A 57,671-nucleotide genomic window follows, 5' to 3' on the forward strand; every position below is an offset into this window, starting at 1 on the left:
GCTGCCGCTGCTGGCGATGTGCGACCGCTGGGACATCGGCGGCCTGTCGACCAACCTGCACCCGCAGACCGGCGGCCCGACGATCTTCATCTACGACGGCCACCCCGGCGGCGTCGGCATCACCCAGCAGGGGTTCACCGGCTTCGAGCGCCTCGTCGGCGACGCCTACCGGCTCATCAGCGAGTGCCGGTGCCAGTCCGGCTGCCCGTCGTGCGTGCAGTCGCCGAAGTGCGGCAACCTCAACGAGCCGCTGGCCAAGGCCGGCGCGGCCGAGATGTTGCAGCGCATGCTGGATCGCTGACCAGGCTGCAGTGCGGGGCGTCGAAGCTGCGCAACGCGGCTTGCGGCGCCCAATCCCGGTCCTGACCTGCCGACGTTCGGGACATGCGCGGGTCCAGGCGCTCCCTTCTTCCGCTGTCCGTCGCGGTCCTCGCGACGGCCGGCGTCGCGCTGCCCGCGTCCGGCGCCGCCTCGGTCGGCGCCGCGTCCGCACCGGCGGGCCCGCGTTCGGGAGGCGCCGAGTTCGGCCAGCCCAACGGGCGCCCGAGCGCCGCGCGCCCCGTCGCCACCGTCTTCCGGATCGGCCCGCACACGCTGACCGAGGGCACCGCGCCGCGGCTCGCGCTGCGCATCGAGCAGTACGGCGTGCGCTCCGTGGCGGCCCGCGTCGCCTTCCGGCCCATCGACGGCGACGGCACGACGCTGAGCATCGACCTCGGCCGCGTGCGCACCGGCCGTCTGCTCCATCCGGCCTGGCCGCGCGCGTCCGTGCTGAAGCCCGGCCGCTACGTCGTCGCCGTCCATGCGCAGGGCCCGGCCGGCGGGACGCTGCTGCGCCGCGCGCACGCCTCCGGCCGCGCGCCGCTGACCGTCCGCGCCAGGAAGGTCGTCCCGCCGCCGGTGGTCGCGCCGCCGGTCCCCCCGGCCGCCCCGGACCCGGGCATCGCCGACGACGGCGTCTTCCCCGTCGCCGGCCCCCACACCTACGGCGGCGAAAGCGCCCGCTTCGGCGCCGGACGCACCGGGCACGTCCACGAGGGCCAGGACGTCGTGGCCGCCGAGGGCGTGCCGGTCGTCGCCCCGCTGGCCGGCACGATCGTGGCGCGCGACTACCAGGCCTCGTCGGCCGGCTTCTACCTCACGCTCGCCGCCGCCGACGGCCGGTCGTTCTTCTTCGCCCACTGCGCCAAGGACACGTTCGCGGTCACGCTCGGCCAGGCCGTGGCGGCCGGCCAGCAGCTCTGCCGCGTCGGCCATACCGGCGACGCGAGCGGTCCCCACCTGCACTTCGAGATCTGGATCGGCGGGTGGCGGACGTCGAAGGACAGCCACCCGGTCGACCCGCTGGCGCAGCTGCAGGCCTGGGATCGTTAGCCGCCAAGGAGTACGCGCGCGTCCCGTTTCGGTCGGAACGTTGCACCGTGCGTGACCTGACAGCTCGTCAAGTACTGTCCCGTCGGCTCACGCGCGGGTCGCTGTCCCGGCAGCCCGCGCCACCTGATCAGGAGAGGAAGGGGACCGGTGCTCGCACGACGCGCCATCCTTGCCGCGGCAGTCACACTTGCCGCGGCCGCACCCACGGCGTCCGCTGACACGACGCTGAACATCATCCCGCACGGCAACGAGGGACCCGGCGTCCCCTGGGCCACCACGCCGGGGTTCCTGCCCGCCGACACGCAGGCCAAGATGTATGACCGGATCACGCCGCTGTTCCGGAACATCACCGACGACGTGCTCAAGCCGAGCGCCGACGGCACCGGCTACTACAAGTCCGCCGCGCTGCTGGCCGAGGACGACCCGTCGTTCGTCACGTCGCAGACCGTCAGCGGCACGTCGCCGACCGCCGGCCCGGTGAGCGCGCGGATCAAGCGCGACCCCTACGGGGTCCCGCACATCTACGCAGACACCGACGCAGGCGCAATCTTCGGCGCCGGCTACGTGGTGGCGATCGACCAGGCGCTCCTGCTCAACCAGGCCCGCTACAACGGCGTCGCCGGCCTGATCGACCTGCCCGGAGTGCCGGCGATCAACCTCGTCCTCGGGTTGTACAACTACAAGCCGTCGGCCAAGGTCGTGACGCAGGCCACCGAGCTGCAGAACAAGAGCATCGAGGCGCAGGGGACGCAGGGCCGGCAGCTGCTCAACGACATGGACACCTACCTCGCGGGCATCAACGCCCGCATGGCGGAGACCCAGCCCACGGCGCCGAAGTTCACCCGCACCGACCTCTACGCGGCCAACGCCATCAAGTCGCAGTTCCTGGGTCAGGGCGGCGGTCAGGAGATCGACAACGCCAACTTCCTCGCGAGCCTGCGCGGCAAGCTCGGCAAGAAGACCGGCGACGCGGCGTTCGAGGACCTGCGGGCCCGCAACGACCCGGAGGCCACGGTCACCACGAGCAAGAGCTATCCGAACCAGACGTCGGTGAGCGTGAGCAACCCGGCCGGCGTGGTGCGCCTGAAGAAGGGGTCGTTCAAGAACTCCTTCGTCGCGCTGCCCGGCGCCAAGGCCGCCACCGCGACCGCCGCGTCGACGGGCAAGCGCCAGCTTGCCAGCAACATCATGGTGGTCTCGGGCCAGCACTCGGCCACCGGCAAGCCGCTGTTCGTCGGCGGCCCGCAGATCGGGTTCAACTACCCCGGCCTGACGCTGGAGATGCAGATCAAGAGCCCGAGCATCGACGTGCGCGGCGCGACCTCGGCCCCGTTCCCGGGGTACATGCTGATCGGCCGTGGCGCCGACTACGCGTGGTCGCTCACCTCGGCGGGCGCCGACATCATCGACACCTACGCCGAGAAGCTCTGCGGCGGGTCGAAGATCAAGTACTCCTACAAGGGCAAGTGCCTGAAGATGGAGAAGGTCGACGCCGGCACGATCGAGAAGGGCGGCAAGACCACCAAGGCCGTGTTCTACCGCACGGTCCACGGACCGGTCGTCGGCTACGCCAAGGACGACAAGACGGGCAAGCAGATCGCCCTGTCGAGCAAGCGTTCCAGCTACGGCCGCGACGCGGTGGACCTGCTGTTCAACCAGCAGATGACGTTCGGCCGCGTGCACAGCGCGAAGGACTTCGTCAACGCGGCCAAGAAGACGCCGCAGACGTTCAACTCGTTCTACGGCAGCGCGACCGAGTCGGCGTTCTACACCTCGGGCGCCATCCCGGTCCGGGCCAAGGGCGTCAACGGCGACCTGCCGGTCGACGGGTCGGGCAAGTACGAGTGGAAGGGCGAGCTCGCCGCCTCCAAGCACCCGCAGGTGATCAACCCGTCCACGGGCTACATCGTCAACTGGAACAACAAGCCGGCGGCGAACTTCCCGGCCGGTGACGACCGCTTCGGCAACGAGGGCGGCATCCAGCGCGTCGACCTGCTCCGCGGCGAGCTGGCGCGCACCCCGAAGGCGACGCTGGCCAACGTGCTCGGCGCCGCCAACGCGGCGGCCACCGAGGACGTCCGCATCGTCGAGCTCTGGCCGACGCTGAAGGCGATGCTCGCCAAGGGCAAGGCGCCCAGCGCGCAGGCGACCCAGGTCGCCGACGTGCTGCAGCAGTGGCACGACGCCGGCGGCTCGCGCGTCGACGCCAACCTCGACGGCAACATCGACAACCCCGGCGCCGTGGTCCTCGACGCCGCCTGGAAGAAGATCACCGACGCGGGGCTGTGCGACCGTCTCGGCAGCGGGCTCTGCCAGCAGCTCGAGGGCCGGATCAGCCGGTTCGACGCGCCTCCGGGCGGCCAGTACAGCGGCTGGCACCAGTACATGGGCAAGGATCTGCGCACCGAGCTCGGGCAGACGGTCAAGGGCAAGTACCACTTGACCTACTGCGGCAACGGCAGCGTCTCGCGCTGCTCGAAGGAGCTGTGGGCGGCGCTGGCCTCGGCCGGTACGTCGATCGCGGCCAAGCAGGGCGCAGATCCGTCGAAATGGACGGAGAAGGCGGCGACGATCACGTTTACGCCGCTGCCCCTGACGACGATGCAGTACACCAACAAGCCCACGGGCATCCATCAGGTGATGGCCTTCGGGCAGTAGCAGCACACGCCCTCGGGGCGGGTGGGCCCGTTCAGCGCGGTGACGCCGCGCCGGACGGGCCCGCCCCGGGGGCACGCCTCAACGTCGAGGCAGGTGGGCCCGTTTACCGCGGTCACGCCGCGCCGGACAGGCCCACCGCCAGCCCCCGGGGCGGGTGGGCCCGTTCAGCGCGGTGACGCCGCGCCGGACAGGCCCACCCCCCGGGCGCGCCTCAGCGCTCGAGCACGAGCGTCGCGTCGATGTCGGTGCTCGCAAGCGTCGACGTCGCGGAGCCGTCGAGGTCGCCGAAGCCGCCGAGGATCAGGCGCGCCAGGCCCGGCAGCCCGAGCCGCTGGACGAGCTGGTCCTGGATCGCGCGCCCTTCGGCGTGGAAGGTCAGCGGGCCGGTGGACGTGACCCGCCGCGTCGGCCGGTCGGCGATGCGCCGGAGGCTCGCGGCGAGGTCGTTGGTCACCACGAGCGTGGTGCCGAGGACCGCGACCTTCAGGAACGTCGTGCCCTTGCGGCGGACTTCGTAGGCGTCGTCGCCGGCCTTGTCGAGGTCGAGGTCGGTGAAGTTCGCCGCGTCGATCGCGAAGTCCGGGATCGACGCGATGCGGTTCAGCGCGGTGCGCAGCGGGCCACCGTCGGTGAGCTCGCCGCGCAGCGCGACGCCGTTGGCCTCCTGGGTGATCGTCGTCGTGCCGGTGAGCTGGTCGAGCAGCGCCTGGTCGACATCGATGCGCCCGAAGGTCTTGAGCGGCCCCTTGATGGAGTCGAGGGTCTTGAGCGCATCGGTCACGCTGCCGAGGAACGGCAGCTGCAACGTGTCGCGCGAGGCGTCGAGGACGCGGATCGTCTGGCTGAGGTTGCGGACGCCGGCGTAGATCTGCGCGGCGCCGGCCGCGGGCGTGGGCGGGGCGGCGCCGGGCGCCAGCGGGAGGTCCTGCGGGCGCAGCGCGGCGGGGTCGGTGGCGAGGTGGAGTCGGACGCGCACGCCCGGGTCCGCGAGGCGGACGGAGACCGCGCCGCCCCGCAGCGCGTCGACCCACGGGACACCCTTGGCGGCCGCGCCGACCAGCGCCCGCGGCTGGGCGGTCGCCAGGATGAGCGCCGGCTGCGGGACGTTGCCGAGACGCTGCTCGAACGTGGCGCGCGTGAGGCCGCCCTGGCGGTCGCGGAGGGCGACGGCCTGCTTGAGGCGGGCGCTGTCGCCGGCGAGGACGATGTCGGCGTCGCGCACGGCGACGACGCCCGCACCGTTCGGGAGACGGTACTGCGCGACGCCGGGAGAGAGGGCCGGAAGCTTCGTGAGGCGACCGTCGTCGACGGCCCGGCGCATGACCGCGGCGACGTCGTCAGTCGAGCGGCCGACGACCGCGGCGATGGCGCCGGCGCGCAGCACCGGCGTGAGATCGAGCGCGAGGCCGGCGGTGGCCGTGCCCGCCAGCTTCGTGACCGCAGCGGCGGGACCGGCGAGAACGATCGGCCCGCCGAGCAGCGAGGGGAGGTCGGCATCGGCGTCGAAGCCGAGGTTCCGGGCGCCGGTGCGCACGGCGTCGGCCCCGAACCGAGCAGCCGGGAAGGTGCGAGCGAGCTCCCGCAGCGCCTCCCCCTGCGGCGAGCCCTTCTGCACCTCCAGCGCCGCGACGAGCTCCGCGGACGCGGGCGCGTAGCCGAGCGCCTCGGCGAGCGGATCGCTGACGGCGGCCCGCTCCTCATCACCCCTGCCCCGCGTGAGCAGGAAGACGCCACCCGCCGCAACGAGGACGATCACGCAGATGGCGAGAACCGCACGTCGCGACACGGCGCCGAGGCTACCTACCGCGCTACCCTTCCGCGCCACGGCGAGTTAGCTCAGTTGGTAGAGCACACGACTGAAAATCGTGGTGTCCCCGGTTCGAGTCCGGGACTCGCCATCGGAGGAAGGCGCTGCAAACAGGCGCCCTTTTCTTCGCCGTCAAGCGCGCAAAATTGGGCGCCTACGCGCCACTGTCGCGCTTCATGGCCTATTCATGGCCTATTGGGACCGTTTCACGGCCCTCGAATCGGCGACTTACGGCTCACAAGCGGGACCGAGACGGCAGGCGATCAATGCCGAGAATCCCTTGCAGTGGCACGTCCACGGCCGGTCCGGGCGAAGCGCCCGCGCGCCCTCGAACCAAGCACACCACGATTCCATGTCGTGTTGCCCGCCGTTCGAGCGGGGCCGTCAAGGTGGCGGCCCTCCAGAAGACTCGGCGGCGCCGCGCGCCCACCACGGGGCTCACGACGTCGCCAGAAAGGATCGAGGGAATGCCCTCCGAGTACCTGGTCGGCACTGCCATGGGCGACGAGCTCGGCGAAAAAATCGGCCTCTCGATGAGGATGTCCCATTTCTGCAGGTCGAGCATGTGCAGCCGCCGGGCCAGTTCGTTGGTGATGCTCACCAATCCCACCGATAGAGGACGAACCTCCCGGCCGCCTCGCCCTCCCGCAGGGATGGCGCCGATGATGATCGGGTCAGGCTGCGCGCGCCCAGCGAGCGCCGCGCCCGCGATGACGACCGCCGCGGCGGCTAGTCCGGCGACGACCACGCCGCCGGCCACCGCAGTCCGCCGCAGTCCCGCGCATGACCCGCCGTGAGCGGTTGCCGAGTTTCTCGCCGAGTTCCACCGCGTGGGCAGGCTCCGGGACCGGCCCGACCAGATCCTGGTTAGCCGACGTCCGCATCGTATGCGATGTTCACGCTCGGACGGACAGCGCGGGCGCTCCTTCTATCCGTGAATCGCCGTAGTCTGCGCGTCGTGCTGCGGCTGATCGACATTTTCGCGGGTTGCGGCGGCATGACCAGCGGTTTCATGGAGGTCCGCGACGGATCCGAGGCGATGTTCGATCCCGTCTACGCCGTCGAGCACGACGCCGATGCTGCGGTCACCTATGCCTCCAACTTCGGCGCGCACGTCGAATGCCGTCCCATCGAGCAGGTGAGGTCTGAGGAGTTCCCGTTGGGGGACGTACTCATCGGCGGACCTCCATGCCAAGGGTTCTCGACCTTGAACCGCAACCGCGACGCCGACGTGCGGCGACGTCTGTGGCGCGAGTACGAGCGAGCGCTCGCGGCCACGGAGGCGGCGTACTTCGTCATGGAGAACGTCCCTCAGCTGCTGACGTCGCCGGAGTACGCCGACTTCAAGAAGCGGGCGATGACCGATGACTGGTTCATTACCGAAGGCGTGCTCAACGCCGCCGACTACGGCGTGCCTCAACGACGTCGACGCGCCATCGTGTTGGGAAGCCGGCTCGGCAAGCTGGCGCTTCCGGTCGCGAGCCATCGTGCCCCGTCGGCTCCTGTTCGGCTCGAACCGGCCGTGCCTTGGCTCACCGTGCGGGACGCGATCGGACACCTGTCGGCCACGCCCGACGGAGCCAGCTGGCATCGCAATCGGAACCCGCGCGAGATCTCCAAGATCCGATACGCCCACGTGCCTCCGGGGGGCAATCGGTTCGACATGCAGCGGTCGCTCGACGACGCAGGTCTGGGGCACCTGGTCCCTCCGTGCTGGCGTAAGAAGACCCACGGCACCACCGACGTTTTCGGGCGCATGCGCTGGGATGAGCCCGCGCCGACGATCCGGACCGAGTTCTACAAGCCCGAGAAGGGCAGGTACCTCCATCCGGAGGCCCATCGTTCGATCACGATCCTCGAGGGCGCCCTGTTGATGGGCTTCTCGTTGGAGCGGTTCACGCTGCCTGAGGATCAGTCGCTCACGAGCGTGGGGCGGCAAATCGGCAATGCCGTCCCACCACCGCTCGCGACACACATCGGCCAGGTCGTCGCGGACGATGCGGTCGCGCACGGGTTGCTCACGTGTGCTGCGGACCGCCACGCCGTGGCTGCTTGAGCCTGTGAGCACAATTCCTGTGCGACGACCGCCCTATTGAGTGGTCGTAAGCGATACAAAGGCGGGGATGGCCATCGCGGTACAGGAGTGGGTCGGACCGGAGGGGCCGGTCGGCAAGCACGTGGAAGAGCTGAACGCCCGCTGCCTGGCGGCCTATGGCGTGAACCCCGCACTGGTGGAGGAGCACGCCAACGCGGAACGGATCCAGGCCGATGGGGGCTATGGGCGTCGGCAGCTGTGGGAGCTCATCCAGAACGGCGCCGACGAGATGATCGAGGCGCCAGGTCGTGTTGAGGTCGTCCTGACCGATGACTGTCTCTACTGCGCCAACCAGGGCAACGCGATCACCCCGGAGGGCGCCGGCGCGATCTTGAGCGCCTACCGCAGCTCTAAGCGCGGCCCCGAGATCGGACGCTTCGGGCTGGGCTTCAAGTCCGTGCTCGGCGTCACGACGACGCCGGAGTTCTTCTCTCGCTCGGGATCTTTCGGGTTCGACGACGCCTTCGCCGCGACCCGCATCAAGGACGTGGTGGGTGACGTCGCCAGGACTCCCGTCCTACGACTGGCGAGGCCGATCGACGTGACCGGGCCTGCCGCCGAGGATCCCGTGCTCGCGGAGCTGACGGCCTGGGCTACGTCTGTGGTCCGGCTTCCGCTCGAGCGGGGCAAGGGGGCGTGGCTCCCGGCAGATCTCGCGAACTTCCCCGCCCAGTTCGTCGTCTTCTCCCCCCACATCTCCGAACTGATCCTCGACGATCGAGCACGAGGCAAGCGCCGTGAGATCAGCCTCGAGTCCGGCGCCGACGGCTTCGAGCATCGACTCGTGGAGGGCGACCAAAGCGATGTCTGGCGTGTGTTCTCGGACGACTTTGCCCCGAGTCCCGAGGCGTCGCGGGACGGCGGGGCGATGGCCGACCGTGAGGTGATCCGGCTCCAATGGGCGGTGCCGCTGCGCGCACGTAGCCGCACCGGCGCCCTGTGGGCTTACTTCCCGACGCTCGAGGAGACGACGCTCTCCGGGGTCGTCAACGCGCCGTGGAAGCTCAACGACGATCGCACCCGGGTGATCGAGGGCACGTTCAACCGCGAGATCCTCGACCATGCCGCCGATCTCGTCCTCCGGCATCTGGAAGAGCTCACGGTCGAGGACGATCCCGGCAACATCCTCGACGTCTTGCCGGCCCGTGGTCGTGAGGATCGCAACTGGGCCGACCGGCACCTCACCGAGCGGCTCAACGCCGATGCCGCGCACCATCCGACGCTGCCTGATCAGGACGGGGTGCTGCAGCCCCCGGCCGGCCTCACACTGCATCCGCCCGGCCTGTCCAAGGACGCCCTGCGCCGGTGGGCGGCGGTGCCGAACCGCCCGGTCGACTGGACCCACGCCAGCATCGACGACACACAGACGCGACGCTCTCGCGCCGAGCGCTTCATCGAGGCGTCTCCCGGAGGTCGTGTCGCCACCGTGCCGCGCTGGTTGGAGGCGCTGATGCCCTCCGTCGAGCCCGGTGGACCACCGCCGCTGCAGGCCTCTGGCTACGCGATCCTCGTAGCCGCCGAAGTGGCTAAGAGCCCCGAGTTCGCGCAGCGGGCACGCGCGGCGGCCGTCGTCGTCGACGAGGACGGCCAGATGGCGACCGCAGTGGACGTCTTGCTGCCCGGAGACCAGCCGGTCACGACGCTCGGGATCCGCCTCGTCCATCCATCGCTCGCGAAGACGGCGAGGACACGGGCGGCGCTCGTCACCCTTGGCGTCGCGCCCGTCGACGCTGAGTTGGAGCTGCGTTCGCTCCTGGGCGGACGCAAGCCGCGGGACATCCACCAGGACTGGGACGGCCTCTGGAAGCTCGCAGGAAGGGTCGTCCCGCACGCCGCGGAGGCGGCGCTTCACGACGCGGGCTTCAACGCCGACAACCTGCGCGTCCGTGTCGTCGGCGGACGCTACCTCCCTTTGGTCACAACACTCTTGCCGGGGTCGATCGCCGGTCCCGGGACGTCGCCCGACGTGGTCGTCGACGTCGAGCATCACCGCTCCGAGCTGCCGTTGCTCCGTCAGCTGGGGGCCGTGGCGGCACCTTCGGCAGGTGGCGCCCGTGCGGCGGAGCCTGCGATGGTGGAGTTCCGGCGCCGCACGGTCGATGCCCACGTCGCCAAGTTGCGGCCCGCCATTCTGGATCCCGACAAGGTCGTCGTCGAGCCGTCGACGGTCGCCGGGCCGCTGTCGCCGCTGGAGGCGTTGGAGGGCGAGGACAAGGCGCGGTTCACCCTCGCGTTGCTCGAGGCGCAGGTCTCCTTCCCGCGAACCGACGTCAGCTATCCCGGCAACCGCTACCCGGCGACGACGGTTCTACATCCGGTGCTGGAAGTCGTCAAGCGACACGGCTCCGCCGAGACCTCGGCGGGGCTGGTGACCGCCGACGCATGGGTCGGCCCGGCCCTGAAGCAATGGGCGGCGGTGCTGCCCGTCGCGGCAATGCCGGCCTTGGCCGCGGAGGCTCTGAAGCTTCCTCAGTCCTTGGAGGAACTGTCGGAGGCGCAGTGGCAGAAGGCCTTCGAGGGCTTGATGAAAACCCGCGACCTGACCCTCGCCAAGCGCTTCTCGCTCGCGGTCGCGCGGGCCGGCGGTCCGCCTCCCGCCACCGTCCTGGCTGAGGTCTCCGGGGCGATCGCGACCGTCCCTCGCGACGAACTACGGGTCACGTCATCGGCCCGGACCGTCGCGGTCCTGCGCCAGACCGACATCCCGCTGCTCGTCCTCGACGAGGAGACGGACGTCGACCTTCTCGTCGGAGTCTGGGCGGTCCGCCGTGGCGACGACGAGGTGGCCAGCGAGGTCGTCGCGGTCGAGACAGGACCGCGCGCGGCACTCGGCGACCTGTTTCCGGCTTTGCGGCTGTTCCTCACAGGGCGGGCACGCGATGTCGAGGTGGCGCGCTGCTCTGAGATCCGCATCGAGTCGTTCGGCGCGGGAGGGAGGGAGTCGGAGGCGACCGCGATCCATTTGGAAGGCCAGATCCTCTATGTCGACGAGCGGTTGGATGACGCGGCGCTGCTGCGGCGCGGCGGGCAGAAGCTGGGACTCGCCCTGGACGCCGCGGCCGTGGATCGCATCATCGAGAACAAGCTCGACGCCGAGATCCGTGATCGTCAGGCACGAGTGCGCGACGCGCCTACGGATGCGGCGAAACTCTCGGTGGTCGTCTCGGAGGATCGTCTTCGCGCCGGCCTCCCGGCCGCGCTGCTCGACGGTGTGCAAGAACTCCGCGGACCGCTGACCCACGAGGACCTGGCGGAGCTGGCGTTCGCCGTCTACGGCGTCGAGACGCTCAAAACGTTCCAGGACGACCTCGACGAGGCCGGGCTCCAACCACCGCGGACCTGGGCGGGATCCCGATCGGCTCTGGAGTTCGTCCGTCGTCTGAAGTTCGGCATGGAGCACGCGGGCTTCCCGCAGAGCCGCCGCGACAGCATGCTCGAGGTCGACGGACCGCCGGAACTCGAGGAGCTCCACGACTATCAGAAGGTTGTGGTGCGGGAGGTCCGCGCGCTGCTGCGTACGGACCCCGCGAGCGCATCCGCCAGAGGAATGGTCTCGTTGCCGACGGGGGCGGGGAAGACGCGTGTGGTGACGCAGGCGCTGGTTCAGGCCCTGGTGGCCGGCGACCTGCAGTCGCCCGTCCTGTGGATCGCCCCACGCGACGAGCTGTGCGAGCAGGCGGTGCAGGCCTTCAGCGAGGTCTGGCGCGACCAAGGTACGAGGGGGCGGCTGACGCTGAGCCGGCTGTGGGCCGCGAACGAGGCCGAGCCGGTCGCAGAAGGCGCGCAGATCGTCATCGCGACCGTGGACAAGCTCACCAGTGGCGTGGTTCGCAGTGAGCGCTACGCCTGGTTGCGTCAGGCGTGCTGCATCGTCATCGATGAAGCACACTTCGCGATCAGTCCTTCCTACACGACCGTGCTGGAGTGGCAGGGCATGGCTCGCGGCAAGGGGCGTGTGCCGCTGATCGGCATGACGGCCACGCCATATCGTGGGATGAGCGAGACCGAGACGCTCAGGCTCGCGAGTCGCTTCGGCAGCCGCCGTCTGGACGATGCGGCGTTCGGAGACGAGGATCCGTACGCCGCCCTGCAACGCAAGGGAGTGCTGTCACGAGTCGAGCACAAGGTGCTTGCGGGAGCCGACATCACCTTGTCCGCCAAGGAGTTCGAGGAGCTGGAGCGGACGCGGCTGCTTCCCTCGTCGGCCGGCGACCGGCTGGCCGCCGACCTCGACCGCAACCGCATGTTGTTGGAGTCGATCAGCGCACATCCGGAGGACTGGACCTCGCTCGTCTTCTGCGCGTCTTTGGAACACGCCAGCGTCATGGCCGGCTTGCTGACCGCGCAGGGGATCCGGGCCGCGAGCGTGTCGGGGACGACCCCTCCGGCGGCTCGCAGGCACTACGTCAGCGAGTTCCGCGAGGGGCGGCTCCGAGTCCTGACGAACTACGCGGTGTTTCAGGAGGGGTTTGACGCACCGAAGGTTCGCGCCGTGTACGTGGCACGGCCGACCTACTCGCCGAACGTCTACCAGCAGATGATCGGGAGAGGGCTGCGCGGACCGCACAACGGAGGCTCCGAGGAATGCCTGATCGTCAATGTCGCGGACAACATCGTGAACTACGGTGAGGCACTGGCGTTCCGGCGTTTCGAGCACTTGTGGGACGGTCCTGAGGCGTGACGGGCGCCGGCGACGCGCCGAGCCGAGCACAACAGGAGGTCATCGAGCTTCCTGCGACGGCGCGGACGTTCGTGAGCGCAGGGCCGGGCACCGGCAAGACCTGGACGTTGTTGCGGCGTGCCGTCCGGCTGGTCGACGGTGAGCAGCTTGCACCGTCTGACCTGCTCATGCTGAGCTTCACGCGTTCGGTCGTGCACGAGCTGGGCCGCCGCGATCGTCGTGACCACATCCGCCGGTCCGCCTTTCCGGAGACGTTCGACTCGTTCGCGTCGCGCCTCCTACGTGAGAATGCCCCGGACGACCGGTGGACGCGCTACGGCTTCGACAGGCGCATCGTGGCGGCGATCGAGCTGTTGGCTTCCGGCGCGGCGGCTCCCACGCTCGAACCGATCGTCCACGTCTTCGTGGACGAGGTGCAGGATCTGGTCGGTGCTCGCGCCATGTTCGTCGCATCCCTGCTCCAGGCGTGCGGATGCGGGTTCACGACGTTCGGCGATCCCGCCCAGGCGATCTACGACCACGAGATCGGCGCGGGCGGTGGGCCGTCGCTCATCGTCCGTCTGAACGACCTCGCCGATCGTCGGCAGGAGCTTGAAGGCAACCGGCGGTCCGACGATGGCCTCGCCAGGACATTGCGGGAAGTTCGCGGTGCCCTCATGTGTGGTGAGGACATCTCGGCGGTGCCGGCATCCGACGCCTTCGCCCGGATGGACACGCTGGGTCCGTGGGAGGACCTGTCGGCGATGGTGCCGCTGCTGCCCGGCGATCGTGCGATTCTGTGCCGTGACAACGCCACCGCTCTGCTGATGTCCCGGGCTCTCCACGAGAACGGTGTCGTGCATCGCGTCCGCCGGGGTGCGGCCGATCGCGCCGTGGCGGGCTGGGTGGCACCCGTGCTGGCCGGCGCATCGACGTCGACCCGTGACAGGGTCGACGAACGGCTCGCGGAGCTCGAGGCAGTCGGGTTCCCGGGGCTGCCCCAGCCCGACGACGCGTGGGCACTTCTATGCAGGCTCGACCCGGGCGGGCGCGGAATGACGGTCCGGACGCATGAGGCGGCCGGGCGCATCGGCGCCGGAGCAGATCTGCCGCCCGAGCTGATCGACGAGCCGGACCATTCGCTCGTCGTGTCGTCGATCCATCGCGCGAAGGGGCTGGAGTTCGACCGCTGCGTCGTCGTCGAATGGCCGCACCGCAAGGACGAGAACGTCGAGCAGGCCCGACTCGAGGAACGAGTGCTGTTCGTCGCCATGAGCCGAGCCCGCGAGGTGGTCGTACATGGTGGTGCTCGCCAGGGCGGCGACCGTTGGATCCGCTCACGAGATGCGAAGGGGCGACTCATCAAGCCTGGAGGACAGGCCTGGCAGACCTTCGGCATGGAGATCCAGGGAGACGACGTCCACGCGGTGGAACCGGCGGGGGCGGTCGTCGTCGACGAAGATGCCATGGAGATCCAGCGTCGTCTGGAGGAGCGAGTGCGGCCGGGCGACGCGGTCGTGCTCCTCTTGCGCGGGACGTTCGAGTACAGACGTCGGCCGCTGCCCGTCTACGCCTTGATGCACGACGCCGGACTCGTCGGCATCACCGGCGAGCAGTTCGGCGACGCGATCCGGGCACGGGCGCCACGCCGCGTGCCTGCCCGGATCGTCAACGTGAGGGTCGACGACCTGGAGACCGTCAAGGGCTCGGTCGAGACCGGCGAGGCGGCGGGATTGGGACGTTCGGGCCTCTGGCTGCGACCGAGGCTCGTGGGACTGGGAGACTTCGACTGGGAGGCCGTATGAAGCACGCAGCGCAATACAACGTCCGCGACCAGCTTGTCGCTGCGGTCCGACGCGATCTCGTGGGACCGCGCTCCGATGACGAGGTACTGACCGACACGCCGTTCACCAGCTACGTCAGCGGGGTGCTCTACCCCGCGACGCAGACCGGGGCTGCCTTCTCGGTGGCCCCGGAGGACGAGGTCGACGAGGACGACGACGGGGGCGAGGCGACCTACGCAGATCCGCCGGTGGCCTTGGCCAACATCCGCTATCCGTCGTCGCTGGGCGTCACGTTCGCCGTCGACACGTCCGTCGCCGACGAGATCAGGGTCGTCGTAGACACTGCCCGCTACGAGCCGATCCCCGCCGAGCGGGATCCTCACTGGCGGCGGATCCCGCTGCGCTTCGAAGCGCTACTGCCGATCCGCGGCGTCTCGCCCGGTGGGGAGATCGTGCTCGAGCCGGACCTGACCCTCTTCCACCGGGTCCGCGAGGTCGATGAGGACGGCTCAGCCGCCGTGACCGTCATGGTGGTCAATCGTCGCAAGGCGCCACAGTTCGAGCGGGATGCGGACTGCTACTTCCAGACACGGGTGTCCGTCGAGACGCCGGCCGGTGCAGCGTTCTGCGAGCGCCGCGGCGGCGGGGCGACCGTCGGCGACGAGGATTTGCGCAGCTATGCCCTCATCTACCGCGACGTTCGCGGTTTCGCGGTGGGGCACGGAACCGCGGTTGAGTGGGACTCCGCCGGAGACGATCGGGCCTCGGCGATCCGCACGGTCTCGGTCCCGATCCACGAGCTCCGTCTGACCGACAGCAACCCGGAGATCACGACGGACGGTCTCGCCATGAGGTCGTTGGCGCGGGACGACCGGCAAGACGTGACCACGGCACTGCGTCGGCTGACCGACGACTACGAGGCGTGGATCGGTGATCGTGAAAGCGAAGTCACCGCGCTCGACGAGGATCTCCGAAGGACGGCCGGGAGCCATCTCGAGGACTGTCGCCGAGCTCTTGCTCGGATGCGGTCGGGCGTGGATCGCCTTGCCACGGAAGACGACGTCTGGACGGCCTTCCGGTTGGCGAACGAGGCGATGTTCCTCCAGCGGGCTCGCGGGAGGTGGATGGCGGCCGATCGCCCTGAGGGCGGCCCGGATGAGGACGATCCGGACGGTGAACACCGTTGGCGTCCCTTCCAGATCGCCTACATCCTGCTCAACCTCGACGGCATCGCAGACCCGCGGCACGCCGACCGTGAACTCCTCGATCTCCTGTGGTTTCCGACGGGCGGCGGCAAGACCGAGGCGTACCTCGGGCTGATCGCGTTCACCGTCATGTTGAGACGGCTACGGCGCGGCGACGGTGGCCGGGGCGTCACCGTGATCATGAGATATACACTGAGATTGTTGACCATTCAGCAATTTGAGCGGGCGGCGGCGCTCATGACCGCCCTCGAGGTCGTGCGACGTCGGACCCCCGGGCTCGGCGACGAGCCCGTCTCCATCGGCTTGTGGGTCGGCAAGGACGGCACGCCTTCGACGTTGAAGGATGCGCGCGCCGTGCTCGACAAGCTGCGGACCAACGTCGACGTCGAGCAGGGCAGCCCGGTGCAGATCCGGGTGTGCCCATGGTGTGGTCAGAAGCTCGACCATCGGGCCTACTGGATCGCGAAGGTCAACCCGCGGCTCGTGATCAGCTGCCGGAACAAGGCGTGCGAGTTCGCGAACGGCTTGCCGATCTACGTCGTCGATGAGGATCTGTACCGCAAGCAACCCTCGTTGGTGATCGCGACAGCCGACAAGTTCGCCACATTGCCGTGGGTCAGGCAGGCCCACGCGCTATTTGGCATCGACGACGACGTCCCGCCGCCCGAGCTGATCGTCCAGGACGAGCTCCATCTGATCTCTGGCCCTCTGGGGACGCTCGCCGGGCTGTATGAGGCCGCGATCGACCTGCTCTGCACGCAGGATGGCGTCCGGCCCAAGATCATCGCGTCGACCGCGACGATCCGTCGGGCGGACCGCCAGTCGCGGGCGCTCTTCGACCGCGCGATGAAGCAGTTCCCGCCGCCGGGACTCAACGCAGGCGATTCGTTCTTCGCGACGACCGCGGACCCGGAGAAGAAGCCCTCCCGCCTATATGTCGGTGCGATGGCGCCCGGTACCAGCCAGAGCACCTTGATGATCCGGGTCTACGCGGCGGTCATGCAGGAGGCCAAGGACGTGCCGGCGGAGGCGCCGGACCGGGATCCGTATTGGACGCTCGTGGGCTACTTCAACAGTCTTCGCGTGCTCGGTGGCGCCCGTATCCAGATCACCGACGACGTCCGCGAGCGGATCGGCATGCTGGCACGGGAGGGGGTGCCGCGTGAGTTGTCGCGCGAAATCGAGCTGACGAGCCGTGAGCCTTCGTCCGCGATCCCGGGCCACCTCGCTGCGCTGACGCGCGGGCTCCCGGACGAGGACACCCTCGACTACGTGTTGGCCACGAACATGATCTCGGTCGGCGTCGATGTCGACCGGCTGGGCCTGATGGCGGTGATGGGCCAGCCGCAGACGACGGCCGAGTACATCCAGGCGACGAGTCGCGTCGGACGGGCACACCCCGGGTTGGTGCTCACGCTCTACAACGCGGGACGTTCCCGGGATCGTTCCCACTACGAGAGCTTTGCCACGTACCACTCCGAGCTCTATCGCCAGGTCGAGTCGACGAGCGTCACGCCATTCAGCCCGCGGGCCCGGGACCGCGCCCTTCACGCCACGCTCATCGCGCTCGCGCGCACCGCGGTGCCCGCGCTTCGAGAGAACGCAGCGGCCGCCGACGTCGAGGACCACCTTCCCGTCCTCAGGTCGTTCGCGGCGCGTATGTCCGAACGGGCCGAACGCGTCGAGCCGGGGAGCGGCGAAGCGGTTCTCCGCGAGCTCGAGGCCGTGATCGGGCGTTGGGTCGCCCGAAGCCGCGAGGCGCCTCGGCTCGTATACGCGCACCCGTACGACAGGATCAATGCATTGCTGGCGTCCGCCGATGAGGCGGAGGGCGAAGGCATGCCTACGCCGAGCTCTCTGCGCGACGTCGATCGTGAGAGCCATCTCTACCTGGTGAGGATCTGATGCCCCCCAAGCTCAAGGGCAGCATCCGACGCAGCCAGCTGGTCACCACATACGGCGTCGGGGCCATCGTCCCGGTGGGTGACGAGGCGCTCATGGTCGCCGCGCCCGAGCGCTGGGACGTAAGCCATCCGGACTTGCATGAGCCGCGCCTGGAGCGCGAGCTGCGCGTCACGGGGTTCGTGCAGCCGCCGTCCAGCGACGACCGGCCGGATGTCCCTGTCGTGCGGTTCCCCACGTGGCAATCCTGCCCGAATTGCCAGCGCCTGGCCCGACATCGCGAGTTCACCCATTTTGACCTGAACACCTGTCCTGACTGCACGTACACCCTCGTGCCGTCGCGGTTCGTCATCGCGTGCGAAAGAGGGCACATCGACGACTTTCCCTACGACCGCTGGGTCCATGAGGGACCGCGCCCGGACGGTGGGCACCGACTGGAGATCAGCTCGACCGGCGCGACCGCCTCGTTGCGCGGCATCGTCATCTCATGCAGCTGCGGCGCCAGTCGGACGATGGAGCACGCGTTCGATCGGATGGCCCTGGCGAACGTGTCCACCTGCCAGGGACGTCGTCCATGGAAGACGTTCGACGGCGAGCCTTGCGACCGAATGCCGAGGACGCTGCAACGAGGCGCGTCCTCCGTCTGGTTCGCGCACACCCGTTCGGCTCTGTCGATCCCGCCGTGGTCGGAATCGGCGTCACGCGCACTCGACGGGCATTGGCCGACGCTCCGCTACGTCCCGGTCGAGGCCGTCGGGACGATCGTCGAACAGATGGGCCTCCCAGCGAAGACCGGCTTCACGAAGGAGGAGCTGCTGGCGATCTTCGCCGCCCGCAAGCAGGAAGAACAGGGGGAGGCCACGGGCGAGGTGAGCCTCCGCCGCGAAGAGTACGAGGCGCTTTCGCGTGGTCGCGTCGAGACGACGAAGGATGTGGACTTCGCGACGCGGCCCGGTACGGTGCCGACGACGCTCACCCCGTGGATCGAGCAGCTGCAGATCGTGACGCGTCTACGCGAGGTTCGCGCCCTGGCGGGCTTCTCGCGCATCAAGCCGCCGCAGCCGGGCCCTGGCGGCAACGTCGTGTCGCTCGCCGATGAGACGCTGGGTTGGCTTCCCGCCATGGAGGTGAAGGGCGAGGGCCTGTTCCTCAGGCTCTCGGAGGCGCGTCTTTCGACCTGGGCCACAAGCGAGCGAGTCCAGGCGAGGGCAGTACGCATCGCAGACGAGGCGCGCAGGCGCCACGATGAGTGGGGGACCACGCTCCAGCGGGATGTCTCCCCGTCCTTCCTCCTGCTACACGTCCTCGCGCACGCGCTGATCAACCAGCTGTCGCTGGACGTCGGCTACCCGGCGGGATCCTTGCGAGAACGGCTCTACGTCGAGGACGGGGCGCGTGGAGTGCTCGTCTACACCGCGACCAGCGACTCCGCCGGCAGCCTCGGCGGACTCATCTCGCAGGGCAATCCCGACCGCTTCGAGGGGCTCGTCCGTGACGGGGTGGAACGCTTCGCATGGTGCTCGGCGGATCCGGTGTGCATCGAGAGCGACGTCCGCGGGTCGGACGCGCTCAACCTGGCGGCCTGCCACAGCTGCGCCTTGCTGCCCGAGACGAGCTGCGACGAGATGAACCGATATCTGGATCGGGCGCTGCTGGTCGGGACGCCGTCCGAGCCTGAGATCGGGTTCTTCCACGGGATCTGACGACATGGCGCGCATGATCCCGCCGGTCTGGGATGACCGGAACGACAGCCGGGCCGAAGGCATCGTCTACCGCAAGCTCCGGGACGAGACGCCCGACGACTGGCTCGTCGTGCATTCGGTCGGGCTGGCCTCGCATCGCGACAAGCCGTGGGCCGAGATCGATTTCGTCGTCATCGGACCGTTCGGAGTGCTCTGTCTCGAGGTCAAGGGCGGGACGATCACCGTCGTCGAGGGGGCATGGGCGACGAACGGGAAGCCTCTGAAGGAGAGTCCGTTCCGGCAGGCGGGCACCGCGGCGGCAGCGCTGCACCACGCGTTGGCCGATCGCGTCCCTGCGCTCCGTCGCGCCATCGTGGGCCACGGGATCATGTTCCCGCAGGTGCGCTTCAAGGCTGCCGGGTCGGAGATCGACGAGCATCTGATCTACGACGATCGGGACCTCGCGATACCGGTCGACCGGTATCTCAGCCGTGTCGCGGACCATTGGGCCAAGTTCCATGGCAGGACAGGCGACCGTGGACGGCCGCTGTCGCGCTCCGAGCGGAGTGCGGTGCTGTCGTATGTCGCACCGTCGTTCCAGCTGGTGCCGACCTTGCGCGCGCGGCTCAATTCGGTGGAGGCGGAGCTCATCGAACTGACGGACAACCAGGCCAAGATCCTGCGCGGGATGTGGGAGCAGCACCGTGCCCTGATCCGGGGTGGCGCCGGAACCGGGAAGACGCTGCTCGCCGTGGAGGAGGCGAACCGGTTCGCCGCGAGCGGGATGAGGGTGCTGCTGCTTTGCCGGTCCGCCCCTCTCGCACGTCATTTGGCGGAACGCATGGAGGAGGCGGAGGTCGACGTCCGGTGCTACCGCGAACTGCTCGACGTGCTCGTCGACGATGCCGGCCGGCGGGGCAACATCCCCGACGCCGACGACCAGGACATCTTCGACATCTTCCTGCCGGAGGAGGCTTGCGCCGCGTTGCTGGACGGCGAGAAGCCAGACGCCTATGACGTGTTGGTCATGGACGAGGCACAGGATCTCCTCACCGAAAGCGCGCTCGACGTGCTTGAGCTCCTGCTGCGAGGCGGGCTGGAGCATGGTACTTGGCGGGTGTTCCTCGACCACAAGCAGAACATCTTCTCCGCGGTCGATCGCGCGCAGCTCGATCGACTGTCGGCGCACGCAACGACGCAATATCAGCTGTTCGAGAATTGTCGGAACACGCCGCAGATCAACACGACCACCTGCATGCTCGCCGCGGTCGCCCCGGACGAGGCCCCGGCGAACGCAGGGCCTGACGTCGAGACCCGCTTCGTGTTGGAGCGGCGCGAGCACGCCGATGCCGCGGCAACGCTCCTCGAGCGGTGGTGCCGGGAGGGTGTCGATCCGGCACAGGTGGTCGTGATCGCCACCGACGAGGGCATGGTTGATCGGCTGATCCGCAATTGGCCGGGAGACGCCCTCTCGGTCGGACGGCTGGACGAGGCAGGCACGAACGTGCGGGTGACCACGGCGGCGGAATTTAAGGGCCTGGAGGCCGTGGCCGTCGTCGTGGTAGGGCTCGGTGAGCTGACCGAGGTCGAGACGCTCCGGCAGGTCTACGTCGCCTGCTCCCGACCGCGAGCACTGCTCGGCGTCGTGCTCGACGAGGCCGCCCGAGGGGACTTCGAGACGCGAGCGGTCGAGTTCGCCCGGCGCCAGGCGGCTCCCGACGGTCAGGATGAAGGGCGTGAGCGGCTCCGGACGGACGCCCGCGACGCGGGCGTCTGATCACCGCCCGTCTGTCGCGTCCGAACCTCGCGTTCGATGTGGTCTGCCGCGGCGGTGACGTCCTCGTGCTCCCAGACGCGGATGACTGTCCAGCCGGCGGCATCGAGGAGGGCGTCGGTGCGGCGGTCGCGTTCGACGTTGCGTTCGAGCTTGTCGAGCCACCAGTCGCGATTGGAGGCGGGGATCGTGCCGTGCGCGGGGCAACGGTGCCAGAAGCAGCCGTCGACGAAGACTGCGACCTTCGCCGGGCCGAAGACGATGTCGGGTCGGGAGCGGACGTGGCGAACCGGGGCTCGGTTCACGCGATAGCGCAGGCCGCGTGTGTGCAGCGCGCGCCGGAGGGCGAGCTCGGGATCGGTCCCGGTCGTCCGCTGACGTTGCATCCGGGCGCTGACGGCGGTGCTTGAGGGCACGACGGCCACGGTGGTCATAGTGACAGCCGCCGTCCGCTCGGCCGCGCGGGTCCCGCCGGGACGATCTGCGTCGCCGGTCGCTGGTGACGGCTGACGCGGGTGAGCTCGACGATGATGGGGTGGGAGTAGCGGGAGGAGAACTGCTCGGGGTGAGGTCAAGACCGCCGTGCTCGGCTGGATCGGCACCGCCCGCGGGCCGCATCCTCAAGTCGCTGCCCGCCCCGCCGCCGCGAAGGCCGGCGAGCTCGACTCACGCCAGCGCTGTCAGGCGGCGCGACCGGCACCGAGATCGGAGCTGCCGCCGGCAGATCGCCGATCGGATCGTCTCCCAGCTGCCCGACATGGTCCGGCAACATGAGCTTCTCGATCTCCCGTAAGGCCGGTCCGGATGCTGTCCCGACCGCTCCGTCCCCCACGGCCCAGCCACCTGCTCAGCCCAGTTCGCCGCGGCCGCAGTCCAGTCAGCCGCAGCCCGGTGAGTCGTAGCAGCCTCCGGCGACCCGTCGGATCGTGGTGGACAACCGCGTCACCAGCGGGTCGACGCAGATGCGTGAGGACACCCCGGCGTACCTGTCGACGGGCATGCGCAACTTCTGCAAGCGGGACGGCTGTGCACTCGGCACCGACATGGGCTCGGGGAGGACGATCACCGCGGAATGCACCGTCATCGGCAACCGGACCACCAACGGCCAGGACAACAGCTCGATCGACGACGGCAACCCGGGCCTGTGTACCTCCACGCGCTGGTACGGCATCCGCTGGGGCGACGGGCAATTCGGCTACATCAGCGAGGGATGGATCCGCGCCGACTTCCGAAGCGGGCTCGGCCTGCGCGGCTGCTGAACCGACCAAGGCGCTCTTCGAACCAAGTTGTACGCCAACTGTCCATTAGGCCATGAGGAACCGTTTCATGGCCTAAACCCACGGGAATCCGCCCGAAGCCAGGGGTTACCGGCCCGACGACGCGCTCCGCGAAGTCGCTGCAAACCGCGGCCGCCACCAAGCCGAAAGGCGCCTCTGAAAATCGTGGTGTCCCCGGTTCGAGTCCGGGACTCGCCATGGACGGGAAGCCCTACATTTGCAGGGCTTTCGTCGTTGAAGCGAGGTCGTGCGGAGCGCGCTCCGACGGAGGGTGCAAACAGAAGTGCAAACAGCACCCCGCCGGAGATGGCGTGCCGGCGCGCCGTGATCGGATGATGGATGACGTCTCGATCCCGCTGCCGCCTGGCGTCATCGACCTCATCGCGGACAGGCGCTCCAAGCGGTCGCGTCGGCTCACAGGAGATCTATGTCCACACCTTCGCCCGAACCACTGCACCCCCACCGTCGGATGTTCGGGCCAACGCTACGCGACCGACAGCGACGACGTCACCTGCGAGAAGTCGCGCACGACGTCGTCCGCGTAGCTCGGGCCGGCCGAGAGCGCGACCTTCACGCCGCCCGCGTACGGACTCGCAGGACGACGTCCAGCCCAGCGCGGGACGTCGTGCTGATGTCCGGCTCGTCGGTTGCCCGTCAACGCCGGCCCACCGCGTACCCAAGCGGTCCGGTACGTCATCCGCCTGGAAGACGTGCTGCGTCAGGCCGTACCCGAGACCGAGAGCGGGTGGCTGGACTCATTCGGACGGGTCTTACGGGACACGGGATCACCTGTTCGCATCGAACCACCCGCAACCGGCCGGGTCCGTCCCAGCAGGCGTTCCCCCTGCGCGACGGTCTCGGAGCTCGATGAGTGATTCCATGTCGAGACGCGCCGGCCGGCTCCGCTCACCAGGTAAAGGGCCACGACAGACGCGGCCCACGACACCAGGAGACCACGATGCCCAAGTACCTGCTCCTCAAGCACTACCGCGGCGGCCCGGAGCCGCACCATCCCTTCCCCCCGATGGACCAGTGGGCGCCCGAGGACGTGGAGGCGCACATGGCCTTCCTCAAGCACGTCAGCGAGCTGCTGCAGGAGAACGGCGAGTACGTCGGCGCGCAGGCGCTCACGCCGGCGCGCACCTGGGTGCGCTACGGCGGCCCGGACGCGGCGCCGGTCACCACCGACGGCCCGCTGCCCGAGACCAGCGATCTCGTGGCGGGCTGGTACATGATCGACGTCGAGTCGCACGAGCGCGCGGTCGAGGTCGCGGCCTACGTCTCCTCCGAACCCGGCCCGGGCGGGGAGCCGCTGTATGAGTGGATCGACGTCCGGGAGATCATGTCCGGGGCGCCCTCGGGCGACTGACCCGGCGTGATCGGCGAGCCGACGCCACGGCTGGACGAGGGCGCGCTGCGCGGGTTCGGGCGGGACCTCATTCCGCGGGTGCTCGCGGGCCTGGTCCGGCGGGGCGAGGACTTCGATGGCGCCGAGGACGCGCTGCAGGAGGCGCTGCTGGAGGCGCTGCGGGTGTGGCCCGAGCACCCGCCGCGCGACCCCCGCGCGTGGCTGGCGGCGGTCGCGACCCGGCGGCTCGTCGACGCCCGCCGCAGCGAGGCCGCCCGTCACCGCCGCGAGGAGGCGACGCACGCCGAGCCGCGGGCGGGCGGGGCGGGCGGGTCCACATTCGAGGAGGGCGACGACACCCTCTTCCTGCTCTTCTGCTGTTGCCACCCCGACCTCGCGCCCGCCTCCCAGGTGGCGCTGACCCTGCGAGCCGTCGGCGGCCTGACCACCCGGGAGATCGCCGACGCCTTCTACGTGCCGGAGGCGACGATGGCGCAGCGGATCAGCCGGGCCAAGCGCACGCTTGCCGGCCCGCCCGCCCGCCGCCTGGACCAGCCCGGCGACCTCGCCGTCGTGCTGCGCGTGCTCTACCTCGTCTACGCGGCCGGCCACGCGGGCCGGGTCGACCTGGCCGGCGAGGCGATCCGGCTCGCCCGTCAACTCACCCTCGCCACCGAGGAGCCGGAGGCGCGCGGGCTGCTCGCGCTGATGCTCCTCAACCACGCCCGCCTCCCGGCGCGACTCGACCCAGAGGGTCGCATCGTCACGCTCGACCGGCAGGACCGCGGCCTGTGGGACGCCCGCGAGATCGCCGAGGGCGTGCGCGTCCTGCAGTCGGCGCTGGCCATTCAGCGGCCCGGCCGCTACCAGGTCGAGGCCGCCATCGCCGCCCTGCACGACGACGCGGCCAGCACCGAGGAGACCGACTGGCCGCAGATCCTCGACTGGTACGACGACCTCGTCGCCCTCACCGACGACCCAGTGCGCGAGGACCCCGCCGCGGTGCTCGGGCGCGCGGTGGCGGTCGGCCACGTCCTCGGCGCCGCCGCCGGGTTGCGCGAAACCGACCGGCTGCGCGAGGTGCTCGGCGAGCGGCACCGCTGGCACGCCGCCCGCGGCCACCTGCACGAGCTGGGCGGCGACCTCTCTGCCGCCGCCACGGCGTACGCGGATGCCGCCCGTCGGGCCACGGACGTCGCCGAGCGCGACCACCTGGTCCGTCAGGCCGCCCGCGCGCGGGCCGCCGAGCGGACCCAGCCATGACCCGATCGAGCCGAGCAACTCATCGCTGGTCTCTTCAGATCAATCGGCAGCGCGCTCCCACCAGGCGATCGGCAACCGAGAGACGCTGTAGCTGGGCCGTCGTATCGCTACCGTCAAGCGCATGACGATCCAACGCATGGAGCACGTGGGCATCGTGGTCGACGCCCTCGCGGCCGCGAGGGCGTTCTTCGTCGCGCTCGGGCTCAAGGCGCAGGGCGAGGGGCCGGTCGAGGGCGCGTGGTGGGGCTCGAGGGCGTCCGGGCGGAGATGCGATGGTGGAGACCCCGGACGGCCATGGACGGCTTGAGCCGCATCTGGCCCCCCGTCGTCTCGTACAAGTTGTTCATGACGCCCACCGGCGCGTCCGCCGTCATCGCCTCGTTGGTCTCGAAGAGCACATGGCCGAAATCGGCTGACGCGTCGGCGAAGAGGGGCAGGTAGAACGAGTTCGGGGCCGACGGGCCGCGGCGATCGCCGATGCGATGCGCGCGTCGGTCGCGCTGCGCGGCGTCGCGGGCTCGACCTTCGATCACGTCGCCCGCGGCGCGGGCGTGTCCCGCGGGTTGTTGCACTACTACTTCGCGTCCAAGGAGCGGCTGCTCGCCGAGGTCGTCAAGCGGGACACCGAGCTGCGGATGGCCGTCCTGGACGAGCAGCTCGCGGCAGTCGACAACGCGCATGACTTCATCGCGATGCTGCGCCGCACGCTCGACACGATGCTGCGCGACGACACCGAGTTCCTGACGCTGTCGTTCGAGGTCTTCACGCTCTCGCGCCGCAGCCCGGACATCGCCGCGGAGTTCACCGAGCTGATCCGCCGGACGCGCGAGCAGGTCGCGGCGGTGCTGGTGGCCAAGCAGCCGAAGGCGTCCTCGAGCTCCGCGCCGAGCCGGAGGCGATCGCCGAGATCCTCTTCCGCCTCGGCGACGGCCTCGTGCTCCGGATCCTCGGCGAGCCCGACCGCGACCACACCGCGACCGTGCGCGCGGGCACGCTCGCGGTCGCGGCGCTGATCGCCTGAGCGGCGCGCTTAGGTATGTCGGTGGGTCAGGTGCGCTCCGGGTCTGCCATCTGCTGGTCTGCTATGTCCCCCACCAGAGATAGGGTTGCGAGGCGATCGTGCTGGGCGAGGTGTAGTTGTAGATGATTCCGCCGCCGGTGGTCGGGTTCGTCAGCGTCGTGGCGCCGGTGGAGATTGGGCAACACCCTGCCATCGTCAGCGAGGGGAAGCCGAGGGAGAAGAACCCCGGGATGCTGGAAGAGGGGTTGGGGTTGGCGTGATCGGTCTCGATCGAGCCTGTCATGGTCGCGCAGGAGCTGCCGTTGACCTTGAGCGCGCACGAGACGCCGGTCAGATTCACATCCGTATGGTGGCCTGGTGCCGTAGCGGCGGTGTCAGGACCGCTCGAATACGCTCCGGGTGCCGTGTCTGTCCCGACGGCGCCGACGTTGCACGTGACCGTGACGTTGCCGTTGCAGCCCGTGAACGCAAGGGTGGCTGACGCGAATCCTGGCCACGGGTTCGGAGGCGTGGACACCGACGAGCTGACGGTGCCGCTCAAGGTGCTCCCTGTGCATGTGATGGTCGTGATCCCGACCGCGATGTTCACGGCGCTTGAACTGGTCGCCACATACACGATCGACCCAGGCGTGTGCCAAGCGTCTGCGGCGTTGGCGGCCGTGGGCGCCAGACCTGTGGCCGTGATTGCGCATGCGATCACGACGGACTTCCCGTACTTGAACATCTTGGACTCTTTCCGTGGGGGTGAGCCCTTCCGCGCAGAGGAGTAGACGCCGTCTGAACGGCGAGTACAACAGCCAACCGGCCGAACCGCTTAGCGCATCCATGCGATCTTCGGTGTCCGAGATTCTCACCGCACAGACCCTCGGACGCGGGCTGCGCCTGCCATTCGGCGCCTATACCGATTGGGAGCTGCTGGACACGCTCGAAGTCCTCGCGCGCGAGCGTTACGAGGACTTGCTGCGTAGGGCTCGGATCATCAACCAGGCGTCTATTGACCATCGGCCCCGCGCGGCTCCGCGACGTAACGCCCAGGGCGGTGAGGTGTCGGTCATCGAGACCGAACCAGTCGTGGTCAGCATCACCACAGCAGACGGCCCACCGCCTGAGCTTCCCGACACCGAGCCGGCCAGCGAGGGGCCCAGTGCGCTGCGCGAGCCAACGAACAAGACCCGCTCGCAGCCGCATGCGGTAGGTGTCGCCGGTGACCGAGAGGACGATGCGTGGTGCACGAGGCGGTCAAGGACGGCGGCGGCGACGGTGGTGTCTTCGAAGCGGTGGCCCCAGTCGGCGATGCCGCGGTGGTGGTCAGGACGATGGAGCCGTGCTCGTAGCGGCGGCTGATGACCTGGAAGACGTGGCTGGTGGTTTCGCCGGGCATAGGTAGGTAGCCGAGTTCGTCGACGATCAGCAACTGGGGTCCGGCCCAGAAGCGCTCAAGGCAGCTCAGGGCCGACCGGCCCAAGCTGCCATATCGGCACTGATGCGCAGACTCGCTCAGCAGCCCACCGAGTCGACGAAGCTGCTGCAGTAGTTCTGCAACATCCGGTGTCAATTCGCCTCTAACCATGCAAGTCTGCGACACCTAGGGTCTGAACGGATGCTATTTTTCGGGACGATCGAAGTCGCCAAACAGCAACACAAGCTCGATTTTTACAGCTAACGTCGCAAAACTGATGCACCTCGACGATCTTCTCACCGACGATGCCGTCCTCGCCGAGCTCGGCCATCGCATCGAGCGCCTGCGCCTGTCGCGCAACATCAGCCAGGCCGAGCTCGCCCGCCAGGCCGGCGTGAGCCGCGCGACGATCGTCCGCGTCGAGAACGGCAAGTCCGTCCAGATGTCGACGACGGTCAAGCTCTGGCGCGCGCTCGACCTGCTCGCTGCGATCGACGCCGCGCTGCCCGAACGCATCGAGTCGCCTATCGCCGCGCTGGAGCGCGAGCACCTGCGTCGCCGTCACGAACGCCAGCGCGCGACCGGTCGCCGCCCGGCCGGCCAGCGCCCCGCCGACCCCGCCACGCCGCTGCCAGTTTCGGGGGACACCAGTAGGCCCTTCACTTGGGGTGACGAGCGCTGACCAACGCCGCCGTCATGCTCTGGGGCACCCGGGTCGGGGCCGTGTCGATCGAGAGCGGCGACCCGTTCGCGACGTTCCAGTACGACCCGGCGTTCGTCCCGTCTGGCATCCAGCTCTCGCCGGTCCACATGCCGCTGCGCGCGGAGCCTTATCGCTTCACCCGGCTACCGGTGGATCCGTTCGACGGGCTCCCCGGTCTCCTCGCCGACGCGCTGCCCGACACCTGGGGGCGCGCGCTCGTCGACTCCTGGCTGGCCGCCGACGGCCGGTCGCCCGCCTCCTTCGACATCGTGGAACGCCTGTGTTACGTAGGCACTCGCGGCATGGGTGCCTTGGAGTTCCAGCCCTCGATAGAGCCCTCGACGCCGACCGGCCGCGACCTCCAACTCGACCGCCTCGTCGAGCTGGCCAGCGAAGCGCTGGCCCAGCGCGAGGCGTTCATCGCCGAGCTGGCCGAGAATCCCGAGGAGGAGGAGATGAAGGCGATCCTCGCGATCGGCACCTCCGCCGGCGGTGCGCGGCCGAAGGCGATCGTCGCCTTCAACCAGGCCACCGGCCAGGTCCGCTCCGGTCAGCTCGACGGCGAGCCTGGCTTCGAGCACTGGCTCCTGAAGTTCGACGGCGTCTCCAAGGCCGGCGACCATGGCCTGGTCGACCCGGAGGGGTGGGGCGCGATCGAGTACGCCTACTGGCGCATGGCCACGCGGGCCGGCGTCGAGATGAGCGAGTGCCGTTTGCTGCCCGAGAACGGCCGCCGGCACTTCATGACGCGGCGGTTCGACCGACCGCCGGGCGGCGACAAGCTGCACATGCAGACGCTCGCCGCGCTCGACCACGTCAGCTACCGCATGCCGGGGATCTACGGCTACGACCAGACGATGGTGCTGATGCGCGGCATCGGCATCTCTCTGCCCGAGATCGAGCAGCTCTTCCGGCGCATGGTCTTCAACATCGTCGCTCGCAATCAGGACGACCACGTCAAGAACGTCGCCTTCCTCATGGACCGGTCCGGTCGTTGGACGCTCGCGCCCGCCTACGACGTCACATGGGCCTGCGACCCGACCAACCAGTGGCTGCAGTCTCACCAGATGACGATCAACGGCAAGCGCGACCGCATCTCCGTCGCCGACCTGATCGCGATCGAGAAGCGCGTGGGCCTCAAGCGCGGCTCGGCCAAGCGCATCCTCGCCGAGGTCACCGACGCGGTCGCCACCTGGCCCGAGATCGCCGTCGAGGTCGATGTCGATCCCGACATGGCCCGCGACATCAACGCCTCGCTGCGCCTCAACCTCCAGCCGCGCTGACGGCCGCCGCTGTCCGACGGCCGTCAGCCCTCAGGCGGGCGATCAGGCGCGGCGCTTGTGCGCCGGGCCCTTGCTCTTCGCCTACGTCGCTCTTCGTCGCTCGCTTCGCTCTGGCGATCGAGACGGCGTGCTTGGCGGTCGCGCGCTTGACCGCCGCGGTGCCGGCGCAGGTGACCGTGACGGGGCCCTTGCCTCGGGCCGCGCTACCCCTGGTGAGCGAGCGCGGCAGCGTCAGCGTCGTACTCCAGCGGCCCTTGGCGACGGTGACCGTCTTCTTCATGGTGACTGTCGCGTGGCCGACTTTCTGGGCATAGGCAATGGTGACCTTGCCTTTGGCGCGCGAGCTGATCGTGCCGGCGACCGTCACCCTTGCGCCGTTCCGGGTGGCTTTCGAGACCTTCAGCGCGGCCGCGACGGCCGCGACGGCCGCCGGCAGCGCCCGCGGCGCCACCCCCGACCACCGATCAGGCTGCCGACGCCCATGAGCCCGCCTCGGTTGCCGTCGGCCTGCGGCATCGGTTGCGGATACCCGAGAAGCCCGCAGCGAGCGACACGCTCGTCATCGTGCTCCTCGCGGGCCCGATCGTTCCGTCGGGCGCGACGCGAGCGCCCGCGATCGAGAGGGTGCTCAGGCCCTCGAGCTGGAGCCAGCCGGCCAGCAGCGAGCCGTCCGGCGCGGCGCCGAGCCTGAGCGCCAACGAGACCAGCGTGGACGACGGGTTGCTCAGCGGCGCGGCGGCCGCGGTCGTCTGCCCCGGTGCGAAGCGGCTCAGCATCGCGGTCATCCCGAGCTGCCCGCCACTGGCTCGGGTCCACCCGAGCGAGACGGCGCCGTAGGGCCCGACGGCGAGACCGAGACCCACGCCGAAGCCGAGGCGGCCTCCCGACGAGACGTCGGCCGCCCCTGCGGCTCCGAAGGGCGCGCCGCCCACCAGCGCCCCGCAACAGCGGCGAGACGGACGCCTGCGATACGGGCGGGCGGGAAGCCGCCGGCACCCCCGTCATCGGGCACTACCCAGGCGACGGCCGGCGCCGCCGGCCGACGCCGAGCATCGGCGGACACGACCAAGCAGTCCGGCGATCCAGAGGCCTTGCTGCACAGATGTACATCCGCCTCACGGATGTATAACATCCGCCCGGAGGATGACGGACATCGGGGCACGACAGCTCGACGCGGTGCTGACGGCGCTCGGCGAGCAGCTTGCTGCCGCCGGCGAGACCGCTCACCTGGTGGTGATCGGCGGCAGCGGCCTGCTCGCGATCGACGCTATCTCGCGGAGCACTCGCGACGTGGACGTCGTCGCGCTGGAACGGCACGGACAGCTGGTGCCGGCCGATCCGCTGCCGGCGGCGGTGGCCGGCGCGGCGGCCCTTGTCGCCCGGGACCTCGGCCTGGAGCCGGGCTGGTTGAACCCCGGGCCGACCAGCCTCCTCGACCTCGGGCTGCCGGCCGGCCTCTCTGACCGGCTGATCCGTCGTGGCTACGGCTCGGCGTTGCGAGTGTCGGTCGCCTCCCGTATCGACCAGATCTTCTTCAAGCTCTACGCCGCGGCCGACCGGCGTGAGCCCCGCGACTTCGCCGACCTGCGGCAGCTCGAGCCGACCGCGGCCGGGCTTCGCGCGGGCGCGGACGCACAACATGCCCGGCCCCTTCGACGATGCGATCGCGCAGGCGCTCGCCGACCTTGGAGTCCAGGATGACGGCCGCAGCGTTTAGAGCCGAAGTCATCGCCGCCCTGCTGGAGCTGGCGTGGGAGCAGTGGTCACAAATGGGTGTGTCGGCGGCGCCCCCGGCGCATCGCGAGGAGCGTGCCGCCGACCCAGAGGCGCTGCTCTTGTTCACGTTGCACATCGGGCGCAGCGACCCGCGGCTCTTCGACGAGGTTCTCGACTGGTTGGCGCTCAACGCGCCGCTGGTGAGCGTCCAGCGGCTGCGCAACCTCTGCGCCGACCACGCCGACCGAGCGCTCGTCGATGCCGCGCTCGACTGGACGGCCGGCGCACGTCGGCGCCAGCCGCCGGCCAGCCGCGATCGGCGCGCTCGCGGTGACGGCGCGCTCGAGCCGCTGTTCCCCGGGCTCCCAACGCCAAGTGGTGAGCTCGACCCTGCGTTCTCGCGTCACGGCTTCGCACGGCAGCCCGTCAAGGCTTCCGGCAAGTCCCAGCCACCCCGCCTTCACGACCCGATCAGCTTCGCCTTTCGGCTGCGCCGGCTCCTTGGCGTCGGCGTGCGTGCCGAAGTGATGCGCACGCTCCTGACCATCCGCGCACCGCGACTCTCCAGCGCCATGATCACGGCCTCCGCCGGCTTCGCCCAACGCAACGTGCGCGAAGGCCTCACCCAACTCCACGACGCCGGCGTCATCGACGTCGTCCACGTCTCCGACGACCGCCACTACTCCGTTCGCCCGAGCGAGTGGGCAGCCCTGCTGCGCCTGCCCACCACTCCGGACCTGCCGTTTCACTACGACTGGATCCCCGCCTACCGAGCGTTGGCCCAGATCCTGCGCTGGCTGCAAGACCCCGGCATCGACGAGCTCTCCCCGTATCTTCGTGCCAGCCGCGCGCGGACGCTCGTGACCGACATCGAGGCCGACCTGCGCTACGTCGGCGTCCCCCGGGGTCTCTACGGCGCCCGCGGCGCGGACTTCTGGGACGAGTTCACCGCCATCGCGCAGGCGGCGATCCGCCATGCGCGCGCGATCGACTAGCGACGACGACAACGTCAGGTTCGAGGAGAGGCGCGCACGCCCCGCAGCCCGGGCTCGACAGCCAGAGCTCGGAGACCATGCCCGGCCGCGCGGCGCCTCATTTGGCCTTCACGCCGACGCGCCGGCCGGCCAGCGCTGGTCCAGCAGCTTGGCGAAGTTGCGCTTGCGCCGGTAGAGCTCGCGGACCTCGGCCACCAGCCGACGGTGCTCGTCGACAGCGCGCGCGGGCAGCGCCTGCTCGAGCTCGGCGAGCAGCTGCACCGCGTGCTCGTAGGCGCGGTTGTTGGTCGCGCCGACGGTCTGGCCGACGAGCTTGCTGTAGACGGCCACCGTGTCTTGCGGGCGATCCTTGGCGCGCGCGAGGGCCAGCCGGCGCCACAGCGACTCCGAGCAGCCGCCGGCCTGGGCCTCCTCCCACGCCGCGCCGACGTCGCTCCCAGAGGAAGATCTCCACCAACGTGGAGCGGTCCCGCCGCCCCCAACGCGGCGCCTTCGGCGAGGGTGCAACCGTGTCGCGCAGCTGGGCCAACGCCGCCTGGCGATGTTCCGGCCACGCGCCGAGCGCGTCGGCGTCGTGCTTGAGCGCCTGGTAGGCCTCCAGCGACGGCGTGTCGCGAAGCTGCTCCGCGCGCAGCGCGACGGCCTCCTCGAGCCGGCCGCCGGCGCGGTACGCGGTCGCGACGAAGTCGCGCAACGCCGGCTGGTGGTGCACGGCACGCGCGTCTAGGCCGCGCTGCGCCCACGCGAGCGCCTCGTCGGGCCACTGCGCCTCGACCAGCACCTCGACGACCTGCTGGTAGCCCCAGTCGTCGGTGAGATCGCGGGACTTGATCGCCACCAGCCGGTCGACATCCCCGGCCTGGCGGGCCATCTGCTCGGCCCAGGACTCCAGCAGCCACGCGCTCTCCTCGTCCTCGCCCTTGGCCCATGCCTTCTCGACGAGCTCGCCGAAGCGCGCCAGCCCTTCGGGCCCGAGGATCTCGGCGTAGCGCTGCGGCGCCTCGGAGAAGGTGTCCAGCTCGCTGGCCATGGCCATCGAGAACAGCCGCTCGGCCAGCGCGACCGGATCGACGTCCACGCCGGCGCAGGCCGCGAGGTGCAGCTCCTCCAGCCGCCCCAGCGCGTCCATCGTCCCGCCGTCGGAGTCGTCGACCTCCCCGACCGTCGCGTCCAGGAGCCCCGCGGCGTGCTCGCAGAGCTCGACGACCTCGCCCGAGTGCCCGTCCTCCAGCAGCTCAGCGATCGTGTCGATGGCGTCCTCGACGCCCTGGAAGAATCCCCACGCCTCCTGGTAGTCCACGTAACCGCGCACCCGCATCGCCCGATCCAAGAGCGCTCGGCACGCGCCCATGTCGACCGGACCATCCGCGGCCCGCAACGCCCGCGCGGCCAGCCGCTCGCCGAACCGCAGATCGACGCCGGCCTGCTCGACGACGAGATCCACCAGTCCGTCGACGCCGAGCCCGTGCAGGTACGCACGCAGCACCTGCTCCTCATCCGCACCATCATGGCCGCGCAGCCACCGCAGGCCGACCGCCACGCAGTGCTTGCAACACGCCCCGTCCTCCGCCGCCGGACACGAGCACGAGTGCTCCACACGCCCGCCGGTACCTACGCCAAGCCGCACCCGGTAGGCATGGGTGCCCTGCACCGTCGCCTCCACCACCTCCCCGGCCACCCGCAGCCCGGCCACCGCGCCATCGGCCGCGTACCCCAGCCCGCGCGCGAAGGACCGCGGGCCCGCCAGCCCCGCGAGGACCTCCTCGTCCAACACCTCCACCAACCTGATGCGACTCACCGTCTACCCCAACGCACACCGTCACGATGACACGGCACCCGGATCCACAGGGCCGCCGACACCCGCAGCGAGCCATCGGTCTCCGCTCGCGCGAGGGCGGTGGCAGGGTTGACGCACCCGCCCGCCGGGCACTGCGACGCCATGCGCTGGGATCGATCGGCGCTGAGCGTCTACGCGCCGCTTCAACCGAGCCTGATCGCCGCCTCGCCCTAGCCCGTTCCGAGCTGGCTCCCCACGTCGTGGTCATAGACGTAGATCGCCAGCCGCCCGAAGGTCTTCGTCGCGACCGGCCGGCCGAAGGCGGGCGAGGGTTCGGCGAGCTGGGTGTAGCCGGCGGGCGCATGGGCGATGATGAACGTGCGGGTGGCGGGCCGCGGCGTGTACCAGGACGAGATGGTGTGGAGCGGGAACCGGCACAGTGGCTGCGTCGTGCGACCCACGTTGGTGTACACCGGGTGGACGGCCAGCTTGCCGCGGCTGGCCCAGGTGAGAACCGGTGCGTCCTGGTACCCGGCGTAGCCGACGTGGAGGTCCTGGTCACGGAGCCAGCCCGCCGTCGCGGCAGCGTCCGGCCCGCTGGGCCCGCCGCCGAAGGTCTCTGCGCCCTCCACGACGTGGCGTCCAAGGGTCGCGATGGAGAAGCCGAGCACGCCGACCACCAGCACTCGACGCGCTCGTGGCATCGCGACGGCGAGCGCCGGAAGCACGGCTGCAAGCGCGAAGAACACGATCACGAGGTAGCGCGAGCTGCCTGCCTCCTGTGGCGCGCTGGTCAACATGAAGGACAACGCCGGCAGCGCGAACGCCAGGAGCCAGAACGTCACGAAGAGGACCTGGGAGCGCGCCGCCGGAGTCCCTCCGTCCCGTCCGACTCGCCCCTCGGCCAGCCCGCGCGTCCAGCGGATGGCCGCCACCGAGCCGACCAGCGCCGCCAGGATCACGGCCGAGCCAGTCATCGCGTCGATCAGGCCGCCGGCGTCGACCTGCTCGCCGAAGAAGCGGCCGCCACCGAGGTCGGCGAGCGCGTCGAGCAGCACCTCCAAATGCACGGGCGCATCACCGGAGCCGGCAAAGTGGAGGACGAAGGTCGGCAGCGGGACGACGTCCTGCTGATGCATGAGCGCCGTGAGCGCCTCGCCGCCCGCCACCGAGGCGACGGCGACACCCGTCGCGGCGATCGCAAGCCGCCGATAGACGCCGGTACCGGTCAGCCACCACACGAGCAAGGGCGCCAGGGCGAACGGCAGGATCCCCGTGACGAGCAGTAGCCGGTCGGTCGCGCCCGCGGCGGTGAACGCGGCCAGCACCGCCCCGCCGAGCACCAGTTGGCGCGTCGGCAGCGCCGGTCGCCGCGCAGCCACGACGAGGACGGCGCCAAGCACCACGGCATGCGTCACCGCCCCGCCGTGGGCGTCCAGCGTGAAGAGCACTGGCCGCATGCCGGAGCTCGTGACGGCCAACGCCGCAGCGGTCGCCGCCGCAGCCCACGGCCCGAACGTCCGCCAGCACGAACGCACGACGATCCCGATCGTCGCCACGCTGATGAGGAACGGCAGACCCTGCCACACCTGTCGGTGGCCCGGCAGCCACTCGGTGGCGCGCAGCATCCAGAGCGACTCGTACCACGGGTAGTTGCCCAGCGTGACGATGCGATCGTGCGGCGCGTCGCCGATCGCCGAGGCGATGACCGGCGCCGACGCGTAGTCGGGGTTCAGGTACAGGGCGGCGACCAGCTCGCGCGCCTGCACGGCGACGACCACGAGCCCGGCGAGCGCCACCAGCGCCATCGCGCAGCCGGACCAACCCAGGCCATGCGGCGGTCGATTCTGGCCTGCGCTCCGAACGGCGTCTCGGAGCCCACTGGCGGCGCGCGACGCGCGCGCGTTGATGGTGGAAATCGGCATGAATGATCCGCGGCGCCCGGGCCCGCCGGTGAATGGCGAGCACTGGCGACCAGCGCTAAGGCTGAACACGCCGCAGCGCGGCACGCTCACCCTATGCAACCGGCTGCCGGGTCGGCGTTCAGCCGGTTTCGGCCACGTCGCCTGGAGCGGCCGACGCCGTCGAGCCCCTACCGATCCGCGAACAGGATCGGCGCGAGGGTCCTCAGCTGGTCGGCGGCATCCTGGCGGCCTGCGGCAGCCGCCTCGGCGAGGGCCTCGATGCGTTCGAGGATCTCGACACCTTCGAGGACCCGTGCGTACAGAGGCTCCGACACGGCTTTGAGGATGCCCAACGCCATCGCCCTCTTGGCAGCGTCGTCGACCGGCGCCTGCGACCGGAGAGCAGCGAAGCGAGCTTCGGTGTAGGTGTAGTCCTTGGTCGGCTCTCCGAAGGTCGCCGCAACGAGGAGCCGGATCTCGGTATCGGCGTGGCTGGGATCGCCCAGGACGGCGAAGAACGATTCACACGCATCGTCCCGCGCGGCTTCGAGCGCCTGGTCGACGCGTTCGCACGCCTGGTGCTCCGCGCGCTCGCGGCGGTCCGCGAGGTCGGTGATCTTGGCGCTACCGCTTGTCCGCATCACGCCTCGCCGCCCCGGCAACGATCGATTGGACCTGCGGCGTGAGCCGCGCCAGCACCGGGTGGGGCTGCAGCGTGGCCCGTCGCCGCTGCTGCTGGTTGGTCGACATTCGCTCTGGTGCCTCCGATCGGCAGGTCTGGAACGTCAGTACCGAATGTCGACACGCGATGCGCGTTGCTATCAGCCCGACACTGCGAAGCAAGCCACATGGTGGCTGCGGCCTAAGGTAGTAAGTGCCTAGCCGTCGCCACAAGGCTCACAGTGAGGTGTTTCCACTGTGCGATGTTCCACTGTGGAGCATCGGCGCGGGTCCTCAGCGGCGCTGCTGATACAGGATGCGCCAGCCGCGAAGGACTGGGACAAGCGCCCTGGTCAGCGGACCACCAGCACGGCGCAGCTGACGGGTGCTCACCGCCATTGGCCCCGACGTCGCAGTGTCACTGCTGAGGTACATCGCGATCATCATCGCGACGATCAACGTGTGGCGCTGGCCATGTCGCAGCTGCGCGGCATCGCGTAGCGACTTGCTCATCAGCAGGGCGATGCGCCGCTGCGCGATCTGCGCGTTGGGGTAGTACGCGACCGCGCTCCAGCTACGGCTCTCGGCGTCCGCGACCTGATCGATGTAGCTGTCGAGCATCAGGCTGAGAGTCCCCACCCACGGGCAGTAGACGTCCAGCGCGGCGTGGAGGTCCTCGTCGGTGCTCGTCTCGTCCGCGGCGAGCGCGAGGAGCACGATCACCGCCAACAGCGAAGTCGCAGCTCCGGCCAGCTCGAACCAGCTCACATCGGGCGCCGACCCGAACTCGCGGTCGGCGAACGCTTCGAGCGCGTCGTCGCGCCGTCGCGGGTTCGGGTCATGGCAGAGCTCGAGGGCGTGGCCGCGTCGTGCCTCGCGGATGAGCAGCAGCCGAGCGTGCCGGTAGCGAGGTAGGTTCAGACATGCGCTGCGGCAGCGCAGCACGAGCTCGCGGAGGTAGCCGCCGTCGTCCTTCCATGGGTGGTCGGCGTAGTAGTCGTGGAGGGGCGCATCGACGTCGATGGCGTCGACGAGCGCGAGCATGAGGCTTCCGGCGCTGGCGCCGCGGTGCGCGGCGCCCCGCTCGCTTGCGTAGTCGAGGTAGTTGGAGATCGTCTGGTAGGCGACCAGGAGCGCAAGGAGCTCATCGTCTCGGCGCGACGGAAGCGTCCAGAAGAGCACGGCCCCGTCGACGTAGTAGCGCTTGTCGGCCAGCGACCCGACGGCGTCGGCGCGCAGGACAGGGTCAGGGATCTGCGCGGCTCGCGCCCGCCAGCGACGCACTTCGCGGCTGACGCCCGCCAGGCCCCAGCGTAGCTCGCGCGCGGCGCCTCCGCTGAGCGCTCGCACGCTGCCCAGGCTCAGTGGCGCTACACCCAGATCCGGGATGCTCGGGGCGGCTGGCGACGTGCAGGTATCGGGAGACATGAACCGAGTTCCACCTTTCTGACTGCGCTCGCCGGGCACCGGTCGACCTCTCCGGCGCATGCCGGTGCTCAGGCGGCGACGTGCTGGGACTAATCGTTGGTGCGAAGCGACGGCTGGATGCGTGCGACCAAGTAGCCGGGGACGGCCACGACGAGAAGGGCACTGGCGGTGACGAGCGCGAAGCTCATTGCGGAGACCTCGACGCGTACGCTCGCGACGACAGGGAACCCGCTGATCGCCTGAAGACCACGGCTGAACAGCACCTGCCCGAGCAGCGAGGTCACCGCACCGACCAGGCACCCGGTGCCAATGAGCACGCCGCTTTCGACGGCCAATGAGCGCCACATCACCGCCGTGCTGTGCCCATCGAGCTTCTGGCGCGCCACAGCGGAGCGCTGTTGCCAGAGCAGGCCGGCCATCGCGGCCGCCATTGCGATCACCGCGGCGATCAGCATCAGCGAGGAGATCTGGCGCAGCCGCGACAAGCCGCCGCGGCTCGCGGCCATCTCGCGACGCTCCCGTTGGGCGGCCGTCTCGACGCGCAGTGCTGAACCCGGCCCGAGGACCCGCTTAGCGGTCGCGAGTCCCTGTTCGGGCGTTACCCCGGGGTTGAGCGCCAGCTGGTACGCGCTGACCGCGCTGCTGCCCCACGCGCGCGCGTAGTCGTCGCTGTTGAGGAACACCGCACCGCCGGGCCAGCCGACGTTCGCGGTGATCGCAGCAAGGCGGAACGTCGTTGGCGAAGGCGAAGGGAGCGTGAAGCGTTGGCCGACGCGGACGTGCAGCGCGTCGGCGAGCACCCGCGACAGTGTCGCCCAACCGCCGGCACGGAACCGAGCGGTCGCGTCCTCGACGGAGCCGTCGAGGATCTGGGCGCCGGGGATCGGGCGCGCCGAGTCGGCGGCGGGCGCGTGAACCCATGTGCGGTTGCCGGCGACGTCGAGGAAGCTGCCGCGATAGACCGCGACGCGTCGGACGCCGGGCATCGCGGCAAGCCGACGGGTCTCCAGCGCCGGGACCGGGGAGACCACGAACAGATCACCGGGCCCGTGTGGCGCCGCCCACAGGTCGGTGACCTGGGCGTGATCGGCGGCCGAGCGGTCGAGCCCCGCCTGCAGGTTGACGCGGGCGCCCTGAAGCGCCGAGGCGCCGAGGACCGCCAGAGCGCCGATCGTGGCAATCGCCAACGACCGCAGCCGCCACGTCGGGGCCGCGACCTGCGGCAGGGCCAACTCGACCGACATCATCGTGCGGGGGACGCGACGGCTCAGCCAGCGACAAGCGACGTTCACCGCATCGAAGAGGCAGGGGAGCAGCAGGACGACGGCGAGCGTCAGTGCGATGAGACCTGCGAGCGCTGCGCGGGGCGCCGCGATCGTAATGACGATCGCGACCCCAAGCAGCATCACGCCGGTCAAGCTGACGAGACGACCAGGTGTCAGTGTGGCGGCGCGGGCGCGTCGCTCGGAGGCCGGTGACCGGACGGCCGGGCCCGCGCCAAGGACACCGCGCAACGGCGCGAGGACGCCGATGGCGGCGGCCAGCAGCCCTCCGGTGGCCGCGATCACGACGCTCGACCAGGTCACGACCCGCTCGTCGCCGATCGGGAACGCGCCTTCGAGGAACCCGACGTCCGCCGAGAACCCGCGGCGAGAGAGCACTTCGCCGAGCGCAAGGCCAAGCAGTACCGCGCAGGCGCCCAGCGCTAGCGCGTCGAGCAGCAGGATCCCGCCGATCTGGCGCGTCGTGAACCCGCTGCGCCGCAGGTCGACGGCCAGCGCGCGGCGCGCGGCGGCGGTCACGAGCATCGCGCACGCCGCGAAGATGAAGCCGACGAGTGCACTGAGCGTGCTGGAGATCATCGTCGCCTGCCTGGTCGGCTGCGATGTCTTTTCGAACAGGCGGGGCTCGTAGTCGGCGGCGCGCACGTCGAGCTTTCCCGCCGCAAGGCGCTCCATTTGGGCGCGGACGGTCGCCAGGCGGCCTGGCGCCGACTCCACGAGCACCCGCGAGACCCGGTGCTCGAGGCCCGCGAGTCTCTGCAGATAGGCGAGCGGCGCCAGGGCGATCGACGTGTCGGCCATCGGGCCGATGTCGCGGCGCCCGAGAACGATGATCCCGACCACCAGCGTCCGCCCGGCGATCTGGAGGCGTGTGAGGTCTCCGGTGTGCAGGCTGAGCGCGTCGGCGGTCGCCGTCGTCACCGCGACCGCCTCCTGTCGAGCGAGGTCGGCCGCGCTGAATCCCTGAACCAGCGACCCCTGCAACCGCACGATCCGCGGGTCGGACGCGTAGATCGTCACCGACCGTCGCCCGCCTGGGCCGACGAGGCTCGCCGGCGCCTGGAGGATCGGCGCCGCAACCCGCACGCCCGGGACCTCGCGGACGGCGCGATAGAGGCTGTCGGAGAAGCCGTCGGCGCCGCGCGCCACCAGCTGTAACTGGCTGTTGCCGACGACTCCGTGGTTGAGCTGCCGAACCGGCCCCGAGAGGCTGGTGTTGGCCACCAAGGCGGCATAGAGCAGCGCGACGCCGACGGCGATCCCTGCGACCGCCAACAACTCCTGGAACCAGCGACGGCGCAACCGCACCCGATACAGGACCAGGACGCTCCGCAGGCGCAGCCGCGAGGGCGGCGGCAGCGGCGGCAGCGGCTCCCAAGCAACCGTCACGGCGCGGTGGGCACAGGGATCGGCTGTTGCGCCCCGGGGGCGAGCGCGCCGTCGCGCAACGTGTAGAGCCGGTCGACGTATGCGGCCGCCTGCGGATCGTGGGTCACCAGCAGCGTGGCGATCTGGCGCTCGGTCGTGACCGTCCGCAGGAGCTCCAGGACCTCGCTGGTGCGCTCGCTGTCCAGCGCTCCGGTGGGCTCGTCCGCGAGCACGACTCGTGGCTCCGTGGAGAGCGCCCGGACGATCATCACCCGCTGCCGCTCGCCCATCGACATCTCATGGGGTCGGTGCTTGAGGCGCTCGCCCAGCCCGACCGCCTCGAGCATCTTCGCGACACGGCGATTCGCGGGCCCGACGCGCATGCCCAGTCCGTAGAGCTTGAGGGCGGCATTGGTCACCGCGTTGGCGCCCTCCAACAGGTCGATGGCCTGACTGATGAAGCCGAGCTCGCGCATGCGATAGGCGGCGGCCTCGCGCGACGACAGGCCGGTGACGTCGCGACCGTTGACATACACGCCACCGCTGTCGGGGGCGAGCACGGCAGCGGCGATCATGAGCAGCGTGCTCTTTCCCGAGCCGCTCGGCCCGAACAGCGCGACCAGCTCTCCGGGGTCGATCTGAAGCGACACGTCGTTGACCGCACGCACCGTCTCTACGCCGGTGCGGTACTCCTTGACGACGTCGCGGAACTCAAGCGTGGTCGAGGCAGCCGCCGGCATGGCTCGGGAGGACGACACGCGCGCGAAACCTAGCCTTGCTTCGCACGCCGCGCGAAGTCCAGGACCGTTGCGGCCTCCCGCGGCGGCCCGAGCAGGTGTCCGTCGACCAGCGACCAGACCGTCTCCACGCCTTGCAGGTCGGCCATGTCGGACGCCGACATCAGGACCGCGACACCGGTCGTCGCGGCGATCGAGCGCAGCAGATCGAGAAGCTCGCCGCGCTCGATCATGTCGAGCCCCGCGGTGGGGTCATCGATGAGCAACAGCCTGGGCTGGCAGACCACCGCCCGTGCGATGGCGGCGAGGATCCGCTCGCTGTCAGACAGATTCCGCCACGGCTCGCCGGCCACCGCGCCGACGCCGACGCGCTCCAACGCCTGCCGCGCGCGCTGCTCGGCGGCGCGACGGTCGACGTGGCGGATGAGCCCCAGCGCGACCCACGCTGCCACCGGAAGGTCGGGGACCGCTGGGCCCGCGCGTGTCGCCAAGCCGACCGCGCGGTGCAGCAACTCGCTGGTCTGCCGCGTCGTCAGGTCGGCAAGGTCACGGCCGTCGATGAGCACCCGCCCGCGATCGGGAGCGAGGACGCCGGCAGCGAGCTCGAGCAGCGTCGTCTTGCCGCCGCGGGCCTTGGCCCACACGCCGGCGACCTCGCCCGCGTGCACGTCCATCGAGGCGTCCCGCAGCACCTGCACCGGGCGCTGCCCGCGCCAGTAGCAGACCTCGACCGAGTCGAGTGACAGGACGAGCGTCACGGCCGTTGATACTCGGAGGCGAGTATGTGGAGCGTCTGCAGCTGTGCGTGAGCTTCGGCGAGCCACTGCGCGCGCGCCGACAGCTCGCGAAACTCCAGGGCCGACAAGGCCATCGCGCTCGCCGCGTCCCACGCATCGATGTGCCGGCGATCCGCGGGCGACGAGCCGAGGCGCTTCTGTGTCTGGGCGAGCGCGGCGACCACCCACTCGATCAGCGCCGAGAGGTCGTCGAGCGGCTGCGCCAGCGCGATGCGCAGCCGAAGCTCCTCTGTCGAAGCGGGAGGGTGAGCCAGCCACTTGTCGACGCGATCTCGACCTACTTCCGTGAGGCCGAACGTGAAGCGAGGGCGCTCGCCCGAACCGTGAGTGGGGGCCGGCCCGATGACCTCGATCGCGCCGGCGTCCGACAGGCGCTTGAGCGCCATGTACACCGACGAGCTCTGGACCGACTCCGGATCGGCGGACCAGCTCTGGAGCGTCTGCCACAGCGCATAGCCATGACTCGGCTCCCTGGCCAGCAGTCCCAACACGGCATCTTGGATCATCGCCACAGGCTCAACATCCTTCCGAGACGCAAACATACCTGTTTCGGTAGACCCGTGCCGGTGTTTTTGACGCGGTCGCAACCAGGCACGCAAAGAACGGTTGGCAGATGCATGCCGCACACTTCTTCGCGACCTCCCGACGTCCATTGCCCCGGAGGGTCGCGGCTTCATCCCTGGACACAATGTCATCGACTGTGCTAGTATTTTGTCCGTGGACGTTCCCGCCCTCATCAGCGTGCAGGAGGCGGCCCAGCAGCTGAACGTCTCGGCGATCACGGTACGTCACCACATCACGTCTGGGCGCCTTCCGGCGGTCAAGAGAGGCGGCGCCTGGTGGCTCGACGCGCGCGAGGTCGCCCGGATGCAGCGACAACCGCCCGGCGCCGGCCGGCCGTTGAACGACGAGATGGCCTGGGCCGTGATTCTGACCGCCTCCGGTGCATCCGAGCAGGCGGCGCGCATGGCCCGTCGCGACCGCTATGTCTCAAGGGTCAACGCCTGGGTGCGAGACCATCCACTCGCCGACTACGCGCCACGCCTCCGCGCTCGGGCTCAGATCGAGGAGTTCGACGGGCATCCGGCCGAAGTCGAACGTGTCGCCGCGCGCTCGGACGTGCTGCGCACCGGCATCTCGGCCGGCAGCGAGGTCGGGCTCATCGGAGGCTCCGGCGACGTGGAGGTCTACGCGCCGGCGAGCCGCCGCGAGGAGATCGTCGACGGCCACGCTCTCGACGCCGGCGCCGGCGCCGTTCGCATCCGCTGGGTCCGAGACGAGCTGTGGCCGATCATCGAGGAGGGCGGTGACCGGGGGCGAGCGCCGCGAGTCGCGGTATTGCTCGACCTGCTCGAAAGCGATGACGCGCGCGCCCGACGTGAGGCCCGCAAGGCGCTCGAGTCGTGATCGACATCGAGATCGATGTCAAGGACGAGGAGACCCGCGCACTGTGGAGCGCCGTCGGCGAGCTCGTGCCTGGCCCTCGTGAGCGATCCACGGGCGGTCGCAACCGAGCTGGGCCTGACCGAGCGCAAGTGGTTGCGCGCCGCCGAGAGTCAGATGGCACCCCGCGCCCCGAACGATGGTGTGGAACGCCGCTCACGACCTGTTCACCCGGTAGTCGATGAACGTCGCGAAGGGCGACTGCCGTACCCCGAGGTGCTCCAGGTCCAGCGACTGGGAGAAGCCCTCGAACAGCCGCTTGCCGCCGCCCAGCACGACCGGCGCGATGATGATGGTCAACTCGTCGATGATCCCGGCGGCGAGCGCTTGGCGGATGATCTCGGCTCCGCCCATCACGTGGACGTCCTTGCCGCCTGCGGCTTCGAGGGCACGCTCGACCGCCGCCTCGACCCCGGACACGAACGTGAACGCCCCGCCTTCGGGCTGTTCCTGCGGCCGGTGCGTCACGATGAAGAACGGCAGGCCCCACGGGTTCTCGTCGCCCCAGTGCCGCGCCGCCTCGTAGGTCCAGCGCCCGCCGACGACCGCGCCCACCCTCGCCGTGACGTCCGCCAGCCACGCCGCATCCTCGCCGGTCGCCTCCCCTCGTGCCTGGTCAGCGTAGGTCCATGGGCCACCGAACACCCAGTTGTGCAGCCGCTCGCCGCCGTCGCCAAGTCCTTTGCCGGGACCGTCGCCCGGCCCCGCGATGTATCCGTCGACCGACGTCGTGATCCCTGCGACGACCTTGGCCATCAGCCCTGACCTCTCCTCGAAGTACTACGCATCAGCGCATTACAGACCGCCCGACGCGGCGGAACTCATCGGGCCGCAGTCCGGCGCGTGATGGAGCAGGGCACCAGCGAGCAGCTCGTCGCGCTCGTCTCGGCTTGATCAGTCCGGGTAGACCGTGTTGGCCGGAGGTGGCTTTCGCGTGATGAGGTAGTTGGCGATGGCGTCGCGCGTGCGGCCGCCGCCGAGCCAGGACGAGGTATGACCGTCACCGTCGCGCGTGAGCAGCACGGCGCGCGGGATCTGGTCGCGCAGCTCCTGCGCCCACACGTACGGGGTCGACGGGTCGTGCGTCGAGGCCGCCACGAGGATCGGGGGAGCGCCATGCACCTCGGCCCTGTGCGGTGGGTTGGCGAGCGGGACCGGCCAGCGCATGCAGCCGAGAATCCCCAGCCACGCCTCGCTCGCGCCCTGGGTGTGCGGCGCGAGGACGCGACCCAACAGCGCCTTGGCCCTGAAGTCCGTGTAACTCACCACGTCCCGGGGATAGTCGCTGCAGTTGATCGACAGACCAGGGAACGGATCGTCGCGCGCGCTCTGAGCGAAGTGCGAGGAGAAGGAGCTCGCGTCGCCCTGCTCGGCCCGCGCCAGGGCGGTCGCGAAGTCATTCCACGTCGGGACGCCGATCGCCGGCACCCCGTCCTTGACCAAGAGCATGTTGAAGGCGTTCATCCGGAGCTCCCCGCCGGTGACCGCCGGGCGGCAGGAGCCGTCCGCGCACTCCGGCGCCGGAATCGGCTGCTGGTCGGCCTGCTGGACGAGGCTGTCGAACAGGCCCAGGACGTCGCGCCCGTTCAGCGCGCAGCTGCTCGTCTGAGAGCACCATGCCGCGAAGCGGTTCAGCGTGTCCTCGTAGCTGGCCGCCGCGTCCGAGAAGAGCGTGTTGATCGACGTCGAGTGGTTGGAGATCCCGTCGAGCGCCATGGCGCGGATGCGCTTGGGATAGCGCTCGGCGTACGAGAAGCCGAGATGCGCGCCGTAGGACAGCCCGAGGAAGTTCAGCTTCCCGTCGCCGAGCGCGCGGCGGAGCCGCTCCATGTCGCGCGCCGCGCTGTCGGTGTCGACGTGGCGCAGCAGCGGCCCCGTCATCCTGAGGCAGCTCCTGCCGAACGCGCCCGCCCACGCCGTCAGGTCCTGGAACTCCGCCGCCGTGCGGGGGAACAGCGAGACCGGCCGGTTGTAGGTGTCGGGCTTGCACCGAACCGGAGTGCTCGTACCGGTCCCGCGCGGGTCCATGCCGATCAGGTCGAAGCGCTGGTGCAGCGCCGGATGCCACAGGTGCCGGCCCGCGGCCTCCACGGCGACCACCTGGCTCCCCGGGCCGCCAGGCCCTCCGGGGTTGACGATGAGGCTCCCGACCCGGTGTGTCTGGTCCTGCGCCCGAAGCCGGTTGAAGCCGAGCGTGATCTTGGCGCCGCGCGGATGGCTGTAGTCCAACGGCACCGAGAGCTTCCCGCACTGCAAGCTCGCCGGCTGACCGCGCCCGCAGCCGTGCCACTGGATCGTTCCCTTCGCCCAGCCGGGCGCGGCGCTGACGAGCGCGAGGCAGCACGCAGCGAGGGCGGTGGCCGCGATCCTCCTCGTCACGGATGACCTGGCGACCTCTCGCGCTGCGTCCAACATCGCGGCCCCCTATGCGTTCCCTGGGTCCGTCGCAAGCTACGCGCGGCGCCACGGCGAAGCAAGCGAGCCGGGGACCCGCGGACGCTCTCGGCGTCACGCGGCCGCGGCCGTCTCCAGGCGGAGGTACGGACGCGGTTGGTAGCGGTAGAGCGTGCCGTCGTCGTCGACGAGGTAGCTCTCGGCGCCGATGCGATGGTGGTGCAGGATCACCCGTTCGCTGCGCTCGGCGACCTGTGCCAGCGCGTCGATGCTCGTGACGTCGATGACGGGCTGCGCCGGGTCGTGCATGATCGCCGCGATCGGGACGATGAGGTGTCCGTATCGAGCGCGGATCTGGCTGGAGAGATCCGTCGGCCGGCGGCGTTCGCGCAGCGCGACGAGCAGCGCGGCTCCCAGCGCCAGCATGAAGCCGACCACCCCGCTCCAGCGAGCGGTCCCGACGGCAAGGCCGTGGCCGCGCAGGCTGAGCCGGTTCGGGGTCCGGGCGATCGCCGCGACGCTCCCGCCGCGGCTGGGAGCGAAGCGCTCCGCCGCCCCGGGTGCGGAGGCCGCCGTGCCGGTGCCGGACCGCAGCTGCAGCGGATCGAGCTGGAAGGTCAGGGCCGGGTCGTACGTGGTGGCGAGCTTCTCGCCGGCGAGCGTGCCCTTGAGGCGCAGCCGAGGAACCACCTCGACGGTGAACGCCGCGCCCGACGGCGCACCGATGAGCGTCTCGACGCGGTGGATCAGCCTCTGCAGCCGGTCCAGGTCGAGGACGACCGAGGCGCTGCTCCTCGCTCCGGTGAACGGCGTAGGCGGCTGGAGCTGCATGGTCCGACTCCAGCCGGTCAGGCTGGTGAGCCGGACGAGGACCTCCTGCGTCCCGGAGAGCCTGCTCGGGGCGGCAGAGACGAGGCGGTAGGCGACTTTGAGGCGGACCTGTCGCACGAGCCGCAGGAAGATCGGGTCGCCCGTCCTGACGATCCCGCTCGGGTAGACCGCACCGGCAGGCGCGTCGGCGCGATAGGAGAACCGGATCTTGTGGGTGTAAAAGATCTTCTCGGCGACGGGGTTGGTCGCCGGGCGCGTCCACGCGAGCAGACCGAGGCCGAGGCAGACCACGGCGACCACGGCGCAGCCGGCCACCGCCATCTGCACGTTCGGGTTGCTGATCGTGCCGGGTCGGCGGGTCACCGACGACGCTCCTCGAGGACGGGATCGCGCATCGCCGCGACCGCGGCGGTGACGTCGCCGCCTTCGTGCGGGGGCGAGCAGCAGCAGGGCGACGCCGCCGCAGAGCAGGGAGGCGATGGTGGGGGTCCGGAGCCAGTCGAGCGCCGTGCCGCCGCGCGGGACGCGCATCCACAGCCTGCCGATGAGCTCGGCGCGGCGTGGGTGGACGGGGTCGACGAAGTCGTTGTTGTCGCCCTTGAAGACGTAGCGGTCGCCCTCCCGGGCGATGATGCGATGCAGCACGATGCTGTGCAGCACCGTGCTCCGGTAGGCGACGACCTGCCCGACGCGATACTCGGCAGCGGGTCGCACCAGCGCGAGATCGCCGGTGCGGAACCGCGGTTCCATGCTGATGCCGTGAGTGGTGACATATGTCGTCGCTCCGCCGAGCCCTGTCGGGCCCGCTACGAGCCAGGCGACTGCGAAGAGCAGGACGGCCACGCCCGTGACCAGGCGCGTGCGCAGGTGTCGCAAAGGTCCTCCTGCTCACTCTCAGTCGCCTGGCGACGCGGCGGTGGTGGGGACGGCCCGTCTCCGTCGACGGCCCGTCCCCGCTGCCAGCCGGGCTCGCCTAGCTGACCGCCACGTTGAACGTCGTCGCGCCCGCGGTGGGCTCGGGCGTGGTGAACGTGCAGACGACCGTCGTGCTCGGAGACGAGTAGGTGCCGGCCGCGCACGCCTCGAGGGCGTTGCTGTTGAAGCCGGCCTCCACCGTGTTGGCGCTGATGTCGCCGGTGAACACGAGGGTCGCGGCGGTGATGGTGCTGCCGTCAGCCGACCGGGTATAGGTCAGCGACGTAGCGGTCGCGCCGGTGATGTTCGACGTGCCGAAGCCCATCGTGGTGTCCGGGATCGTGTTGCTTGCGGTGAACGCCGCACCACCGGCGGCGAGCGCGCCGATGACGATGAGTGCGACGAGAATGCTCCTGGGCTTGTTCCTCATGGGTTCCCCTTCCGTAGGTCGCCCGGGTCAGGCGGTTGTCGTTGGCACCCCAGGTCATCGGCCGCAGACGCCGATGTTTGACCTTTGTGCTGGACAACTCGCCATTTGTCGTCGTTTGGGCGTCAGGTGGCGGTCCCCGCAGAACAGCGATCGATCGACGCCGCAGCCGGCATGCAGCCAGATGGCTCTGGCACGCTGAGCAGTGTTGGCGCCACACTGCTTCCGCTGCTGATACACCGCCATGACGGGCATGCGGACACGCCGGACGGTCGTTTCTACGACTCGCGGGGACGATGGCTCCGCTAGGAGGCTCATATGTCTCACAGGTTCCTGAAGGTGCTGGTGTTGGGGGCAACGGTCGTCTCGGCGCTGGCGTCGGCATCGACCGCGTCCGCGGTCAACTGGTCGAGTAACGGGTCGGCGTCGCCGGGAACGGCGTTCAACGCGACCGCTCCGGCGTCCAAGCTGGAGATCCACGTCGCGATCCCGTCGCATCTCGTCGGCGTGACGTGCACGGCGACGACGGCGACCGGACGGCTCATCGGCACGGCCGGACCGAGCAACGCGGGGACGTGGAGCGACGTCGCTACTGTGCGACCGACCTTCTCCGGCTGCACGGCGGCCGGTCAGTCGGCTGTCGTGGTGTGCTCCGAGGGGCATTTCGATGCGGTCTCACAGGCCTCGAACGTCGTGACGGGCAACATCCGGGGGATCAGCTGCACGATCACGGCCTTGGGCTGTGTGATCAGCGTGACGGCCAACCTCACGGGCAACACGTACAACAACACGTCGAGCGTGCTGACGGTCAACGGGATGTCCGGCATCACCGCGAGCTGGACCAACTCGGCGGCATGCCGGACGCTCATGGGCACGACGAGCGGTGGCTGTGCCTCGGCTACTTTCGGCACGACCACCAGCCCGCCCGCCGCGCTGGGCTTCACGGTGACCTCGTCGTTCAAGCCGAACATCCAGCACAACTGAACCGGACCGGACGGAAGCGGTCGTGAGGGCCCGCCACAGGGCCCTCACGCACGCCAGCGCCCGCTGACCCCTCAGCCCGCCGCCGGAGCCAGCGCCAGCACCCGTGCGGGGCTGCCGGTGCCGTCCACGAGCCGCAGCGGCGCGACGATCACGATCGCGCCGGTCGGCGGCAGCTCGGCGAGGTTGGCCAGCTGGGTCACGCCGTACTTGCCGGCACCGAGGAAGAAGCCGTGGACCGGGAACGGCGGGTCGAAGCCGCCCGCCGAGCCGGCGTCGGTCCCGACCGTCTCGACGCCGATGCCCACGATCGGGGTCTCCTGCGCCAGCCACCGCGCGCACTCGGCGTCCGGGCCCGGCGTGCGCGAGCGGCCGTCCTGCACGTTGAGGAACGCGTCCTGGTCGTCGGCCCGCGCGTCCCAGCCGGTGCGCAGCAGCAGCCAGCCGCCAACGGGCAGCGGGCCGTGCTCGGCCACGAAGGCGCGGACGTCCTCGACCGTCAGCAGGTAGTCGGGATCGGCGGCGGCCTCGGCGGACTTGTCGATGACGACCGCGGGGCCGACGAGGCGCTCCACCGGCACGCTCGCGACGTCGTCGCCCTCCCGGCCGGTGATCCAGTGGATCGGCGCGTCGAAGTGCGTCCCCGTGTGCTCGCCGAGCTCGAGGACGCTCCACGCCCACGCCGGGCCGGCGTCGTCGTAGCGGCTCAGGTCGCGGCGGCTCAGCGGCGGCGTGTTGGCGAACGGCTCGGGCAGCTGGAGCACGGGCGTGCGCTCGCTCAGCGGCTGGGTGAGGTCGACGATGCGGACCGCGCCGGACGCGAGCGCCCCGGCGATCTCACCGAGCAGGTTCAGCGACTGTGGGTTGGAGGACATGGCATCTCCTGGAGGTTGCGGGGCATGGGCTTCAGTGGCCGCGGAAGGCCTCTTCGAGCCACTCCGCGCAGACGTCGGGATCGATCTTCGCGTCCAGGACCAGCGGCCGGTCGCGGTGGACGAGCCAGTCGCGGACGCCGTCGAGGTCGGCGAGCGTGCGCGCGGTCAGGCCGCGGCAGCCGGCGGCCTCGGCGAGCGCCGCGAAGTCCGTCGCGGGGAACTGCGCGAGGTCGACGGCTTGGCCCTGCGGGCGGAAGTGATGGACCTCGGCGCCGTAGGCGGCATCGTCGTAGACCACCACGAGCAGCGGGAGTCCGAGGCGGCCGAGCGTCTCGAGCTCGGGCAGCGCCATGAGCAAGCCGCCGTCGCCGAGCGCGGCGACCGTGAGGCGGTCCGGCCGCGCGATGGCCGCCCCGATGGCGTTGCCCAGGCCGAGGCCGACGCACTGGAACGCCTGCGGGAAGACGAAGCCCGCGGCGTCGGGGACGCGCAGGTACATCGAAGGCCAGCCCATGAAGTGGCCGGAGTCGACGACGACCGTCCGCTCGGCGGGCAGCATGTCGTCCAGCGCGATGCTGAGCGAGCGCGGGTCGAGGACGTCGCCGCGCGCCGCGTCGTCGTAGGGCTCGTCGCGCCATCGCCCGCCCGCGATCGCGGCGGCGACCTCGGGTGTGCGCCGGCCGTCTCGTGGCCCGGTGGCGTCCAGGAGCGCCGCCGCCGTGGCGGCCGCGTCGCCGACGACGCCGAGCGCCACGGGGCGATGGATGCCGATCGCCTCGGGCTCGAGATCGACCTGTACCACTTGGGCCTGCGGGTGCAGCAGGGTCCCGTGCCGGGTCGTCCACTGGTTCAGCGCGGCGCCGAACGCGAGCACGACGTCGGACTCCTGCAGCAGCCGTGCCGCCACCGGCGAGGAGAAGCCGCCGGAGATCCCGACGGCGAACGGATCGCCGTCGAAGAGCCCGTTGGCGACGGCCGACGTGGCGAGGATCGCGCCGGTCCGCTCCGCCAGCTCGCGCAGCAGCGGGCCCGCGCCGGCCAGCGCCGCGCCGCGACCGGCGATGATCGCGGGCCGCTGCGCGCCGGCCAACAGCGCGGCGGCGCGCGCGACCGCGTCGGGCGCGGGAGAGGGCGCGTCGAGCGGCGGCCCGACGGTGGCCGCGTCCGCCGCAGGCACCTCCATCGCCTGGACGTCCAGCGGCAGCATCAGCACCACGGCGCGCCGTTCCGAGCGCGCCCGGTGCACGGCACGCGCCACGTCGGCGACCGCCGTCGCCGGTCCGTGCACCCGCTCGGGCACGGCGCCGACCGCGGCGACCAGCGCGTCCTGCTCGATGCGGAAGTTCGAGTACCGCTGGGCGGCCGGCGTGTCGGCCGCCAGGACGAGCAGCGGCGTCCGGCTCTTCGCCGCCTCCGTCAGACCGGTGATCGTGTTGGTCAAGCCCGGCCCTTGGTGCACGCTGCACGCGGCGAGCCGCGCGCTCACGCGCGCGTAGCCGTCGGCCATGCAGACCGCGCCGCCCTCGTGACGGGCCGCGCAGAACGACGCGCCCGCGTCGCGCATCGCGTTGGTGTAGGCGAGGTTGCCGCTGCCCATGACGCCGAACACGACGTCGACCCCCAGCGCGACGAGCGTCCTCCCCACGGCCTCCGACACCAGCATGGGCGCCAGCCTACCCCCGCGTGGCCGGGGCGGCGGCCGCCGCTCAGGCCACGTCGTCGTCCAGCGGCGCCTCCGGCTCCGCCGGATCGTCGAGCTGGACCTCGCGGTCGTCGAGGTCTGTCGGCTCGTGGTCGGGCGTCCGCTCCGCCGCGCCCGACAGCGCCTCCTCGGGCTCGGGACGGTCGACGTCCGGAACGTCGCGGGGATGCTCGGTCATCGTCTCGTCCTCCTCGGTCGCCGGGCCTGTCGATCGAGTCCTACCCGGCGCGTGTCGCGCCATCACGGTCGCAGCCGGTTGGCTCTGGCGCTCGTGCCCGGCGAGCACGACAGTCGCCCCTCTGCCATGACGCTGTCGCACGACGCCGAACGCCGCATCGTGACCTTCGTCCCACCGCTGGTGGTCGCGCTGCTGGCGCTGCCGTTCGTCCTGCGCCAGAACGCGTGGTGGGAGTGGGCGACGGCGTACTGGCTCTTGGAACGACAGACGGAGTACGTCTCGGCCCACGGGGTCCCGACGTTCTTCCTGCACACGAACCAGGGGACGTTCTACGCGTTCTACGTGTTCTACGGCGGGTTCACCTACTCCGTCCTGGCCTACCCCGCCGTGTTGCTCGGCGCCTGGACCGTCTTCGCCGCAACCACGGTCGCCATGTTCGTGGCCGGGTACCTGGGGATCTGGTGGACGGCGCGCAACCTCGGCCTCTCGGCCCGGCTGGCCGTGCTGCCGGCGGCCGTGTACGCCACGACGCCATACGTGCTCAGCGCCCTCTACGGTCGCGGCGCCTGGGCGGAGCTCGTCGCCGTGGGCGGCGCCGCCGTCATGCTCGGAGCGGTCACCGCGCTGCTGTGGCGCCCTGACCGCGGCCGCGCCAAGCCGCTCGCAGGGCTCGTCGGCGCCGGGGCGATCGTCGCCGGCACGCACAACCTGACGCTGCTCATGGGCGCCGTCTGCCTCCCGATGATGGTGGCGGCGCTCCTGCCGCTGGCGCCGCGCTCGGGCGGGATCGGCGCAATGGTGCGCACGCTGGCCCGCGGCCTGGCGGCGATTGCGCTCGGCGTCGGGCTCACCGGAGCCTGGCTCGTCCCGAACCTCTGGCTGGGACCGGACACACTCATCGCCGCCGCCGCGGGCAACGAGGATGTCCTCCGGGAGAACGCTTCCCTGCTCACCGTCTCCAACGCGCTGTCGCCGTGGCCGACCGTGCCGGCCGAGCTGCGCGGCACGTTCTGGCTCTTCGTCCAGCCTCCGGTGCTCGCGATGCTGTGGGCGCTGGCCGCCCTGTCGACCGTCGCGTGGACGCGACGCCGGGCCCCCGATCGCACCCTCGTCGCGGCGGCGGCGCTGGTCGCCCTCGGCACCGGGCTGCTGCTGCTCGTGGTCGATCCGCTGTGGTGGCTGAGCTTCCCGCGTCTCGTGAAGGCCATCCAGGTTCCCGTGCGGCTCGTGCCCTACCTCGCGATGGTCGTCGCCCTGGGCGTCGCCGTGGCGCTGGCGACCATCGCACGCGGTCGCGCCCGGCGTGCGCTCATCGGCGGCCTCGTCGCGATCGTCGCGATGCAGCTCGCCATGGCGGCCTACATCGTCACGGCGACCGAGCCGGCCGCGACGCTGCCGGTGCCGGTTGAGCGCCGCGCGGACGTCCGCGCCGACGGGGAGCCGGCGAGCTTCTCCACCCCCGGCCTCATGGCGCCGGGACAGTTCCGCGTCGTCCGCCGTCCGACCGGGCCCCAGCCGCGCACCGCACCTGTCGTGGCGTCCGCCGACGACCCCTTGACCTCGAGCACCGTCACGTTGCGGGGCGACGCCAAGGTCGGGGAGCACCTTGCGACCGGCGTCGTGTGGTCGCCTCTGGTCCGGATCGACGGCGACGCCCGCATCGCCGGTCGCCGGCCGAACGGCGCGGTCATCGTGACCGTCACGCACACCGACGCTTCGGGGCGCTGGAGCGCCACCGCGCGGTCGCGCTGCACCACGTGCCTGAGCGCGGTGACCGGCGATGCGCCGTGGCAACTGCTGGCCGGGCGGATGCTGACGCTGCTGAGCGCGCTGGCCCTCGCGACCTGGGCTGCCACCGGGCTCCGGCGGCGTCGCCGGACGCGCCGTCGCGCGACCGCCGGGCCGATCGTGGCCTCCGCTGAAGCGCCCGACCACCAGCAGGTGCCGACCGTCTGAACCGCCTCACCGCAGTGATCCGGTCGTCCAATGCCCTTGCTTTCGCACACGTGTTGCTCATAGGTTCTCCCCGGCGCTTCTAGACGCCGTAATCCAGAGTCTCCCGGGAGGAGAACCCATATGTCCCACGTCCTTCGCCGCCGGTTGGTCACCGCGGCCCTCACCGCGTCCTCGGTCGCGCTCGTCGCCACGCCGGTGGTCGACGCCAAGACGAAGCCGCTCTCCAAGGCAGAGCGCGCGCAGAACACCGCGATCAAGAAGGCCGCCAAGAGCGCCACGAGCGCTGGCAAGAGCGCGAAGTCCGCGGCCAAGAGCGCCGCGAAGGGCATCGCCGACGCGAAGGCCGCGGCCGGCAAGGCCGACGCCGCCCAGGGTGGCGTCAACGGCATCGTCGCCCAGGTCCCGTCGGTGCTCGACGGTCTGACGAAGCTCGCCGCGGGCCTGCAGCAGGCGGCTGACGGCCTGACGAAGCTGGGTGCCAACGCCGCCGCGCAGGAGTACGGCGTGGTGAAGGTGCAGCTGGGGACGACCGACGTTCCCGGCGCGATCCTGACGTCCTCCGACATCCCGGACGACTCGAACGCGGCGGTCGTCACCGGCACGATGATCGTGCCCGTTCCCCACGGTACGCCCACCGTCCCGGTCCGCCTGCTCGCGGGCGTGCGCTCCGGCGAGTCCGACGGCACCGGCGCCGACAACCCGGTGGCCTCCGCGGGCATCGTGTCGATGATCGTCGCCGACCCGCTCGCCCTCCCGCTCGGCGGAGGCAACGGCCCCGGGCCCCTCCTGGGCACGCCGATCACCTCGGCGCCGAACGCCGCCGCCGGCGGCGCGCCGGTTTACCCGATCCCGAACAAGGCGCCCCGCGTGGACGCGACGCCGAACCCGTTCTCGTTCCCGAGCGACCTGGCGATCGACCTGACCGACTCCGCGACGCTCTACAACCTGAGCGGCGGCGGCTCCGGCCCGTTCACGGTCTCCAACCCGGGCGGCACCGACGCGCTCGTCACCGTCACCGTCACCGTCCGCTTCAACGACTTGACCGCATCCGCCACGGACGTCACGGCCTAGGGGAACGCTGGCCCAGAGGGCCAGGTTCCCTTGCGGGTCTTCGCCCAGAGGGCGAAACCCGCGGCGGATGAGGGACCCACGCTCCTCGTCACCGCACTGCCCCACGCGTCCTCGGGCACGGGCTCTCGCAGCCCGTGCCCGGTCGCGCGCCACGTACGATCACGTCCGTGACCCCGTGGCCTCCACCGTCGGCCTTCGAGCTGCCGCCCGACGGCTACCGCGCCGTCGTCGGCGAGTCGTTTCACCAGGACGCGCTGGCCGCCACCGTCGCGCTGACGCAGCCCGGCGAGGAAGGGCGCCCGATGTTCCGGGCGGTGCTCGTCGCCGAGCCCGAGAACCCGTACGACCCCAATGCCATCGCGATCCACTCCGCGGCCGGGAAGGTCGGCCACCTGTCACGAGGCGAGGCGCTCGACTACGCGCCCGTGATGGCCGCGCTCGCCGAGCACGGCTACACCGCGGGCAGCTGCGACGCCTTCCTCAACGGCGGCCCGGCGGAGGGCAAGAGCTTCGGCGTCGTGCTCCGGCTCTCGCCGCCCACAGACTGCGTCCTCGAGATCCGCGCCTCGGCACGCTGACCGCTAGTCCCGCGTGGCCCACTACCGCCGCAACCGCACCAGGTTGCTGCGCACGGTGCGCCCGGCGCCGTTGGTCGCCGTGAACCGCACGCTCACGCGATCGGAGACCTTCCGGCCGCGCGCCATCCGTCGCGCCGCGGCGCGCGTGACCTTCAGCGACAGCCGCACCGTCTGGCCCTTGCGCACCTTGCGCTTCACCGTCCCCAGCCGGCCGGCGGCGCCCCGCGCGACGATCCGCCCCGCCACCGCAGCCTTCACGGTGAGCGCGACGCGCCCGCCCGCGGCCCGCGCCCGTCCCAGCTTCGGCGCCTTGGGGCACGGCGTCTGCAGTGCCGTGGTCACGTTGCGAGCCTTGCCGTTCTGCCCGGTGGCGGCGACCACCGCCTTCTGCGCTCCCGAGCAGACGTCGCGCTTGGTCGTGACGACCAGGATCCCGTGCCTGCCGCCCTCGAGCACCATGCGGAAGCTCGACACCGCGGCGTCCGGGATCGCGTCGAACGTCGTCACCAGGCGAGACCTGGCGTCGACCGCGGTCGACGCGCGCAGGTCGAGCGCGATCTCGCCGCGCAACAGCACCAACAACGTCGGCAGCGTCCGGATCGCGCGCCCGGCCTTGTCGAAGCGCACGCCCTTGACGAAGTAGACCTTGCCGGTCAACGGCTGGTCCAGCAGCGGCGTGACCGCCGTCGCCCGGCCGATCACCGAGCTCTCCGGGCAGCTGCCGCGGAGGCCGTCGGCGTACTCGCACAGCGCGCGTGCGTTGTCGGGATCCAGCGCCAGGCTCAGCGGCAGCGTGACCTTCACCTGCCTGATGTTCGCCTCGCCGCCCTTCTGCACCATCTTGGCGTCGACGCCCGGATGCCTGCCGTCGACCGTCTCCTTGGGGCCGGTCAGCCCGATCGTCGTGGTCGGGGTGAACGCCAGGGCCTGGCAGTCGGCCGGCGCGAACGGCGAGGAGCCGGACGCCGTGAGCCCGCCCGCCGACACGAACGACCCCGTGATCTCCAGGGGCGCGCAGCTCGTCGGGTTGCGCATGGCGTCGGGGCGGTCGATCGTCACGCGGACGCTGCGCACCAGCAGCGGGATGCCGTCGAGGATCGTCGGCAGCGGATCGCTGACGACCCGCACGTGGGCGTCGGTCCGGTCCAGCTGGACCGACGCGCGCACCACGACGAGGCCCAGATCGAACGGCCCCGCCACCGCCGGCACGACGACCGACAGCCCGTACGGGCCGCCGGCGTACGGGCCGGTGAGGTAGACGCGGCCCTCGAGGGCGAACGGCGCCGGCCCCGCGCCGGCCGTGACCGCGACCGAGCCGACGCGGCTCGCCTCGGGGCACGTCCCCGCGGCCGCCTGTGCATCGCCGCAGAGCGGGATCCCCGCCGGCTTGGCCAGCAGCCCCGGCGGCAGCGACACGTCGATCCGCGACAGCACCTGGTCGGCGTCGCCACGCGCGACGCTCACCCCGAACGACCCCGGGCTCGACCCCGCGCGCGCGTCCGACGGCGCCGCGGAGAACGACGGGGCGAACCCGGTCGCGCCCGGGCACCCTGCGTCCACGGCGAACGAGCTCTCCGACACCACGGTCTGCCCGCCCCACGACGTCATCGTCGCGCGCGCGGTGTACGTCCCGCACGTCGGCGGGTTGACCAGCGGCGCGCGATCGCCGCCGCGCAGCGCGACGCGCACGAGGCTCACCGGCACCTGCGGGTTGTCGGTGAACGTCGTGGTCAGCCGGCCGGTCGACGGGTCGGCCTTGACGTGGCCCACGAGCCGCACCGAGACGCCGTAGCGCGGGGACTCGGCGTCGAGGAACAGCCGGTACTCGTCGCCCGAGAGCGGGTCGCCGCTCAGCGGCTGCCCGAGGTACACCTTGCCGGTCAGCGCGTGCGCCGGCAGCACCGGCGTCTCGATCGCCACGTCGCCGATCGCCGACGCCGCCGGACACGCGACCGGGCGGGTCGTGCCCTTGCCGAGCTGCTCGTCGGTGCAGCCCTCCAGGCCCGTGGCCGCCGACGGGTTGATGGACATGCCCTCCGGCAGGACGACCTCCGCGTCACGCAGCGTCGCCGAGTTCGGCTTGTCCTTGCCGTCCGGGTTCTGCGGCAGGTTGACGTCGATCGTCACGCCCGCGGGCGCACCCGCCTGCCGCGTGTCGGTCGTCGTGGAGATCGTTGGTGCGAACGGCAGCGCCTCGCAGCCCGTCACGCCGACGGGCGTCGTCGCGCTGTAGGCCAGGTGGTTGCCGGGGTCCTGGTAGGAATCGACGTGCAGGTACGTCGTCTGCGGCCCGGAGCACCCGCTCGGCAGCGTGATGAACGTGCCGTCGCCGGCCCGGCCGTCGAAGACCAGCCGCGAGGAGACCAGGGGCACCGAGTTGGGAAGGTCGCGGATCGTGAAGGACTCGTGGTAGTCGCCGT

At 70.7% G+C, this 57,671-nt stretch carries 47 protein-coding genes, 1 tRNA gene and 1 pseudogene (1 of these 49 running past the window's edge); 26 read left to right on the plus strand and 23 right to left on the minus strand.

Annotated features, from left to right (window positions below):
• The 3 genes from VK501_RS13695 to VK501_RS13705 all read left to right on the plus strand — a co-directional run.
• Positions 1–301, plus strand: a 301-nt coding sequence (locus VK501_RS13695) for a Zn-binding domain-containing protein (RefSeq protein WP_324338170.1), incomplete at its 5' end; no start/stop codon positions are given.
• 83 nt (positions 302–384) lie between these two features.
• Positions 385–1,374 (plus strand): M23 family metallopeptidase, encoded by a 990-nt coding sequence (locus tag VK501_RS13700; RefSeq protein WP_324338172.1) that lies wholly within the window; start codon positions 385–387, stop codon positions 1,372–1,374.
• Between the two features lie 147 nt (positions 1,375–1,521).
• Positions 1,522–4,032 carry a penicillin acylase family protein gene (locus VK501_RS13705; RefSeq protein ID WP_324338174.1) on the plus strand — a complete coding sequence of 837 codons (2,511 nt, stop codon included), beginning with the start codon at positions 1,522–1,524 and terminating at the stop codon, positions 4,030–4,032.
• A 211-nt stretch (positions 4,033–4,243) separates the two neighbouring features.
• Here VK501_RS13705 and VK501_RS13710 read toward each other — a convergent pair whose 3' ends face one another.
• Positions 4,244–5,818, minus strand: a complete 1,575-nt coding sequence (locus VK501_RS13710; protein WP_324338176.1) for a hypothetical protein — start codon at positions 5,816–5,818, stop codon at positions 4,244–4,246.
• Between the two features lie 39 nt (positions 5,819–5,857).
• On the opposite strand from VK501_RS13710, the gene VK501_RS13715 reads away from it, so the two are divergent.
• Positions 5,858–5,930 (plus strand) — tRNA-Phe (locus tag VK501_RS13715).
• A 144-nt stretch (positions 5,931–6,074) separates the two neighbouring features.
• On the opposite strand, the gene VK501_RS13720 is transcribed toward VK501_RS13715, so the two are convergent.
• Complete coding sequence (locus tag VK501_RS13720) at positions 6,075–6,599, minus strand: hypothetical protein (protein WP_324338178.1); 525 nt, start codon at positions 6,597–6,599, stop codon at positions 6,075–6,077.
• A gap of 198 nt (positions 6,600–6,797) precedes the next feature.
• Here VK501_RS13720 and VK501_RS13725 point away from each other — a divergent pair, with 198 nt between their 5' ends.
• The 6 genes from VK501_RS13725 to VK501_RS13750 all read left to right on the plus strand — a co-directional run bounded on the left by VK501_RS13725 (position 6,798) and on the right by VK501_RS13750 (position 20,944).
• Complete coding sequence (locus VK501_RS13725) at positions 6,798–7,895, plus strand: DNA cytosine methyltransferase (RefSeq protein ID WP_324338180.1); 1,098 nt, start codon at positions 6,798–6,800, stop codon at positions 7,893–7,895.
• Positions 7,896–7,962: 67 nt separating this feature from the next.
• Positions 7,963–12,615: a DEAD/DEAH box helicase family protein gene (locus VK501_RS13730; RefSeq protein WP_324338182.1), complete on the plus strand. Its 4,653-nt coding sequence runs from the start codon at positions 7,963–7,965 to the stop codon at positions 12,613–12,615.
• A complete protein-coding gene (locus VK501_RS13735; RefSeq protein ID WP_324338184.1) occupies positions 12,612–14,399 on the plus strand; it encodes a UvrD-helicase domain-containing protein in 1,788 nt (595 codons plus the stop codon). Before VK501_RS13730 ends, VK501_RS13735 begins: the two co-directional genes overlap by 4 nt.
• A complete protein-coding gene (locus tag VK501_RS13740; RefSeq protein WP_324338186.1) occupies positions 14,396–17,488 on the plus strand; it encodes a helicase-related protein in 3,093 nt (1,030 codons plus the stop codon). The genes VK501_RS13735 and VK501_RS13740 overlap by 4 nt, the downstream gene beginning before the upstream one ends.
• Entirely contained in the window at positions 17,488–19,188 is a 1,701-nt protein-coding gene (locus VK501_RS13745) for a DUF1998 domain-containing protein (RefSeq protein ID WP_324338188.1), read from the plus strand. Before VK501_RS13740 ends, VK501_RS13745 begins: the two co-directional genes overlap by 1 nt.
• A gap of 4 nt (positions 19,189–19,192) precedes the next feature.
• Positions 19,193–20,944 carry an NERD domain-containing protein gene (locus tag VK501_RS13750; protein ID WP_324338190.1) on the plus strand — a complete coding sequence of 584 codons (1,752 nt, stop codon included), beginning with the start codon at positions 19,193–19,195 and terminating at the stop codon, positions 20,942–20,944.
• Here the strand turns inward: VK501_RS13750 and VK501_RS13755 are convergent.
• Positions 20,890–21,375 carry a very short patch repair endonuclease gene (locus VK501_RS13755; protein WP_349261013.1) on the minus strand — a complete coding sequence of 162 codons (486 nt, stop codon included), beginning with the start codon at positions 21,373–21,375 and terminating at the stop codon, positions 20,890–20,892. The genes VK501_RS13750 and VK501_RS13755 overlap by 55 nt on opposite strands.
• Positions 21,376–21,870: 495 nt before the next feature.
• Here VK501_RS13755 and VK501_RS13760 point away from each other — a divergent pair, with 495 nt between their 5' ends.
• The 5 genes from VK501_RS13760 to VK501_RS13780 all read left to right on the plus strand — a co-directional run bounded on the left by VK501_RS13760 (position 21,871) and on the right by VK501_RS13780 (position 25,842).
• Entirely contained in the window at positions 21,871–22,200 is a 330-nt protein-coding gene (locus VK501_RS13760) for a hypothetical protein (protein WP_324338194.1), read from the plus strand.
• 976 nt (positions 22,201–23,176) lie between these two features.
• On the plus strand, positions 23,177–23,587 hold the full coding sequence (locus VK501_RS13765) for a YciI family protein (protein WP_324338196.1): 411 nt from the start codon (positions 23,177–23,179) through the stop codon (positions 23,585–23,587).
• A 6-nt stretch (positions 23,588–23,593) separates the two neighbouring features.
• Positions 23,594–24,829, plus strand: coding sequence for an RNA polymerase sigma factor (locus VK501_RS13770; protein ID WP_324338198.1), 1,236 nt, complete (start codon positions 23,594–23,596; stop codon positions 24,827–24,829).
• 121 nt (positions 24,830–24,950) lie between these two features.
• Positions 24,951–25,136 (plus strand): hypothetical protein, encoded by a 186-nt coding sequence (locus tag VK501_RS13775; protein ID WP_324338200.1) that lies wholly within the window; start codon positions 24,951–24,953, stop codon positions 25,134–25,136.
• 175 nt (positions 25,137–25,311) lie between these two features.
• Complete coding sequence (locus VK501_RS13780; protein ID WP_324338202.1) at positions 25,312–25,842, plus strand: TetR/AcrR family transcriptional regulator; 531 nt, start codon at positions 25,312–25,314, stop codon at positions 25,840–25,842.
• A 69-nt stretch (positions 25,843–25,911) separates the two neighbouring features.
• Here the strand turns inward: VK501_RS13780 and VK501_RS13785 are convergent, their stop codons facing one another.
• Positions 25,912–26,190, minus strand: coding sequence for a hypothetical protein (locus VK501_RS13785; RefSeq protein WP_324338204.1), 279 nt, complete (start codon positions 26,188–26,190; stop codon positions 25,912–25,914).
• A 169-nt stretch (positions 26,191–26,359) separates the two neighbouring features.
• On the opposite strand from VK501_RS13785, the gene VK501_RS13790 reads away from it, so the two are divergent.
• The gene (locus tag VK501_RS13790; protein WP_324338206.1) at positions 26,360–26,620 is read left to right on the plus strand and encodes a hypothetical protein; all 261 of its coding nucleotides are present in this window, start codon (positions 26,360–26,362) and stop codon (positions 26,618–26,620) included.
• Positions 26,621–26,687: 67 nt separating this feature from the next.
• Positions 26,688–27,194 carry a hypothetical protein gene (locus tag VK501_RS13795; RefSeq protein WP_324338208.1) on the plus strand — a complete coding sequence of 169 codons (507 nt, stop codon included), beginning with the start codon at positions 26,688–26,690 and terminating at the stop codon, positions 27,192–27,194.
• A 16-nt stretch (positions 27,195–27,210) separates the two neighbouring features.
• Here VK501_RS13795 and VK501_RS28950 read toward each other — a convergent pair.
• Positions 27,211–27,420: pseudogene (locus tag VK501_RS28950) on the minus strand (hypothetical protein); the annotation flags it as partial.
• A gap of 106 nt (positions 27,421–27,526) precedes the next feature.
• Between VK501_RS28950 and VK501_RS13800 the strand changes: the two are divergent.
• Entirely contained in the window at positions 27,527–27,931 is a 405-nt protein-coding gene (locus VK501_RS13800; RefSeq protein WP_324338209.1) for a helix-turn-helix transcriptional regulator, read from the plus strand.
• Between the two features lie 14 nt (positions 27,932–27,945).
• Positions 27,946–29,235, plus strand: coding sequence for a type II toxin-antitoxin system HipA family toxin (locus VK501_RS13805; RefSeq protein ID WP_324338210.1), 1,290 nt, complete (start codon positions 27,946–27,948; stop codon positions 29,233–29,235).
• On the opposite strand, the gene VK501_RS13810 is transcribed toward VK501_RS13805, so the two are convergent.
• Positions 29,216–29,686 (minus strand): hypothetical protein, encoded by a 471-nt coding sequence (locus VK501_RS13810; RefSeq protein ID WP_324338212.1) that lies wholly within the window; start codon positions 29,684–29,686, stop codon positions 29,216–29,218. The two genes, VK501_RS13805 and VK501_RS13810, sit on opposite strands and share 20 nt — an antisense overlap.
• A gap of 13 nt (positions 29,687–29,699) precedes the next feature.
• Entirely contained in the window at positions 29,700–30,167 is a 468-nt protein-coding gene (locus tag VK501_RS13815; RefSeq protein WP_324338213.1) for a hypothetical protein, read from the minus strand.
• A gap of 244 nt (positions 30,168–30,411) precedes the next feature.
• Here VK501_RS13815 and VK501_RS13820 point away from each other — a divergent pair, with 244 nt between their 5' ends.
• Both VK501_RS13820 and VK501_RS13825 read left to right on the plus strand, forming a co-directional pair.
• Positions 30,412–30,936 (plus strand): DUF6036 family nucleotidyltransferase, encoded by a 525-nt coding sequence (locus VK501_RS13820; protein WP_324338214.1) that lies wholly within the window; start codon positions 30,412–30,414, stop codon positions 30,934–30,936.
• The gene (locus VK501_RS13825) at positions 30,933–31,946 is read left to right on the plus strand and encodes a hypothetical protein (protein ID WP_324338215.1); all 1,014 of its coding nucleotides are present in this window, start codon (positions 30,933–30,935) and stop codon (positions 31,944–31,946) included. The genes VK501_RS13820 and VK501_RS13825 overlap by 4 nt, the downstream gene beginning before the upstream one ends.
• Before the next feature lie 97 nt (positions 31,947–32,043).
• Here the strand turns inward: VK501_RS13825 and VK501_RS13830 are convergent, their stop codons facing one another.
• The 8 genes from VK501_RS13830 to VK501_RS13865 form a co-directional block, all read right to left on the minus strand.
• Positions 32,044–33,726: an SWIM zinc finger family protein gene (locus tag VK501_RS13830; RefSeq protein WP_324338216.1), complete on the minus strand. Its 1,683-nt coding sequence runs from the start codon at positions 33,724–33,726 to the stop codon at positions 32,044–32,046.
• A gap of 227 nt (positions 33,727–33,953) precedes the next feature.
• Positions 33,954–35,522 carry a hypothetical protein gene (locus VK501_RS13835; RefSeq protein ID WP_324338220.1) on the minus strand — a complete coding sequence of 523 codons (1,569 nt, stop codon included), beginning with the start codon at positions 35,520–35,522 and terminating at the stop codon, positions 33,954–33,956.
• 293 nt (positions 35,523–35,815) lie between these two features.
• The gene (locus tag VK501_RS13840; protein WP_324338222.1) at positions 35,816–36,271 is read right to left on the minus strand and encodes a hypothetical protein; all 456 of its coding nucleotides are present in this window, start codon (positions 36,269–36,271) and stop codon (positions 35,816–35,818) included.
• Positions 36,272–36,581: 310 nt separating this feature from the next.
• Positions 36,582–37,637, minus strand: coding sequence for a DUF2600 family protein (locus VK501_RS13845; protein WP_324338224.1), 1,056 nt, complete (start codon positions 37,635–37,637; stop codon positions 36,582–36,584).
• A gap of 167 nt (positions 37,638–37,804) precedes the next feature.
• Positions 37,805–40,222: an FtsX-like permease family protein gene (locus VK501_RS13850; protein ID WP_324338279.1), complete on the minus strand. Its 2,418-nt coding sequence runs from the start codon at positions 40,220–40,222 to the stop codon at positions 37,805–37,807.
• A gap of 161 nt (positions 40,223–40,383) precedes the next feature.
• Positions 40,384–41,124 (minus strand): ABC transporter ATP-binding protein, encoded by a 741-nt coding sequence (locus VK501_RS13855; protein WP_324338226.1) that lies wholly within the window; start codon positions 41,122–41,124, stop codon positions 40,384–40,386.
• 11 nt (positions 41,125–41,135) lie between these two features.
• The gene (locus tag VK501_RS13860) at positions 41,136–41,861 is read right to left on the minus strand and encodes an ATP-binding cassette domain-containing protein (protein WP_324338228.1); all 726 of its coding nucleotides are present in this window, start codon (positions 41,859–41,861) and stop codon (positions 41,136–41,138) included.
• Entirely contained in the window at positions 41,858–42,406 is a 549-nt protein-coding gene (locus tag VK501_RS13865) for a PadR family transcriptional regulator (protein ID WP_324338281.1), read from the minus strand. Before VK501_RS13865 ends, VK501_RS13860 begins: the two co-directional genes overlap by 4 nt.
• 100 nt (positions 42,407–42,506) lie before the next feature.
• Between VK501_RS13865 and VK501_RS13870 the strand changes: the two genes are divergently transcribed.
• Positions 42,507–43,307 (plus strand): helix-turn-helix domain-containing protein, encoded by an 801-nt coding sequence (locus VK501_RS13870; protein WP_324338230.1) that lies wholly within the window; start codon positions 42,507–42,509, stop codon positions 43,305–43,307.
• A gap of 192 nt (positions 43,308–43,499) precedes the next feature.
• On the opposite strand, the gene VK501_RS13875 is transcribed toward VK501_RS13870, so the two are convergent.
• The 4 genes from VK501_RS13875 to VK501_RS13890 form a co-directional block, all read right to left on the minus strand.
• The gene (locus VK501_RS13875; protein ID WP_324338232.1) at positions 43,500–44,099 is read right to left on the minus strand and encodes a dihydrofolate reductase family protein; all 600 of its coding nucleotides are present in this window, start codon (positions 44,097–44,099) and stop codon (positions 43,500–43,502) included.
• A 138-nt stretch (positions 44,100–44,237) separates the two neighbouring features.
• On the minus strand, positions 44,238–45,722 hold the full coding sequence (locus VK501_RS13880) for an alpha/beta hydrolase (RefSeq protein ID WP_324338234.1): 1,485 nt from the start codon (positions 45,720–45,722) through the stop codon (positions 44,238–44,240).
• Positions 45,723–45,851: 129 nt separating this feature from the next.
• Positions 45,852–47,411: a signal peptidase I gene (locus tag VK501_RS13885; protein ID WP_324338283.1), complete on the minus strand. Its 1,560-nt coding sequence runs from the start codon at positions 47,409–47,411 to the stop codon at positions 45,852–45,854.
• Positions 47,412–47,541: 130 nt separating this feature from the next.
• Complete coding sequence (locus tag VK501_RS13890) at positions 47,542–47,913, minus strand: hypothetical protein (protein WP_324338235.1); 372 nt, start codon at positions 47,911–47,913, stop codon at positions 47,542–47,544.
• Between the two features lie 315 nt (positions 47,914–48,228).
• Between VK501_RS13890 and VK501_RS13895 the strand changes: the two genes are divergently transcribed.
• Positions 48,229–48,894 carry a hypothetical protein gene (locus tag VK501_RS13895; RefSeq protein WP_324338236.1) on the plus strand — a complete coding sequence of 222 codons (666 nt, stop codon included), beginning with the start codon at positions 48,229–48,231 and terminating at the stop codon, positions 48,892–48,894.
• A 71-nt stretch (positions 48,895–48,965) separates the two neighbouring features.
• On the opposite strand, the gene VK501_RS13900 is transcribed toward VK501_RS13895, so the two are convergent.
• The 3 genes from VK501_RS13900 to VK501_RS13910 are packed head-to-tail and all read right to left on the minus strand — an operon-like array spanning position 48,966 to position 51,646.
• Entirely contained in the window at positions 48,966–49,766 is an 801-nt protein-coding gene (locus VK501_RS13900; RefSeq protein ID WP_324338238.1) for a cyclase family protein, read from the minus strand.
• A 31-nt stretch (positions 49,767–49,797) separates the two neighbouring features.
• Positions 49,798–51,429 (minus strand): thiamine pyrophosphate-binding protein, encoded by a 1,632-nt coding sequence (locus VK501_RS13905; RefSeq protein WP_324338240.1) that lies wholly within the window; start codon positions 51,427–51,429, stop codon positions 49,798–49,800.
• 43 nt (positions 51,430–51,472) lie between these two features.
• Positions 51,473–51,646: a hypothetical protein gene (locus tag VK501_RS13910; protein ID WP_324338242.1), complete on the minus strand. Its 174-nt coding sequence runs from the start codon at positions 51,644–51,646 to the stop codon at positions 51,473–51,475.
• A 126-nt stretch (positions 51,647–51,772) separates the two neighbouring features.
• Between VK501_RS13910 and VK501_RS13915 the strand changes: the two genes are divergently transcribed.
• The 3 genes from VK501_RS13915 to VK501_RS13925 all read left to right on the plus strand — a co-directional run bounded on the left by VK501_RS13915 (position 51,773) and on the right by VK501_RS13925 (position 55,251).
• Complete coding sequence (locus VK501_RS13915) at positions 51,773–53,602, plus strand: hypothetical protein (protein WP_324338245.1); 1,830 nt, start codon at positions 51,773–51,775, stop codon at positions 53,600–53,602.
• 120 nt (positions 53,603–53,722) lie between these two features.
• On the plus strand, positions 53,723–54,673 hold the full coding sequence (locus VK501_RS13920) for a hypothetical protein (protein ID WP_324338248.1): 951 nt from the start codon (positions 53,723–53,725) through the stop codon (positions 54,671–54,673).
• Between the two features lie 167 nt (positions 54,674–54,840).
• Positions 54,841–55,251 (plus strand): HIRAN domain-containing protein, encoded by a 411-nt coding sequence (locus VK501_RS13925; protein ID WP_324338251.1) that lies wholly within the window; start codon positions 54,841–54,843, stop codon positions 55,249–55,251.
• A 21-nt stretch (positions 55,252–55,272) separates the two neighbouring features.
• Here VK501_RS13925 and VK501_RS13930 read toward each other — a convergent pair whose 3' ends face one another.
• Positions 55,273–57,671: the 3' portion of a hypothetical protein gene (locus VK501_RS13930; RefSeq protein WP_324338253.1), read on the minus strand. Its footprint extends 538 nt past the window's final position; only the last 2,399 of its 2,937 coding nucleotides appear in the window; its start codon lies off the right edge, out of view; the stop codon is at positions 55,273–55,275.

Origin of the sequence: Baekduia sp., from assembly GCF_035318805.1 — a bacterium.
In the GTDB taxonomy this organism is placed as follows: Bacteria; Actinomycetota; Thermoleophilia; order Solirubrobacterales; family Solirubrobacteraceae; genus Baekduia.

Bases quoted from the DNA above. Each gene is read 5' to 3' on its own strand.
- VK501_RS13700 (WP_324338172.1), top strand. From the start codon at position 385: ATGCGCGGGTCCAGGCGCTCCCTTCTTCCGCTGTCCGTCGCGGTCCTC.
- VK501_RS13730 (WP_324338182.1), top strand. From the start codon at position 7,963: ATGGCCATCGCGGTACAGGAGTGGGTCGGACCGGAGGGGCCGGTCGGC.
- VK501_RS13740 (WP_324338186.1), top strand. From the start codon at position 14,396: ATGAAGCACGCAGCGCAATACAACGTCCGCGACCAGCTTGTCGCTGCG.
- VK501_RS13745 (WP_324338188.1), top strand. From the start codon at position 17,488: ATGCCCCCCAAGCTCAAGGGCAGCATCCGACGCAGCCAGCTGGTCACC.
- VK501_RS13750 (WP_324338190.1), top strand. From the start codon at position 19,193: ATGGCGCGCATGATCCCGCCGGTCTGGGATGACCGGAACGACAGCCGG.
- VK501_RS13755 (WP_349261013.1), bottom strand. From the start codon at position 21,375: ATGACCACCGTGGCCGTCGTGCCCTCAAGCACCGCCGTCAGCGCCCGG.
- VK501_RS13765 (WP_324338196.1), top strand. From the start codon at position 23,177: ATGCCCAAGTACCTGCTCCTCAAGCACTACCGCGGCGGCCCGGAGCCG.
- VK501_RS13775 (WP_324338200.1), top strand. From the start codon at position 24,951: ATGACGATCCAACGCATGGAGCACGTGGGCATCGTGGTCGACGCCCTC.
- VK501_RS13780 (WP_324338202.1), top strand. From the start codon at position 25,312: ATGCGCGCGTCGGTCGCGCTGCGCGGCGTCGCGGGCTCGACCTTCGAT.
- VK501_RS13800 (WP_324338209.1), top strand. From the start codon at position 27,527: ATGCACCTCGACGATCTTCTCACCGACGATGCCGTCCTCGCCGAGCTC.
- VK501_RS13805 (WP_324338210.1), top strand. From the start codon at position 27,946: ATGCTCTGGGGCACCCGGGTCGGGGCCGTGTCGATCGAGAGCGGCGAC.
- VK501_RS13825 (WP_324338215.1), top strand. From the start codon at position 30,933: ATGACGGCCGCAGCGTTTAGAGCCGAAGTCATCGCCGCCCTGCTGGAG.
- VK501_RS13865 (WP_324338281.1), bottom strand. From the start codon at position 42,406: ATGATCCAAGATGCCGTGTTGGGACTGCTGGCCAGGGAGCCGAGTCAT.
- VK501_RS13875 (WP_324338232.1), bottom strand. From the start codon at position 44,099: ATGGCCAAGGTCGTCGCAGGGATCACGACGTCGGTCGACGGATACATC.
- VK501_RS13890 (WP_324338235.1), bottom strand. From the start codon at position 47,913: ATGAGGAACAAGCCCAGGAGCATTCTCGTCGCACTCATCGTCATCGGC.
- VK501_RS13895 (WP_324338236.1), top strand. From the start codon at position 48,229: ATGTCTCACAGGTTCCTGAAGGTGCTGGTGTTGGGGGCAACGGTCGTC.
- VK501_RS13900 (WP_324338238.1), bottom strand. From the start codon at position 49,766: ATGTCCTCCAACCCACAGTCGCTGAACCTGCTCGGTGAGATCGCCGGG.
- VK501_RS13905 (WP_324338240.1), bottom strand. From the start codon at position 51,429: ATGCTGGTGTCGGAGGCCGTGGGGAGGACGCTCGTCGCGCTGGGGGTC.
- VK501_RS13910 (WP_324338242.1), bottom strand. From the start codon at position 51,646: ATGACCGAGCATCCCCGCGACGTTCCGGACGTCGACCGTCCCGAGCCC.
- VK501_RS13915 (WP_324338245.1), top strand. From the start codon at position 51,773: ATGACGCTGTCGCACGACGCCGAACGCCGCATCGTGACCTTCGTCCCA.
- VK501_RS13920 (WP_324338248.1), top strand. From the start codon at position 53,723: ATGTCCCACGTCCTTCGCCGCCGGTTGGTCACCGCGGCCCTCACCGCG.